Source organism: Chitinophaga polysaccharea (assembly GCF_902150045.1).
Taxonomy (GTDB): Bacteria; Bacteroidota; Bacteroidia; order Chitinophagales; family Chitinophagaceae; genus Chitinophaga; species Chitinophaga polysaccharea_A.
This window is the reverse complement of sequence record NZ_CABFVU010000003.1, coordinates 461,372-519,042: the sequence shown is the minus strand read 5'-3', so window position 1 is coordinate 519,042 and position 57,671 is coordinate 461,372. Positions and strand designations below refer to the sequence as shown.

At 48.7% G+C, this 57,671-nt stretch carries 53 protein-coding genes and 2 tRNA genes (2 of these 55 running past the window's edge); 16 read left to right on the top strand and 39 right to left on the bottom strand.

The annotated features are described in order from the left end of the window. Nucleotides 1-1,203, bottom strand: partial view of a 3' terminal RNA ribose 2'-O-methyltransferase Hen1 gene (locus tag FN124_RS22425; protein ID WP_142687007.1) — the 5' portion only. It extends 171 nt beyond the left edge of the window; only the first 1,203 of its 1,374 coding nucleotides appear in the window; its start codon is at nt 1,201-1,203; its stop codon lies beyond the left edge, outside the window. A 150-nt stretch (nt 1,204-1,353) separates the two neighbouring features. Here FN124_RS22425 and FN124_RS22420 point away from each other — a divergent pair, with 150 nt between their 5' ends. After that, nucleotides 1,354-2,658: an O-acetylhomoserine aminocarboxypropyltransferase/cysteine synthase family protein gene (locus FN124_RS22420; RefSeq protein ID WP_142687006.1), complete on the top strand. Its 1,305-nt coding sequence runs from the start codon at nt 1,354-1,356 to the stop codon at nt 2,656-2,658. Between the two features lie 43 nt (nt 2,659-2,701). Here FN124_RS22420 and FN124_RS22415 read toward each other — a convergent pair whose 3' ends face one another. The 11 genes from FN124_RS22415 to lepA form a co-directional block, all read right to left on the bottom strand. After that, on the bottom strand, nt 2,702-5,131 hold the full coding sequence (locus FN124_RS22415) for an AsmA family protein (protein WP_142687005.1): 2,430 nt from the start codon (nt 5,129-5,131) through the stop codon (nt 2,702-2,704). 45 nt (nt 5,132-5,176) lie between these two features. Continuing rightward, the gene (locus FN124_RS22410) at nt 5,177-5,881 is read right to left on the bottom strand and encodes a hypothetical protein (protein ID WP_142687004.1); all 705 of its coding nucleotides are present in this window, start codon (nt 5,879-5,881) and stop codon (nt 5,177-5,179) included. A gap of 9 nt (nt 5,882-5,890) precedes the next feature. After that, a complete protein-coding gene (locus tag FN124_RS22405) occupies nt 5,891-6,670 on the bottom strand; it encodes an urease accessory protein UreD (RefSeq protein ID WP_142687003.1) in 780 nt (259 codons plus the stop codon). After that, nucleotides 6,667-7,302 (bottom strand): urease accessory protein UreG, encoded by a 636-nt coding sequence (gene ureG / locus FN124_RS22400; RefSeq protein WP_142687002.1) that lies wholly within the window; start codon nt 7,300-7,302, stop codon nt 6,667-6,669. The genes FN124_RS22405 and ureG overlap by 4 nt, the downstream gene beginning before the upstream one ends. A 17-nt stretch (nt 7,303-7,319) precedes the next feature. After that, nucleotides 7,320-8,000, bottom strand: coding sequence for an urease accessory protein UreF (locus tag FN124_RS22395; protein WP_142687001.1), 681 nt, complete (start codon nt 7,998-8,000; stop codon nt 7,320-7,322). Nucleotides 8,001-8,005: 5 nt separating this feature from the next. Continuing rightward, nucleotides 8,006-8,509 carry an urease accessory protein UreE gene (gene ureE / locus FN124_RS22390; protein WP_142687000.1) on the bottom strand — a complete coding sequence of 168 codons (504 nt, stop codon included), beginning with the start codon at nt 8,507-8,509 and terminating at the stop codon, nt 8,006-8,008. Between the two features lie 12 nt (nt 8,510-8,521). Beyond that, a complete protein-coding gene (ureC, locus tag FN124_RS22385) occupies nt 8,522-10,243 on the bottom strand; it encodes an urease subunit alpha (RefSeq protein ID WP_142686999.1) in 1,722 nt (573 codons plus the stop codon). After that, complete coding sequence (gene ureB, locus FN124_RS22380) at nt 10,240-10,614, bottom strand: urease subunit beta (protein ID WP_142686998.1); 375 nt, start codon at nt 10,612-10,614, stop codon at nt 10,240-10,242. Before ureB ends, ureC begins: the two co-directional genes overlap by 4 nt. Nucleotides 10,615-10,635: 21 nt before the next feature. Beyond that, nucleotides 10,636-10,938 carry an urease subunit gamma gene (gene ureA, locus FN124_RS22375; RefSeq protein ID WP_142686997.1) on the bottom strand — a complete coding sequence of 101 codons (303 nt, stop codon included), beginning with the start codon at nt 10,936-10,938 and terminating at the stop codon, nt 10,636-10,638. A 270-nt stretch (nt 10,939-11,208) separates the two neighbouring features. After that, nucleotides 11,209-11,784, bottom strand: a complete 576-nt coding sequence (locus tag FN124_RS22370) for a thioredoxin family protein (protein ID WP_221887867.1) — start codon at nt 11,782-11,784, stop codon at nt 11,209-11,211. Between the two features lie 191 nt (nt 11,785-11,975). After that, the gene (gene lepA, locus FN124_RS22365; RefSeq protein WP_142686995.1) at nt 11,976-13,769 is read right to left on the bottom strand and encodes a translation elongation factor 4; all 1,794 of its coding nucleotides are present in this window, start codon (nt 13,767-13,769) and stop codon (nt 11,976-11,978) included. Between the two features lie 249 nt (nt 13,770-14,018). Here lepA and FN124_RS22360 point away from each other — a divergent pair, with 249 nt between their 5' ends. Genes FN124_RS22360 through FN124_RS22350 form a run of 3 tightly spaced genes read left to right on the top strand, consistent with a single transcriptional unit; the run spans nt 14,019 to nt 16,236 of the window. Further along, nucleotides 14,019-14,282, top strand: a complete 264-nt coding sequence (locus FN124_RS22360) for an acyl-CoA-binding protein (RefSeq protein WP_142686994.1) — start codon at nt 14,019-14,021, stop codon at nt 14,280-14,282. Between the two features lie 59 nt (nt 14,283-14,341). Next, the gene (gene rocD / locus FN124_RS22355; RefSeq protein ID WP_142686993.1) at nt 14,342-15,580 is read left to right on the top strand and encodes an ornithine--oxo-acid transaminase; all 1,239 of its coding nucleotides are present in this window, start codon (nt 14,342-14,344) and stop codon (nt 15,578-15,580) included. An 11-nt stretch (nt 15,581-15,591) separates the two neighbouring features. After that, on the top strand, nt 15,592-16,236 hold the full coding sequence (locus FN124_RS22350; RefSeq protein ID WP_142686992.1) for a VIT1/CCC1 transporter family protein: 645 nt from the start codon (nt 15,592-15,594) through the stop codon (nt 16,234-16,236). A gap of 201 nt (nt 16,237-16,437) precedes the next feature. Here FN124_RS22350 and FN124_RS22345 read toward each other — a convergent pair whose 3' ends face one another. After that, entirely contained in the window at nt 16,438-16,830 is a 393-nt protein-coding gene (locus FN124_RS22345) for a hypothetical protein (RefSeq protein WP_142686991.1), read from the bottom strand. A 28-nt stretch (nt 16,831-16,858) separates the two neighbouring features. Next, entirely contained in the window at nt 16,859-19,024 is a 2,166-nt protein-coding gene (locus tag FN124_RS22340; protein WP_142686990.1) for a S9 family peptidase, read from the bottom strand. Between the two features lie 216 nt (nt 19,025-19,240). Here FN124_RS22340 and FN124_RS22335 point away from each other — a divergent pair, with 216 nt between their 5' ends. From FN124_RS22335 to FN124_RS22325, 3 genes are all read left to right on the top strand, one after another. Then, nucleotides 19,241-19,504, top strand: coding sequence for a hypothetical protein (locus FN124_RS22335; protein ID WP_142686989.1), 264 nt, complete (start codon nt 19,241-19,243; stop codon nt 19,502-19,504). A gap of 65 nt (nt 19,505-19,569) precedes the next feature. After that, nucleotides 19,570-20,184 carry a trimeric intracellular cation channel family protein gene (locus FN124_RS22330; protein ID WP_142686988.1) on the top strand — a complete coding sequence of 205 codons (615 nt, stop codon included), beginning with the start codon at nt 19,570-19,572 and terminating at the stop codon, nt 20,182-20,184. Between the two features lie 43 nt (nt 20,185-20,227). Further along, nucleotides 20,228-20,875: a MarC family protein gene (locus FN124_RS22325; RefSeq protein WP_221887866.1), complete on the top strand. Its 648-nt coding sequence runs from the start codon at nt 20,228-20,230 to the stop codon at nt 20,873-20,875. A gap of 396 nt (nt 20,876-21,271) precedes the next feature. Here the strand turns inward: FN124_RS22325 and FN124_RS22320 are convergent, their stop codons facing one another. From FN124_RS22320 to FN124_RS22295, 6 genes are all read right to left on the bottom strand, one after another. After that, nucleotides 21,272-21,466: a hypothetical protein gene (locus FN124_RS22320; RefSeq protein WP_142686987.1), complete on the bottom strand. Its 195-nt coding sequence runs from the start codon at nt 21,464-21,466 to the stop codon at nt 21,272-21,274. Nucleotides 21,467-21,514: 48 nt separating this feature from the next. Then, on the bottom strand, nt 21,515-22,603 hold the full coding sequence (locus FN124_RS22315) for an efflux RND transporter periplasmic adaptor subunit (protein ID WP_185937323.1): 1,089 nt from the start codon (nt 22,601-22,603) through the stop codon (nt 21,515-21,517). 16 nt (nt 22,604-22,619) lie between these two features. Continuing rightward, on the bottom strand, nt 22,620-25,823 hold the full coding sequence (locus tag FN124_RS22310; RefSeq protein WP_142686985.1) for an efflux RND transporter permease subunit: 3,204 nt from the start codon (nt 25,821-25,823) through the stop codon (nt 22,620-22,622). Nucleotides 25,824-25,835: 12 nt separating this feature from the next. After that, nucleotides 25,836-27,233: a TolC family protein gene (locus tag FN124_RS22305; protein WP_142686984.1), complete on the bottom strand. Its 1,398-nt coding sequence runs from the start codon at nt 27,231-27,233 to the stop codon at nt 25,836-25,838. A 47-nt stretch (nt 27,234-27,280) separates the two neighbouring features. After that, nucleotides 27,281-27,637 carry a hypothetical protein gene (locus FN124_RS22300; RefSeq protein WP_142686983.1) on the bottom strand — a complete coding sequence of 119 codons (357 nt, stop codon included), beginning with the start codon at nt 27,635-27,637 and terminating at the stop codon, nt 27,281-27,283. An 87-nt stretch (nt 27,638-27,724) separates the two neighbouring features. After that, the gene (locus FN124_RS22295) at nt 27,725-28,543 is read right to left on the bottom strand and encodes a DUF6630 family protein (RefSeq protein WP_142686982.1); all 819 of its coding nucleotides are present in this window, start codon (nt 28,541-28,543) and stop codon (nt 27,725-27,727) included. A gap of 80 nt (nt 28,544-28,623) precedes the next feature. Between FN124_RS22295 and FN124_RS22290 the strand changes: the two genes are divergently transcribed. Next, nucleotides 28,624-29,571 (top strand): aldo/keto reductase, encoded by a 948-nt coding sequence (locus FN124_RS22290; RefSeq protein ID WP_142686981.1) that lies wholly within the window; start codon nt 28,624-28,626, stop codon nt 29,569-29,571. A gap of 21 nt (nt 29,572-29,592) precedes the next feature. On the opposite strand, the gene FN124_RS22285 is transcribed toward FN124_RS22290, so the two are convergent. The 4 genes from FN124_RS22285 to FN124_RS22270 all read right to left on the bottom strand — a co-directional run bounded on the left by FN124_RS22285 (nt 29,593) and on the right by FN124_RS22270 (nt 34,773). Then, nucleotides 29,593-31,992, bottom strand: coding sequence for an ABC transporter permease (locus FN124_RS22285; RefSeq protein ID WP_142686980.1), 2,400 nt, complete (start codon nt 31,990-31,992; stop codon nt 29,593-29,595). A gap of 179 nt (nt 31,993-32,171) precedes the next feature. Beyond that, nucleotides 32,172-33,185, bottom strand: a complete 1,014-nt coding sequence (locus tag FN124_RS22280) for an outer membrane beta-barrel protein (RefSeq protein WP_142686979.1) — start codon at nt 33,183-33,185, stop codon at nt 32,172-32,174. Nucleotides 33,186-33,266: 81 nt separating this feature from the next. Continuing rightward, nucleotides 33,267-34,454: a BamA/TamA family outer membrane protein gene (locus FN124_RS22275; RefSeq protein WP_142686978.1), complete on the bottom strand. Its 1,188-nt coding sequence runs from the start codon at nt 34,452-34,454 to the stop codon at nt 33,267-33,269. Nucleotides 34,455-34,494: 40 nt separating this feature from the next. Beyond that, nucleotides 34,495-34,773, bottom strand: a complete 279-nt coding sequence (locus FN124_RS22270) for an Rdx family protein (RefSeq protein ID WP_142686977.1) — start codon at nt 34,771-34,773, stop codon at nt 34,495-34,497. 189 nt (nt 34,774-34,962) lie between these two features. Between FN124_RS22270 and FN124_RS22265 the strand changes: the two genes are divergently transcribed. Continuing rightward, nucleotides 34,963-36,984, top strand: a complete 2,022-nt coding sequence (locus FN124_RS22265) for a tetratricopeptide repeat-containing sensor histidine kinase (RefSeq protein WP_142686976.1) — start codon at nt 34,963-34,965, stop codon at nt 36,982-36,984. Here FN124_RS22265 and FN124_RS22260 read toward each other — a convergent pair whose 3' ends face one another. Next, nucleotides 36,985-37,449, bottom strand: coding sequence for an Lrp/AsnC family transcriptional regulator (locus tag FN124_RS22260; protein ID WP_142686975.1), 465 nt, complete (start codon nt 37,447-37,449; stop codon nt 36,985-36,987). Between the two features lie 166 nt (nt 37,450-37,615). On the opposite strand from FN124_RS22260, the gene FN124_RS22255 reads away from it, so the two are divergent. Continuing rightward, a complete protein-coding gene (locus tag FN124_RS22255) occupies nt 37,616-38,746 on the top strand; it encodes a histidine decarboxylase (RefSeq protein WP_142686974.1) in 1,131 nt (376 codons plus the stop codon). Here the strand turns inward: FN124_RS22255 and FN124_RS22250 are convergent. The 3 genes from FN124_RS22250 to FN124_RS31220 all read right to left on the bottom strand — a co-directional run bounded on the left by FN124_RS22250 (nt 38,738) and on the right by FN124_RS31220 (nt 40,406). Continuing rightward, complete coding sequence (locus tag FN124_RS22250; protein WP_142686973.1) at nt 38,738-39,625, bottom strand: mechanosensitive ion channel family protein; 888 nt, start codon at nt 39,623-39,625, stop codon at nt 38,738-38,740. The two genes, FN124_RS22255 and FN124_RS22250, sit on opposite strands and share 9 nt — an antisense overlap. A 57-nt stretch (nt 39,626-39,682) precedes the next feature. Next, nucleotides 39,683-39,937, bottom strand: coding sequence for a hypothetical protein (locus FN124_RS22245; protein ID WP_142686972.1), 255 nt, complete (start codon nt 39,935-39,937; stop codon nt 39,683-39,685). Between the two features lie 103 nt (nt 39,938-40,040). Beyond that, nucleotides 40,041-40,406 carry a DUF6496 domain-containing protein gene (locus tag FN124_RS31220; protein ID WP_260607576.1) on the bottom strand — a complete coding sequence of 122 codons (366 nt, stop codon included), beginning with the start codon at nt 40,404-40,406 and terminating at the stop codon, nt 40,041-40,043. Between the two features lie 323 nt (nt 40,407-40,729). On the opposite strand from FN124_RS31220, the gene FN124_RS22235 reads away from it, so the two are divergent. The 4 genes from FN124_RS22235 (at nt 40,730) to FN124_RS22220 (ending at nt 42,357) form a co-directional block, all read left to right on the top strand. Beyond that, on the top strand, nt 40,730-41,050 hold the full coding sequence (locus FN124_RS22235; protein WP_142686971.1) for a KGG domain-containing protein: 321 nt from the start codon (nt 40,730-40,732) through the stop codon (nt 41,048-41,050). A gap of 109 nt (nt 41,051-41,159) precedes the next feature. Beyond that, on the top strand, nt 41,160-41,543 hold the full coding sequence (locus FN124_RS22230; protein WP_142686970.1) for a ribosomal maturation YjgA family protein: 384 nt from the start codon (nt 41,160-41,162) through the stop codon (nt 41,541-41,543). A gap of 28 nt (nt 41,544-41,571) precedes the next feature. Next, nucleotides 41,572-41,934: a DUF1304 domain-containing protein gene (locus FN124_RS22225; RefSeq protein ID WP_142686969.1), complete on the top strand. Its 363-nt coding sequence runs from the start codon at nt 41,572-41,574 to the stop codon at nt 41,932-41,934. Between the two features lie 9 nt (nt 41,935-41,943). Next, nucleotides 41,944-42,357: a hypothetical protein gene (locus FN124_RS22220; RefSeq protein ID WP_142686968.1), complete on the top strand. Its 414-nt coding sequence runs from the start codon at nt 41,944-41,946 to the stop codon at nt 42,355-42,357. 1 nt (nt 42,358) lies between these two features. Here FN124_RS22220 and soxC read toward each other — a convergent pair whose 3' ends face one another. The 6 genes from soxC to FN124_RS22190 are packed head-to-tail and all read right to left on the bottom strand — an operon-like array spanning nt 42,359 to nt 51,756. Continuing rightward, nucleotides 42,359-43,618, bottom strand: a complete 1,260-nt coding sequence (gene soxC, locus FN124_RS22215) for a sulfite dehydrogenase (RefSeq protein WP_142686967.1) — start codon at nt 43,616-43,618, stop codon at nt 42,359-42,361. Nucleotides 43,619-43,623: 5 nt separating this feature from the next. Then, nucleotides 43,624-44,190: a c-type cytochrome gene (locus tag FN124_RS22210; protein WP_142686966.1), complete on the bottom strand. Its 567-nt coding sequence runs from the start codon at nt 44,188-44,190 to the stop codon at nt 43,624-43,626. An 8-nt stretch (nt 44,191-44,198) separates the two neighbouring features. After that, nucleotides 44,199-45,860 (bottom strand): hypothetical protein, encoded by a 1,662-nt coding sequence (locus FN124_RS22205; protein WP_221887864.1) that lies wholly within the window; start codon nt 45,858-45,860, stop codon nt 44,199-44,201. Nucleotides 45,861-45,870: 10 nt separating this feature from the next. Further along, the gene (locus FN124_RS22200) at nt 45,871-47,208 is read right to left on the bottom strand and encodes a DoxX family protein (RefSeq protein WP_142686965.1); all 1,338 of its coding nucleotides are present in this window, start codon (nt 47,206-47,208) and stop codon (nt 45,871-45,873) included. Between the two features lie 26 nt (nt 47,209-47,234). Further along, entirely contained in the window at nt 47,235-48,602 is a 1,368-nt protein-coding gene (locus FN124_RS22195) for a RagB/SusD family nutrient uptake outer membrane protein (RefSeq protein WP_142686964.1), read from the bottom strand. Between the two features lie 19 nt (nt 48,603-48,621). Further along, on the bottom strand, nt 48,622-51,756 hold the full coding sequence (locus FN124_RS22190; protein ID WP_142686963.1) for a SusC/RagA family TonB-linked outer membrane protein: 3,135 nt from the start codon (nt 51,754-51,756) through the stop codon (nt 48,622-48,624). A 413-nt stretch (nt 51,757-52,169) separates the two neighbouring features. Between FN124_RS22190 and tkt the strand changes: the two genes are divergently transcribed. Both tkt and FN124_RS22180 read left to right on the top strand, forming a co-directional pair. Next, a complete protein-coding gene (gene tkt, locus FN124_RS22185) occupies nt 52,170-54,251 on the top strand; it encodes a transketolase (protein ID WP_142686962.1) in 2,082 nt (693 codons plus the stop codon). Nucleotides 54,252-54,254: 3 nt separating this feature from the next. Further along, nucleotides 54,255-55,001 carry an HAD-IIB family hydrolase gene (locus tag FN124_RS22180; protein WP_142686961.1) on the top strand — a complete coding sequence of 249 codons (747 nt, stop codon included), beginning with the start codon at nt 54,255-54,257 and terminating at the stop codon, nt 54,999-55,001. Here the strand turns inward: FN124_RS22180 and FN124_RS22175 are convergent. The 5 genes from FN124_RS22175 to FN124_RS22155 form a co-directional block, all read right to left on the bottom strand. Then, on the bottom strand, nt 54,989-55,993 hold the full coding sequence (locus tag FN124_RS22175) for a glycoside hydrolase family 130 protein (RefSeq protein WP_142686960.1): 1,005 nt from the start codon (nt 55,991-55,993) through the stop codon (nt 54,989-54,991). The genes FN124_RS22180 and FN124_RS22175 overlap by 13 nt on opposite strands. Nucleotides 55,994-56,156: 163 nt before the next feature. Continuing rightward, nucleotides 56,157-56,230 (bottom strand) — tRNA-Arg (locus tag FN124_RS22170). A gap of 142 nt (nt 56,231-56,372) precedes the next feature. After that, nucleotides 56,373-56,446 (bottom strand) — tRNA-Arg (locus FN124_RS22165). 177 nt (nt 56,447-56,623) lie between these two features. Next, entirely contained in the window at nt 56,624-57,121 is a 498-nt protein-coding gene (gene purE / locus FN124_RS22160; RefSeq protein ID WP_142686959.1) for a 5-(carboxyamino)imidazole ribonucleotide mutase, read from the bottom strand. Between the two features lie 5 nt (nt 57,122-57,126). Then, nucleotides 57,127-57,671, bottom strand: partial view of a 5-(carboxyamino)imidazole ribonucleotide synthase gene (locus FN124_RS22155; protein ID WP_142686958.1) — the 3' end only. Its footprint extends 574 nt past the window's final position; the window shows 545 of its 1,119 coding nt (coding positions 575-1,119); its start codon lies off the right edge, out of view; the stop codon is at nt 57,127-57,129.

Genomic DNA, 57,671 nt, shown 5'->3' with positions numbered 1-57,671 from the left:
GCCTGCGGACAGCTTTTCGTACAATGCGTTGTATTCAGCATTCACGGTGGTAATGATCACATGTAACGGGCGTGCGTATTCAAATACTACTTTTTCAAGTGCAGATAGCCGTGGCTCGTCCAGGTGCTCGATCACTTCCACCAATACGCCCGCATCAAAACCTGAAAGTCGTTTATCCCTGTACGTTAGTGAGCCATGGATGAGCTGTATGCGGTTGCGTTGCATTTCAGGAAGACGGTCCGGCTTCAGTTTATCCATGGCTATTTCCAGCGCATGATAACTTACGTCCATCCCCAGGATCTTTTTGAACTGCGGTTTTTCCATGAGCAGGCGGAGCAGCTTTCCTTCCCCGCAACCCATATCTGCTACGGTAGCTACATTCAGTTCCTGGAGTATATCCCTTACCGTTAGTAATCGCAGGTCGTGCAGTTTTACTTTATCCTTTGCCGGTTTTTCCTCCTCCGGCAATGCCTCATCTTTCATGATCAGCTCCAGCGCCTGTTTTGCAAGCGGTGCAATGTGCCGGAGATAGCGCCGTGTAATAAGCTCTCTGGCGGGATGTGTATCCAGCCAGCCCTCTCCTTTCTCCATCAGTTTTTCAATTTCATGGCCTCCCACGAAATAGTGTTTGTCGTTATCACATACCGGCACCAGGATGTACAGCTGCCTCAGGATCGTTTTAAGCGGCAGCGTATGGCGCAGGGTCATGTTGAAGTAGCGGCTCTGCCCCCATTCGGGATACTGTTCATCCAGCAGGTGCGATTGCACTGTTACTTCATAGCCCAGGGGCTCAAAGAACTGGCGCAGCAACGGCTCTCCGCCCTTCACGGGTAAAACGGACAGGTTTATTTCAAAGGGAATGGCTTCCTCCACCAGGTGGGGCTTGTCTTTACAACGCCCGTTCATCGCAGTGGCGTAGGCCTGCGCAATGGCGGCGCTCATAAACGATGAAGCCACATACGGGCGGTCGTTCACATATTGTTCCAGTGTAAAGTCGTTGCCTTTCCCATTGCCACGTACCAGTCGCACAGGATCAATATCCAGTAACAAAGCAGCGGTGCAGGAATGGTCTGTTGCTTCCGGGTAAAAGATATGCGCACTCCCTGCAGTCAGTTCAACCGTTTGTACTTTTGCGGGATGTTTGTGCAACAGATAACCCAGGTCTGTAGCGGGGTAACGTTTAGTCGTAATAGTCAATAACATTGGTCAGCTGTGTTCTTCCCCGAACACTAATTTTATAGAAATAGTGCCGAAGATATTATTTTTTGTGTGAGAATAGCGTTAAATATTTTGTTATCTCAATTAGTCTACTATATTTGTAGACTAATAGTTAAACCTTTAAATCTTCCGGTTATGCCCGATAAGCCATTACATTTCGACACCTTACAGGTACATGCAGGCTACCAGCCCGAATCCTCTACCCATGCGGCTGCAGTGCCTATTTACCAAACAACTTCCTATACATTCGACAGTGCGGAGCATGCGGCCGACCTGTTCCAGCTGAAACAGTTTGGGAATATTTATACCCGCATCATGAATCCTACCACAGACGTTTTTGAGAAAAGAGTGGCGGCGCTGGAAGGTGGTGTAGGCGCATTGGCGGTGGCTTCCGGGCAGGCGGCGCAGTTTATAGCTTTGCATAATATCCTGTTGCCGGGAGATAATTTTGTTACTTCTTCTTACTTATACGGCGGCACTTTTAACCAGTTTAAAGTAAGCTTCAAGCGTATAGGTGTGGAGGCCCGTTTTGCGGATCTTGATAACCCGGAGAGCTTTGAAGCGCTGATCGATGAAAAAACAAAAGCGATCTATGTGGAAACCATTGGTAATCCAGGGTTTGCCGTTCCTGATTTTGAAAAGATCAGCGCAATTGCGCGTAAACATGATATCCCGCTGGTGGTGGATAATACCTTTGGTGCGGCAGGTTATTTAAGCCGTCCGCTGGAACATGGCGCCAACGTGGTAGTGGAAGCTGCCACCAAATGGATTGGCGGGCATGGCACCAGCATTGGCGGTATCATTGTGGATGGAGGCAACTATAACTGGGGCAATGGTAAGTTTGTGCAGTTCAGCGAGCCGGATGAAGCTTATCATGGTATGAAGTTCTGGGAAGTGTTCGGATCGCACAGCCCGTTTGGCAATATTGCGTATATTATCCGTGCGCGTGTGGCCGGCTTAAGGAGCTGGGGACCGGCACTGGCGCCACAGAACTCTTTCCTGTTCCTGCAGGGCCTGGAAACCCTCTCGCTTCGCGTACAACGGACGGTAGACAATGCCCTTGCGCTGGCACAATGGCTGCAGCAACATCCGCAGGTGGAATCTGTTAACTACCCCGGGTTACCGGATAATAAATATCATGCACTGGCGAAGAAGTACCTGCAAAATGGCTTTGGCGGCGTATTGAGCTTTAAGATCAAAGGAGGAAAGGAAACGGCAGATAAATTCGTACAGGCATTAAAGTTAATATATCATCTTGCCAACGTAGGCGATTCCAAAACACTGATCATCCATCCTGCCACTACCACCCACCAGCAGCTCAGCGAGGAAGAGCAAAGGAAAGCAGGTGTAGCGCCCGGCGTATTGCGTATTTCGCTGGGTATTGAACATATCAGTGATATTAAGGGAGATATTGAACAGGCGTTCCGGTCGGTAGCATAAAACAGTGTCCGTGGTTGCTGTAATTGTTTACAGCAACCACGGTTTATTCATTGTCCTTTTTACCAAGTTTGATCTTTACTTTTCCATCTTTTTCAGATACTGCGCGCAGGTGTATTATAATCCCCTTCCTGCTGCGTTTACGTTTTTCTTCCATATCGGTTACCGCTGAATCTTTAGCGGGGTTCCTCAATGGAATGGCCAGGTTGATATTGGTAGCCGCGTTTATCCCGTAAACCCCGTCCACATCAATATTGATAGCACTGGACGCGATACGCATGGGCGGGATCAGTATTTTGTTTCCCTGCACCTGCAAGGTATTGGACAGGTCTTCGATAGTGATACTGTCGAGATGACGCTTGCGGAAAGCAAAGTTGCCAATATCCGCCAGTGGGCCGAAGTTGACAAGAGCGCCGTTCCTCAGGTTAAAATTGATGGTGCCATAGAGAGAATTCTTTGCAAGACTTCCGTTATCCAGTACGTTTCCTTTCAGGTTCACTTTCGCTGAAACATTTCCTTTCAGGTTCTCCGATTTGAGGGACGACATCCCGAAGTTATCGAATGCGTAAAACAGCTGGCTGATATACACATTATTCACGGTGGCATTCATGTTGAAGTTATTGTTATTTCCCTGCTGGTGAAGCATTCCGGTCATTTGCATATTTCCGCCTGCATGCTGCAGGGCAATCTGTTTTAACAGTATATCCGTACTCGTTAGTTGCAGGGAGGCTTTCACATTCTGCGCGATAAAACGCTGATAGATGATCTTATCCAGCTGCACCTGCATCACTACATTGCTGGAAGCCAGTACCACATCCAGTTGCCGGCTCACGCGGCTCATCCTGGCTTTCTGCTGACTGCGGGAGGCTTTCACCTTCCGGCGCGGCGCCAGGAAGCTTTTGAATTCATTCAGGTCTGCCAGCTGGCTGCGGATATTCCAGGTGAGCTCAATTTTTTCCGGCGTGGTGAAGTACAGGTTAAGGAGGTTCTTTACCATCCCATCCATTTGCAGGTTACTTTTCTCTGTTTTTATGCGGATGTTTTCCAGCAGCAGGTCCTGCCCCGTAAAGCGCAGGGAGGCATTGGCATCATGAAAAGATAAGTTACGCGGCAGATAGGTGAATGCGCCCTGTTTTACCTGCACTACCCCTTCCAGGGAAGAAGGCGTATTATCGCTGGCCAGCACAGGGCCTGTGTAATACAGGTCGGCATTGGCACTGCCTTCCTTGAATAATACCGGGCTTTCGTCGGTCCCGCTGTTCAGGTTCGTTAGCGGGAAATCCGAGCGGAAATGCCCGCGCAGCAATGGCTGCTTCAGGTTCACCACCCGGATGGTATCTGCTTTCAGCGGCACTCCCGCCAGGCTGGCGCTCAATCCAAAAATATTCACAGCGGAATTTTCATCGTTATGGCCCTGGCCCGGTAACACTTCGTTGTTAAACCTCCCTGTAAAATTACAGTTGGTCCATTCTCCCATAGTGCTCACCAGTACGTTGTTGGTGGTTTTCCAGGTAATAAGCACTTTGGGGGTATCCCGGTATTTCATATAACCGTCGAGGTTAGCTTCCGCATCCAGCGGTTTGGTGAGGGTAATGCTGCTTAGTTTCGTACTGATATTGGGCGACAACCAGGAGGCTGCATCATGCAGCAATACCTGGTTGGCATTAATTTTCAGGCGGAAAGGCGGTGGTTTTTCACCAAAGCCAAACTGCCCGGTGATCAGCACCGGGTGGTCATCTATCCGGATCTCCTGCTGTGGTATATGGAGGATCTTTGTGCGTTTGTTAAAGATAACGGAGAGGTTTAACTGCAGTTTTTTATCTTTCAGATAACTTCCTTTAGCAGTATTAAAAGCAAAACTTTTTGACAGGATATCCGATATCATGGTAAACTGGACGCTGGTATCAGTAGCATTCATTTTGCCATCCAGCTGGGGTACATCCAGCTGGAATAGTTTAAACTTCTGCCGGTTATCTATAATAAAACTGATATTCTTTAATGTCAGCTTGCTGATGCTGGCATCCTTTGAACCTTTGCTTTTCTTTTCCGGGGGCGTTTTCCGTTGCAGCACATAGGTGTTGGAATAGCCGCTGGTATCGGTATAGAGGAAAACAGTACCATCCTGCAGGCTGATCTCATTCACATCTACGTGCTTGCGTAACAGTGATAACGTGTTCACCCGTACGAAAATATAATTCACATCCAGCAATGGGTGATGGTGCTGCTGAAAAAGGCTGTCTTCCAGCACCACTTTCTTCAAAGCGATGGATACGTTGGGAAAGCTCTTCAACAGGGAAGGTTCCATATCCCCGATACGTATATTGCCGCTCAGGCGATCATTCAGCTGGGAGGTGATCTGTTTCAGGAAATTGCCTTTGTTGGCATGTATGTACCAGGTCATCCCCAGGAATAACAACAACAGGAGTGCGATAAATATACCGCCGGTAATAAGGATGATCCGGAGCCATTTTCTCATGTGGAAAGGGTTTATCTGCTATAACAGCCTGAGCTGCTAAACAGTTCACCAACCCATAAAAACCATGCCCGTTCCACAGAGTGTAACAGCGGCGCCGCTGATGGCCGCCATGTATCTCTCAGTGGCAACGGGTTTCATGAGGGAAAAACCATAATATCCCAACAACACCATGATGATCATGGTAAGGATCGTAAAAAATGTAAACGTGGCAATCAGCATCACAATGCCGGGTACAGACTGTTGCGCTGCGGGATAAAATAGCAAAGGCAGTAATGGTTCCGATGGCCCCATTACAAATATTACAAACAGGATCCAGGGCGTTACCCGGATCCTTTTCTGAGGCGCCACATACGCTTCATTATGCCGGTGCTGGTACACGTACATATCGCCGTCATCGTACACATCAAAGTGTTTATGCGGCCTGTTGGCGATAGCCTTATACAATCCCCAAATGAGGTAAAAAAGCCCCAGTACCAGCAATGCCCATCCCGCCATGCCGCCCCGTACTTCGGTAATGGTGGTAAAACGGGACAACTGCCATCCCAGCAGCACCCCTATCATACCAATAACCAGTGAGCTCATTACATGGCCGAGGCCACAGAGGGCCGTCCACCCGATAGTTTTGGCCACCGACCATTTACGGGTGCGGGAAAAAACGATAAAGGGTACATAATGATCCGGCCCCGAGGCTGTATGGAGACAGCTGATAGTAACCGCAGTCAGTAATAAACTGTTATCGATAAATGACATACTGTTGTTTTAAACAGGTAAATATTTCGCCAGTTGCTGCTGGCATTCAAATAGTTGTTCCCCGCTGTGCCCCAGCATTCTTACCATGATACCATTACCGGCGGTGCGGGTAACGCCGGCAAGCAGGCCGGGTTGTTGTTCCAGGTAACGGTGAAGGTTATCCGTAGTTTCCTGCAGGGATATTCCTTCACGGGTATCAACATACAGGAAAGTGGCCTGGTGGGTATATCCTTCCATCCAGCCCATTGCCTGGAAATCGGTAACACCGGGTTGCATCAGGAGGTTATCCATCAGCAACAGCTGGGTTCCTGAAAACACCCGGGTAATGCTGTGCAGCTTTTTAAACCGGAACACTTCCCCGTTGAGCTTACGCCCACAGGTAATGATCTCTCCCCATACTAGGCGGCAATTATCCGACAGGCGCAGGTTCGTATAACCGGTATAGGCAGCCTTTTCATGCGGTACCAGCGGGTGCGGCAAAAAGGTGAAGGTGCTGCCGCTTTGCAGTCGTACCTCCATTTCGTGGATAGCGCCTGTTTCCATGTTAAACAGCCGCTGGTAGGCCTGTGTTTGCAGGTGTAAAGCGGTGCTGGCAGCTACAGTGATATCTACCCTGTAATGGTCTTTATCCAGCATGCCGGGGGAAGAGCTCATCATCATGAGGCGCAGTACCGGGTCGCTGCGTTCTTCCCGCACATTGGCAATTTTAAAAGGCCTTGTACAGAAGCACTCTTTCAGGTAAGTACTATCCTCCCTTTTTCCCGTCAATATCTTCAGTTCACTGATCATGTAAGGAGATTAGGCGCTGCAATATCTTCCAGTAAGGCGTATCTCTTAATCCAGTTGATCACGTTATCGAGCCCTGTGCCGCTCATAAGGTCCGTGAATACGAAAGGCTGCCCGTTCCTCATTTTGCGGGCATCCCTCTCCATCACGCCGAGGTCGGCATGTACATAGGGCGCCAGGTCAATTTTATTGATCACCAGCAGGTTGGAGCGGGTAATACCGGGGCCTCCTTTACGGGGTATTTTATCTCCTTCTGCCACGTCTATTACAAAGATGGTCACATCTGCCAGGTCGGGGCTGAAAGTGGCGGAAAGGTTATCGCCACCGCTTTCTATGAACACAATTTCAATATCCGGGAAGCGGCGCACCATTTCTTCCACGGCCTCCAGGTTCATACTGGCATCTTCGCGGATAGCTGTGTGCGGGCAGCCGCCCGTTTCCACACCGATGATCCTTTCCGGGGGCAGCAGGCTGTTCTTTGTCAGGAACTCTGCATCTTCCTTTGTATAAATATCATTGGTGATAACAGCTACCTGGTAGTGTGGGGCCATTTGCCTTGTTAACCGTTCAATGAGGGCCGTTTTACCAGAACCTACCGGGCCGGCCACTCCTACTTTTATATATTCTCTGCTCATGGTATGAATAATTATAATTACGACATATACAAGCGGCTGTACAAGCGTTCGTGTTGCATGCTACGGATATCAAATGCAGCATTGCAAAGCCCGAGCAATGATTTATCCGGTTGTATGGTAGCTTCTGTCAGTTCTTCCAGTAAAGGTTGCAGGTCAAAGATGATGTCCTGTCCGTCCATTTGCCCCAGCGGCACCAGTTTCACACAGTTGGTTATCATGCCCATGGCTGCGTTGTAATAAAACCCAAACAAAGCGGCACGCAATGAGATACCGGTGAGCTGTGCATAGATCCCGAATGCCAGGCTGTAATGCGGGCTGCTGCCAGCTTCCGTTTCAAACTGCCTTACCATGCTGCTGAGGTACCTGCGACTAAAAATACGCGTGAGCCGGGCGCCCAGTTTCTGGCTGGCTTCCCGTAGCTCCCGCGGCGCTTTTACGGCGTTACACAGTTGTTGCAGCTCCAGCAGTTCGTCCAGGTTATTTTGAGCGGTAGCCGTATAGGCCAGGCTCATAAATGCGGCATCGTTATAGCGCAGATTATTTTGCAGCATATTACGTACAAAGGTGGCAGCGGTGGCGGTATTGTTCACCAGGCCCTGTTGCACAAAGGTTTCCAGCCCGGCAGAATGCGTATAGCCGCCGATAGGCAGCGTGCTGTCTGCCAGGTGTAATAAGCTGCCCGGGTAATGCTGTTCCATATGTTTTATTTTGACGCCAGTTCCAGGATCTTTTCAAAAAACGAAGGCCCGCTGTTCCCGTGCGTATGTGGTTGCACGTTAGTACGCAGGATGTGCAGCAGTTTGCGCCTTTCTTTTTCCACAGGGTAACCGGCGGCATGCAGCCAGCGGTACAGCGGCTCATCGGCAGGTATAAGCAATTGCTCTTCTTCGAGGAAAAGCGGCAGGTGTTTGTTGCCGATCTCGTAGCATACCTTTGCCATTTCCCCCATGTTGCGCGGACTGATCACAATGGCTTCACAGGGAAGTATGTCTACCACGATCATCAGTTCATCGTCCTGGTAAACGATATCATTTTGCCGCAGGTGCTGTCCTTCCCTTGTAAACTTCAATGCCACCTCACGCCCGCCGGCAGTGTGTTTGCGCTGGATGCGCCTGGAGGTTTCAAACCATTCCAGCGGCAGCAGGTCTGTTTCCTTACTACTGCGTGTGTGCGTATCCGTATTTCCAATGATCTCCCTTACCAGCATATCTTCTGCGGATTAAAATAAAAAATAGCGTTGTGCAAGCGACAACTCCTTCAGTGGCTCGCAGGTAATTTTTTCCCCGTCTACCCGTACTTCGTATGTTTCGGGATTTACCGTGATATCAGGTGTTTTGTCGTTGTGCACCAGGTCTTTTTTGGAGATGTTACGGCAGTTGCTCACTGGCAACAGCTGCTTCTGAAGACCGTATTCTTCTTTAATACCCTTCTCTAACGACAACGCAGATACGAATAACACGCTGGTATGCAGCAATGCTTTTCCATGCGCGCCAAACATGTGGCGGTATATCACCGGCTGCGGCGTTGGAATGGAGGCGTTTGGATCGCCCATGCGACTGGCATTGATCATACCGCCTTTGATGATCATCTCGGGTTTTACGCCAAAGAAGGCGGGTTTCCACAGCACCAGGTCCGCCATTTTGCCGGGCTCGAGGGAACCTACATGGGTAGAGATCCCGTGCGCAATAGCCGGGTTGATGGTGTATTTGGCGATGTATCTTTTTACACGGAAGTTATCATTATCGCTGTGCTTATCTTCTTCCAGCGCGCCGCGTTGCTTCTTCATTTTATCGGCGGTTTGCCAGGTGCGTATAATTACTTCACCGATGCGGCCCATCGCCTGTGAGTCGGAGCTCATGATGCTGAATACGCCCATATCGTGCAGTATATCTTCCGCAGCGATGGTTTCCGGCCGTATGCGGGAATCTGCAAAGGCTACGTCTTCCGGTACTTTTTTATCGAGATGATGGCATACCATGAGCATATCGAGATGCTCATCGATGGTATTCACTGTGTAAGGCCGTGTAGGATTGGTGGATGCGGGCAATACATTCGGGAAGGAGGCCGCACGGATGATATCCGGCGCATGGCCGCCCCCCGCGCCTTCCGTATGGAAGGTATGAATTACACGGCCGTTGATGGCGTTGAGGGTATCTTCCAGGAAGCCGGCTTCATTCAGCGTATCGGTGTGAATAGCGATCTGTACATCCAGTTCATCGGCTACTTTCAGTGATGCGTCAATTACTGCGGGTGTAGCGCCCCAGTCTTCATGAATTTTCAGTCCCAGCGCGCCGGCTTCGATCTGTTCCACCAATGGCGCCGTGGTAGCGCAATTCCCTTTTCCAAAGAAACCCAGGTTTACCGGGTATGCTTCCGCAGCCTGCAGCATGCGTTGTATATTCCATTTGCCAGGGGTTACCGTGGTGGCGCTGGTACCATCTGCCGGACCGGTACCGCCGCCTATCAGCGTGGTTACGCCGCTGAAAAGCGCATGATCTACCTGTTGCGGGCATATGAAGTGAATATGCGTATCTATGCCGCCGGCGGTAGCAATCAGGTTGGCGCCGTTGTGTACTTCCGTAGAAGCACCGATGATGAGCTGCGGATGTACGCCGTCCATGGTATCGGGATTCCCTGCCTGTCCTACTGCAACGATCTTCCCGTCTTTAATCCCTATATCTCCTTTTACAATTCCCCAATGATCGATGATGATCACGTTGGTGATCACAAAATCCAGCACCCCTTCGCTGCGCAGTGCGGTGGCTGATTGCGCCATACCGTCCCTTACGCTTTTACCGCCGCCGAACTTGCTTTCGTCGCCATATACGTTATAGTCCTTTTCTATTTCTATGATCAGGTCTGTATCTGCCAGGCGCACGCGATCGCCGGTAGTAGGACCGTACATATTTACATACTTTGTTTTGCTGATATGCAGGCTCATAACTGTCCGGATTTAAAATGGAGGGAATCTGCTTTGGCGATGGCAGCTGCTTTCACAGCAGGATCGGTGGTATCGCCATTTACGAGGTTATTGATACCGATCACTTTCCTGGCGCCGCCCAGTTCTACCAGTTCTACTTCTTTTGCTTCGCCCGGCTCAAAACGAACCGCGTTACCGGAAGGAATATTGAGCCGCATACCGAATGCTGCCTCCCTTGGGAAAGACATCATACGGTTCACTTCAAAAAAGTGGCAATGGGAGCCAATCTGCACGGGCCTGTCGCCGGTGTTGACCACGCTGACCCGCACCGTTTTCCGGCCGGCATTGGCAATGATATCTTCTTTCTTCAAAAAATATTCCCCGGGTATCATGGTTGTAATTTTTAGTAATGGTTAACGGATAGGATCGTGTACAGTTACCAGTTTGGTGCCATCGGGAAAGGTAGCTTCGATCTGTACTTCATGGATCATTTCGGGCACTCCTTCCATTACATCTTCACGGGTAAGAATGGTAGCGCCATAATGCATGAGGGCAGCTACGGAATTGCCGTCGCGTGCCGCTTCCATTAAGCGGCTGCTGATAAGTGCAATGGCTTCCGGGTAATTCAGGCGCAGTCCTCTTGCTTTTCTCTTCTCTGCCAGTTCCCCGGCCAGGTGCAGTAATAATTTTTCGGTTTCCCGTGCAGTCAGGTGCATATGAATAGATTGTTGTAAAAAAAACTTGTTGCCGGGAGATTGGCTGGTGTATGAAAGGCGGGGTAAAATACGAATTTTCGCGGAATTTGTCTTGGAACACTGATTACGCTGATTTTGATGATTTCATTGATATTTTTTTTAAAATATTTAAGGGAGACAAAAGCATATCCGCTTTTATCTCCCTTAACATTTTTCTACGCTTCAAAAAATATCAATGAAATCATCAAAATCATCAAAATCAGCGTAATCAGTGAGTCAGACAACATTCGCTTAATGACCGCTGGTAGCGGCTATTTTGCCGAAGCGGGTGCGCACAGCTTCCAGTTCGGCGGGTTTCATTTTCGAGGTTTTTTCGAGGATGCCTACAAAGTAGTCCAGTTCTTCTTTTTGTGCGGGGCAGCCTACATTCTGCAATTTACCGGTAGGGCTTTTCATGCGGCTATCTGCCAGCAGATCACTGTTGGTATTTAATACCAGCCAGAAGGGAATACCTTCCTGGTCGCCATGGTATTTTGCCAGCAGGTCTGCACCACCGGGATTTTCCAGGCCTTTGTTGGCGCCGTTCTCCATCACGGTAATATGACGGATCTCGTAGTTGTTATCAAATGCTTTTTTCACGCTGGCATCATTCATGGCGGTATCCATTTTATGGCACCAGCCGCACCAGGATGCATGGAAGATAACGAATACTTTTTTATTGGCTTTTGCGGCCTGTGTACAGGCTTCTTTCACTACCTGGTCTGCCGCAGGCGGCGCCTGCTGAGCTTTTACAGCAGAGAATGTGAATGCAGAAAATGCAACTGTTAAAGAGAGCACTAGATAACGCATGGTGATTGGTTTTTTCAAATATAGCCAATTTTATCTGACTCAGGATTATGATGATTTTGCTGATTAGTTTGATTTTATTTTTTTTAAATTCTTTTAAAAGATAAGGGAGATAGTAGCGAATCTCCGCTTCCATCTCCCTTAGTTATTCAAAAAATAAAATCAAACTAATCAGCAAAATCATCATAATCCTGAGTCAGACAAAATCCGCGTTAGTCGTCCAGCTTCAATACGGCCAGGAAGGCTTCCTGCGGGATTTCTACGCTACCTATCTGGCGCATACGTTTCTTACCTTCTTTTTGTTTTTCGAGTAATTTACGTTTACGGGAAATGTCGCCACCATAACATTTTGCGGTTACGTCCTTACGCATAGCGCTGATGTTTTCGCGGGCAACAATTTTGGCGCCGATAGCTGCCTGGATAGCGATAAGGAATTGCTGGCGGGGCAGCAGTTCTTTCAGCTTTTCGGTGAGCTTGCGGCCAAATTCGTGAGCGCGGCTTCTGTGGATGAGGGCACTGAGCGCATCTACTTTTTCGCTGTTCAGGAGGATGTCCATTTTCACGATATCACTGTCGCGGAAGCCGATCGGTGTGTAATCGAAGGAGGCATAGCCGCGTGTCTGGCTTTTCAGTTTATCGTAGAAGTCGAATACGATCTCTGTTAATGGTATTTCAAACATCAGTTCCACACGGGTGGTGGTCAGATAGCTTTGATTCAGGAGGTTGCCGCGTTTGCCGAGGCAAAGCGTCATGATGTTACCGATATATTCGGGTTTTGTGATGATCTGTGCGCGGATGAAAGGCTCCTCGATCTTATCCAGGCGGGTTGGATCGGGCATTTCACTCGGGTTGTTCACAATGATCACGCCTTCGCGGGTGGTGTGCGCAATAAAGCTTACGTTGGGAACAGTGGTGATCACGGTTTGATTGAATTCCCTTTCCAGGCGTTCCTGGATGATCTCCATGTGGAGCATACCGAGGAAGCCGCAACGGAAGCCGAATCCCAGCGCCTGCGAGGTTTCCAGCTCATAGGTGAGGGAAGCATCGTTCAGCTGCAGTTTATCCATGCATTCGCGCAGTTCTTCAAAGTCTTCCGTATTCACGGGATAGATCCCTGCGAATACCATGGGCTTTACTTCCTGGAAACCGTTGATACCTTCTGAGCAGGGGTTGTTAGACAGGGTAATGGTATCCCCTACTTTTACTTCCTTGGCGCTTTTGATACCGGTAATAATATATCCCACATCCCCGGTGAACACTTCCTTGCGTGGTTCGAGGCCGAGTTTGAGGATCCCTACTTCATCTGCAAAATATTCTTCCCCGCTGTTTACAAATCTAATCTTATCCCCTTTTTTGATAGATCCGTTGAACACGCGGAAATAGGCGATGATACCACGGAATGAGTTGAATACGCTATCGAAGATAAGCGCCTGCAGGGGCGCTTCATTACTGCCTTTAGGGGCGGGAATGCGATGTACTATGGCTTCCAGGATATCCTCGATACCGATACCGGTTTTACCGGAAGCGAGCAGGATATCTTCGCCTTTTACACCAATGAGCTCAATGATCTGGTCTTTCACTTCCTCGATCATGGCGCCCTGCATATCAATTTTATTGATAACGGGAATGATTTCGAGGTCGTTTTCCAGTGCCAGGTAGAGATTGGAAATTGTTTGGGCCTGGATACCCTGTGCGGCATCTACCAGGAGGAGTGCGCCTTCACAGGCAGCGAGGGCACGGGATACTTCATAGGAGAAGTCCACGTGGCCGGGGGTATCGATCAGGTTAAAGATATATTTTTCACCATTTTTTGCAGTATAATCCATCTGGATGGCGTGGCTCTTGATGGTGATACCTTTTTCACGTTCAAGATCCATGTCGTCCAGCACCTGGGCCTGCATGTCGCGGTCGGAAATAGTATGTGTAAACTCCAGTAAACGGTCTGCCAGGGTACTTTTACCGTGGTCAATATGGGCAATGATACAAAAATTGCGAATATTCTTCATATGATGTTTTGCTGTTCCGTAGTGCTGCTGCAATGTATTGGGCAGTACCTTTTCAGCCGGCAAAGGTATTGAAATTAGTTCATTAGTTAATGCGGTTGCTAATTATGTTTTGTTATTTGGTTTTTAAGGAGATAGAAACTGTGGCGGGGGCTTTTTTTGATATATTAATATATAAAGCTCAACTTTATAGACATAAGGGAAAAATGAGGGTGTTAACCCGTATTGTTAAAAATTCAAAATTCACCACATATGGAACTAACAAACCAGTTTGAAGAAGCAGTGGCAGCCAGTAAAACGCTGCCGGAGAAACCTTCCAATGAAATCCTGCTGCAGTTGTATGCTTTGTATAAACAGGGCACAACCGGCGATGTGGATAACGACGGGCCATCCAACCCGTTTGATTTTGTGGCGAAGGCCAAGCATGAGGCCTGGGCGGAGCTGAAAGGCAAAACAAAAGAGGCCGCCATGCAGGAATATGTGGACCTGGTAAAGAAACTGAAAGGGAATAATTAGCCGGAAGCTGTTGGCTGATGGCTAACAGCTTCTTGCATCTTTTTCCTTACTTTTGAGTTATGGTACCTTCATACACGATAAGCGAAAAGTCACAACACTACCTGGCGCTGGAAGAACAGTATGGTGCTCATAATTATCACCCGTTACCCGTTGTACTGGACCGTGGCGAAGGTGTTTTTTTATGGGATGTGGATGGCAAACGTTATTATGATTTTCTGTCCGGCTATTCTGCCGTTAACCAGGGGCATTGTCACCCTAAAATTATTGCCACGCTCATAGAGCAGGCGAAGAAACTGACACTTACCTCCCGCGCGTTCCATAACGACCTGCTGGGGGAATACGCACAATATATCACCGGTTATTTCGGATATGATAAGGTGCTGCCGATGAATACGGGTGTGGAAGCGGTGGAAACAGCGCTGAAGCTGTGCCGTCACTGGGCGTATATAGTGAAAGGTGTTCCGAAAGACAAAGCAAAGATCATTGTGTGCGCCAATAACTTCCACGGGCGTACGCTGAATATCATTTCCTTCAGTACGGATCCTGCCGCACGCGATAACTTCGGTCCTTTCACACCGGGGTATGAGATCATTCCTTACAACAGCTTACCCGCACTGGAGCAGGCCTTGCAGGATAAGAACGTAGCCGGCTTCCTGGTAGAGCCCGTACAGGGCGAGGCAGGCGTGATGGTACCTGATGAAGGATACCTTTCCAAAGCGCGGCAATACTGCCAGGACGCCAATGTACTGTTCATTGCAGATGAAATACAAACGGGCCTGGCACGTACCGGTAAAATGCTGGCATGCGATCATGAAAATGTGCGCCCGGACATCCTGATCCTTGGAAAAGCCTTATCCGGCGGCACTTTGCCGGTAAGCGCCGTACTAGCCGATGATGAGGTGATGCTCACTATCAAACCGGGTGAACATGGCTCTACCTACGGCGGCAACCCGCTGGCCTGCAAGGTGGCCATCACTTCCCTGCAGGTGCTGAAGGAGGAGAAGATGGCGGAAAATGCTGCGGCCATGGGAAAGCTGCTTCGCAACGGCCTCAATGAACTGCAGTCCCCTTACATCACCACCATCCGTGGTAAGGGATTGCTGAATGCCATCGTTATTACGCATAAGGATCCGGAAGCTGCGTGGGACCTTTGCCTTACTTTAAAGGAAAACGGCCTGCTGGCCAAGCCAACGCACGGAGATAAAATACGGTTTGCACCTCCCTTGTCTATCAACGCCGGACAGATCAGCGATTGTGTGCAGATCATCAGGAAAAGCCTGGAACAGGCTTTCAGCTAGTGAACCTTTATATGACTATATCCCATAAAGCCATCCGGAGCTCCGGGTGGAAAACAGACTTCTTAATCGGGTTTCCCGACGGGCTTTTCCTGCTGTTCTTTGCCACGCAGGTGATACAGGTATTTCCCATAGAAGTTCAAACGTTTTATACCATCCATTTATGTGTATGGATCATCGGCGCCTTTCTGGTGATGATCAGCGCATTCCAGGCCAATAAAGGCGACCTGCAGCACGAGAGCTACCTGTTGTCGGACGAGGAACGGACCAAGCTGCAACGCCTGGATATCAATGCGCGCACAATTGCGCACATAGAACAGGAAATGGAAAAGGATGCACAGTCGTGGGAGCTGATGCTGGAACAGGAGAAAGTAAAGGAAACTACGTACAGCCGTTCCCGTGCTATCAGGAGCGCGCTGATGACAGGCTTTTTCTTTTTAGCTGGCGGCGGTTTTTCGCTGGGCCCCTATCTCTCCAACGAGAATTTCACGGCTGCCTCACAAACCAGTATCATGCTGGTTTTCCTGGGTCTTACAGTATTCAGTTTTATTAAAGCGAAGGTAACTGCGCAACGCCCGCTCCCTGTAATCATCCGTTACTGGCTGATTGGAGCCGGTATCCTTGCGGGCGCATGGATCTTACATAAAACCATCTTCTGAAGATCGCGGAATTTGTCTTGGAACACTGATTACGCTGATTTTGATGATTAGTTTGATTTTTATTTAAAAAAGTTAAGGGAGATAAAAGCGGATATGCTTATATCTCCCTTAACTTTTTTAAATACGCTTCAAAAAAATATCAATGAAATCATCAAAATCAGCGTAATCAGTGTTCCAAGACTAAATTCGCGCCGAAGGCGATCATCTGCTTTTAGGCGTGCGTGTGAACAACACGCAGCCAAATGCCACCAATGCGCCGGCCAGCGACAGGTACAACCCCGCCTGCGGGTGCGGGCAATCGCCCAGTTCGCACCTTGAGTACAGCAACATATTCCTGAAAGTCCATGCCAGCAGGAATCCTGCAATAAAGAGATTGATCCTTGACACCCACTTGTTTTTCACCAGGAAAACTACAATGGCTATTACCGACAGTATAATCGACAAACGTCCGGGCTCACCATAATTGGAGCCTGTTCCGTTTACGCCTGTGAACACCAGGTGCCTGCCATCCACATCTACTGCCGACCACGGTAAAAAAGCGCATACAATTACCAGCAACGCTGCCAGTATTCCAATAATAGCTGTCCTGGACATACTTTTCAATTTAGGGAGGCAAAGGTACTTATTTTGCGCCCGGTTCACAATGCGTACGCAGATAATTAGTATATAAAGTGGATAAGTGCTCAAAAGTGCCCTGCCCTTCAGAGATGCTGTGCGTGCGGTTCGGATAGGCCATAAACTGGAACTGCTTGTTATATTTAATCAGTTCGTTCAGCAACATCTCCGCGTTCTGGTAATGTACATTATCATCGCCGGTACCGTGAATGTAGAGCAGGTTACCTTCCAGGTTTTTTGCATAAGTAATAGGCGAACCTTTTACAAAGTCGTCCCTGTTTTCTTCCGGCAGGCCCATATAACGTTCCTGGTAAATGTTGTCGTAAGTGAGCTGGTTGCCTACTGCGGCAATGGCGATGCCTGTTTTATAGATGTCAGGGTACTGGAACAAAAGATTCAGCGTCATAGAGCCTCCACCGCTCCAGCCCCATACAGCGGTGCGCTGCGGGTCAAGGAAAGTATATTTCTGTAGCAGCGCTTTGGTAGCCATTGCCTGGTCGCGGGCGTTGATCAACCCAACTTTACGGTAGATACATTTGCGCCAGGTGCGGCCTTTGGGCAGCGGTGTGCCCCTGTTGTCCATAGATATGTATACATATCCATCAGCGGCCATATCGCCGTCGTAGAGGAAGTTGCGGCCGGCGCCTACCACATCCAGGGCAGTAGCCCCGGCAGGCTCACCATATACATAAAATACAACGGGATATTTTTTAGCGGGATCAAAGTTGACAGGTTTGCTCATCCATCCGCTCATGATAACGCCATCTACCGTGGTAATGTTGAAGAACTCCGGTTTGTTAGGCGCTGATGCCCCTTTGGTAATGGCATTCAATACCGCGTGGCTGCTGCTTTTATGCGCGGGCAGCTGGAGGTTTTCACTTACAGGATAAGTATAGGCATTACTGAACTCGTGGATAGCCCATGTGCCATAAGGTGAAATCTTATATTCATGGGAGCCGGGCTCGTTGGCAGGGGTAATACGCTCTGCTTTGCCACCGTTCAGCGGCACCTTATATAAGTATTGCTGGGTAGGATTTTCTGGCGAGGCCAGGAAATAGATGGTATTAGCCGCTTCGTCGATCTTGGCAATGCTGATCACATCATAGTTGCCAGGCGTAAGTAAACTGGCTTTGCCATCTTCCAGGGAAATATTATAGAGATGGCGCCAGCCGTCCTGTTCACTTACCCAGATAAAGGACCTGCTATTGCGGATAAAGTCCCATCCGGCAATGTTATCATCATCCCAGCGTGATTTCACATCGATCCATGCACTGTCTTTTTCTTCATAGAGCGGGCGTACTTTCCCGTTGCCGGCATCGCAAAGCATTATTTTGCTTTCATTCTGTTTGCGGTTCAGCTGCTGGATGATGAGGGTGTTTTTACCTGGCACCCATTCCATACGGGGAATATAGTGTTGTTGCTGATCGCCTGGAACCTGCATCCAGGTTGTTTTAGCAGTTTGTATATCTGCTACGCCAACGCGGCAGGCAGAAGGGCTCTCCCCTGCCTTGGGATATTCTACCGGTACGGTGAAGGAATAGATGGAATCCGTGTTATCGATCATGAGGAAGTCGCGGATCTTCGTGGCATCGATCTGCCAGTAAGCGATGCGCTTACTGTCGGGGCTCCAGCGGAAACCATCGCGGCAGCCAAATTCTTCTTCATAGGCCCAGTCGAACGTACCATTAATAAAGCGGCGGGTGCCATCTGTGGTGATGGGGGTAATGGCGCCGGTAGACAGGTCTTCCACGAAGATGTTATGCCCGCTTACGTAGGCGGCTTTAGTGCCATCCGGCGATAACTTGGCAAACATGAGAGAGGAAGCGGGTTTATCTTTCCCCAGCTGCCGGAGCTTACCGGTGGCAATGTCCAGTAACCAGTAGTCACCGCGGGTTTCGTAGCGCCATACTTTTTTTGTGTTGGTATAAAGCAATACTTTTTTTTCATCTCCCGAAAAATAAAAATCCTTTAAAGCAAGGCCATTATAGGCGGCTGCAGGGATTTTAAGGGAAGATTGTTCACCTGACAACGGGAAAGATTCAATACCGGCAGGAGTGGCTTTAAAATAGGACTTTCCGTCGATGCTCCACCGGATGCCCTTTCCGGGCTGCGCCTGCGTGGGCAGGCAATACAGCGCAATAAAAACAATGAGTAGCGTAAGTTTCTTCATCATGTAAGAATAATTTGCAATGGTAGCCAAATTATAATAGAAAAAGAATGAACAATATAGGGATGGTAGCGTTACTGGATAAAAAATCACCCTTTAGTATGAAAAAAACAATTTCTTTTTTTCTATTTTTATGTCAGAATTAATAATTAAATAATGAAAACCAACCGGTTAAATATATATTAACCGGTAATCCTAAATCCTGCAGAAAAACCATCAGTTATGATTCAGATTACCTTATCTTATAAAAACCGAGAGTACCGGCATTTTGAAGATTCACCGCTTGCGCAGATAGCAGAGATCACCCGCAAGTTGCTTTATGCTTTACTGGAAGATATATACGACCTGGTGGCGAAGGAAACCGGCCGTTTTCTTATCTACCTGGATCATCATCCTAAAATTGAGGTGGAAGGATTCAGTCATGGCCTCCGTAACCAGATAGAGCGCACGCTCCGGGGTGAATCGGCCTATGAAGATGATTATTAGTTGCTCCACTCCCGCTACAGTGATATAAAGTATCCTTATCTTAGTTTACAAATCAGACAAGGAGCATGCAGCTTACCTTCATCCAGGTATTGGAATTACTGGGCACTTTTGCATTTGCTGTTTCGGGAGCCACCGCAGCTATCAACAAATCGTATGATGTAATCGGGTTACTGGCGCTGGCCTTTATAACGGCCATTGGCGGCGGAACGATCCGTGACCTGCTGATTGGCGCAACGCCGGTAGCCTGGATGACAGACGAATTAAGCAATACTGCGATTATAGTTGCCGCGATCATTGCCGCTTTATTTTTCTCCTATGTTAAAAAACTCACCCGCCTGCTCAATACATTTGATGCAATAGGTCTTGGCCTGTTTACCATTACCGGCATCAACAAAGGATTGGCTGCAGGGCTTCCCATGCCAATATGTGTGGCGCTGGGTGTGATCACCGGCACCTTCGGCGGCCTGCTGCGCGACGTGATCACCGGGGAGCAGCCTATTCTTTTCACCCGGGAAATATATGCTGCCGCTTCTATTGCCGGGGGAATCCTGTACCTGGTGGCCGGGCATTTTACCGGTATTTCAGGGGATATAGTACAGAGTATATCCGTTGCCGTTATAGTGGCTATCCGGCTGGTAAGCCTCCGGCATAACTGGCAACTGCCCCGTTTACGTTCCTGATCCCCGGAGTTGGCCGGTAAATAAAATTTATTATATTGCTGATATGATGGCATTATTTGATAATTATATCGCGTTTGCGACCACCGTATTCATGGGATTACTGGCAATTGTAAATCCTATATCGGCCATCCCTGTTTTCATGGAGCTGACGTCCAACATGGATAAAAAGGCCAAGCGGAATATTGCCACTAAATCAGTTATCATCGCCTTTTGTATTATCCTTGTTTTCAGTGTGGCGGGCAAACTTATTTTCCATGTTTTTGGCATTACACTGGCAGCGCTGCGTGTTACCGGTGGTATCCTGGTTTTTGTGATCGGGTATGAAATGGTACGCGGAGAAAAAGAAAATAAAGATGAAAATCCCAAGCTCAGCACTCAACCGGTTAAAGCAGATCAGGGTATCAGCGTAGCTATTACCCCGCTGGCTATGCCTTTACTGGCTGGCCCTGGCGCAATTACCACCTCTATGAGCTATTCTGCAGCAAAAGATCTTACACATCTTGCTGTCGTAATAGTTATTTATGCACTTATATGTTATATCACCTATCTCCTCTTTATTGCAGGTGAGCGCATTGTAAAAATTATCGGCACCAATGTAATGATGGTTATTACAAAAATGATGGGGCTTATCCTGGCTGTTATCGGCGTCCAGATGTTTGCACTTGGCATCCGCGAACTTTTTAATTTTTAAAAAGATTTTTTCCAGAACAATTTTAAATCGTTTCGTGTTATTACTTCAGATGCGCTTTAACAGGATTTATTTAGGGTAAATATCAAGGAAAGAATAATCAGGAAAGTTAGCAGCCATTATCCGCATAGCGTTAACCCGCTATGAATACCAGGCGCATCAGAAAAAATCCAAAACCATTTTATCCTATTGAAACACTTCGCGTAAAAACACGCGCATGTTTCCCATTGCCTTCTTTAAAATTTTTTAGTTGAACAACAGGTAAAATCCGTTATTGATTACTAGGTGGATGTTATTTGTTCTCTTTTTTTAATAGGAACATAAGAGAATCAATATAGACGGAACAGTTAGCAGAAAAGCCGCCCCGATTCCTCGGGACGGCAGTCTTTTTTTCAGCCTTTAGCTTTTCTTTTTACGCTTGCTGTCTGCAATATCTTTCTGATCATATTCATCTTCATCGTATCCTTCCAATACGTTATTCCTGTCGTCGTTCCTTTCTTTTTTGGCGCCGCCCTTGGCCGGGGCCAGGGCTTCATTCTTACGCTTGGTTTCTTTCAGCTCACGCTTTTCGGCAGTACTTTTTTTGATCGTCATAAGTCATGGTTTTACATGATGGTTACAAAAAAAACGCCGGAACTGCCATTAAGGAGCCAGGATGTCTTCTTTGATCTCATCCGTTGCAGGTGCAATCACCCGCTCACCCGACTGCAGGCGGCCAAACACTTCTGTTGAATCATTATGATGATTGCCTTCTTCAATATCAACCCATTTTGTATGATGATCTCTTACCGCCACTACATATTTCCTTTCAGTAGATCTTACAATGGCGGTGGCCGGCACCAGCAGGGCCTGTGCAGAGCCTTTCAGGGGCAGTACCACTTCTGTATACATACCAGCCTTGAGTAGCCGTTTCGCATTCTGTACATCAATTTCCACAGCTTCGGAACGGTACCTGTCGTCCAGTGTACCGGCCTGCCTGGCGATACTCCCTTCAAACTGCTCACCGGGTATGGCATTCACCTCAAATGTGATCCGCGACTGATCCCCCAGCTGTGCACTGTAAATTTCCGGTACCTGTAATACCAGCCTCAGCTTATCTTCCTGCTCCAGCATCAACATTGGCTTGTCATCTACTTTTGTATCGGGCCCTACCAATGCGCCGGGATGAATATTACGTTCGGTGATCACACCATCGAAAGGAGCGGTCACCGTTAAGTAGTTTTTATTTACTTCCTGAGCGCGGAAATTAGCCTGTTCACTGTTCATGAGCGCGCTGTCGGCCAGCATGCGGGCCTTTGCCAGCTCCAGGTCGTGCGGGGAAATAGTACCCGGTTCCTCACTGGTGGCCACGGTACGTTCATAATTATCTTTGCTGGAAGCGAACATAGCCGCGGCCTGCAAATATTTGGATTGCGCCGCATAATAATGCTGCGTTACTTCGGGAGCCTCCAACACCAATAGCACCTGTCCTTTTTTTACCCTGGAGCCGCGATCCACGGAGATGCTTTTCACAAAACCATTGATCCGCGGGTAAATACTTACTTTCTGAAAGGCAGCTAAAGTACCAGGCAGGCGGATGCTTCCTTCCAGCGGGCGTTGTATTACTGTGGCCAGGAGGTAATGATGCTCGTCTTTGCCTGTTTTCTCTTTGTCTGTCATAGCCGCCGAATTACATGCTGTCACCAACGTGATGACAGCGGCCGTCAACAGGTAATATCTATATTGTTTCATAATGTTGTATTTAATTTTAAGCATTCGTGTTATCGGGCATGAGGGAGGGCGACTGGTAGCCTTCTTTCCGTTGTATCAGTGCATATACCTGTGGTAATATGAGCAGTGCCGCCAATGTGGAAGCAATCAGCCCACCGATCACAGCACGGCCCAGCGGGGCGGTCTGATCACCCGCTTCACCCAGGCCGCTGGCCATGGGGATCATACCGGCAATCATGGCCAGGCTGGTCATCAGGATAGGACGTAATCTTACGCCTGCGCTTACCACCGCGGCCTTCCTTGCATCCCGGTATTCTATCCTGAGCTTTTCTGCATTTGTAACAATGAGGATCGCATTGGCTACCGATACACCGGTAGACATGATCATGCCCATGTATGATTGCAGGTTGAGCGTAGCGTGGGTGAGCAACAGCGCTATCAGCGCACCCGCGATCACTGCGGGGATAGTGGTTAGTACCACCAGCGATAATTTAAACGACTGGTAATTGGCTGCCAGCAGCAGGAAGATCACCACTACTGCAATCATCAGCCCGTTCTGGAGGCTGTTCAGTGTTTCTACCAGCAAACTGGAAGCGCCTTTCAGCTCCGTGATCAATCCTTTTGGCGGCGCGCCGGCTTCCCTGATCGCCTGTTGCACCGCAGCGGTAGCAGCCCCAAGATCCTTACCGGTTACATTGGCACTAACGGTAACGAATCTACGAGGACCGGAGCGGTCGTATTCGCCGGGCATTTCTGTTTGTGTAAACGTGGCTACATCTGCCAGTACGGGCCGTGGCTGACCTTTTACGAGCGGTATTTCTTTCAGGTCGTTCAGCGCCGTCATGTTATATTCAGGTACCTGTACCTGCACCTGGTAAGTGTATGCCACCTTTTCATCCAGCCATTGATTTTTTTCCGTGAAGCGGCTGGAGGAAGTGGAGGCAGTAACAGAACGCGCCACCTGGTAAATGTTCAGCCCCATCTGCGCCAGCTTTAGCCGGTCGATATGAATACTGATCACGGGAAAATGCAGGGGCTGTGCTATCTGTACATCCCTCAGGAAAGGAATGTTGCCGAGGCGTTGCACCAGTTGTTGCGCATACTCCGAGATCTGCTGCATATCTTTTCCTGCCACTCTTACCTCTATAGGTGTGGCTGCGCCCTGGCTCATAATTTTTTCCGTGAGATCTATAGGCTCAAACGACAACCGTATCTCCGGTATTTTTGCCGTGATATTTTCCCTGAGCTGGTCTTTCAGTGTTTCAATATCCACTTTATAATTTTCTTCCAGGTTCACCTGTAATACTGCTTCATGGGTGCCGCTGTTAAAAATGTAGAGATTACTGGTACCATAGCTGCTGGGGATCAATCCTACATAAGCAGAACTGATGGCCACATGCCCGTTCACAGTGCTGTCCACTATGGCCAATACATCGTGCAGGGCGGTTTCCGTGCGTTCCAGGCGGGTACCATCGGGCATGCGTAAACGAAGCTGGAACTGACCTGCATTGATATGAGGCATAAGGTCCTTTCCTATCCATACATAGCAGCCGCCAGCCAACAACAGCGAGCCAATGATATAAACGGTAACGACTAAACGGGATTTGTTCATCCCCCCTTCCAGGACCCGCATAAAGCCCAGTTTGAAACGTTCAAAGCCAGTAGCTTTTTCCGGGTGCCTTTCAGTTTCCCGCAAGTGGTTGTTCACTTCTTTTATTTCCTCCGCATCCAGGGCCAGTACGGCGTGGGCATGATGCTGGTATTTATCAGCCTTCAGCCACCAGTTGGCAATTACCGGCACCAGTGTTTGTGCGGCGAAATAGGAAGCCACCATGGCAAAGCCGATAGAGAGCGACAGCGGCAGGAACATGGCGCGCGGCACACCGGTCATAATAAACGATGGTGCAAATACCGCCAGGATACATAGCAGGATGAGCAGCAGCGGGAAAGCTATTTCCTCGCAGGCGTCATAAATCGCACGGCGTTTGGACTTACCCATTTCCAGGTGCTGATGAATATTTTCAATGGTCACTGTGGCCTGGTCTACCAGGATGCCAATAGCCAGTGCAAGGCCGCTCAGCGTCATGATATTGATGGTTTGCCCGGCCAGTTTCAGCCCCATTACAGCGCATAACACGGCTACCGGGATGGTCACCACTACCACCAGGCAGCTGCGCAGGTCGCGCAGGAACAGCAATACCATCAGGCCTGTAAGCAGGGCGCCCAGTGCACCTTCTGTAATAAGGCTTTTCACTGCATTGATCACGAACACCGACTGGTCGAATTCGTAGGATACGCTTACATCATCCGGCAGCAGGCTTTGCATTTCCGGGATCTTTGACTTCAGTGTTTTCACTACGTCCCAGGTAGAGGCGTCGGCTGTTTTTACCACGGGGATGTATACCGAGCGTTTGCCGTTCACCAGCGCATAATCCACAGTTACGTCCGTGGCGTCGGCAACCCTTGCCACATCGCGCACAAACACGTTGTTACTGCCGTTGGTCACGATGGGAATATCGCCAAAATCGGCTACCTGTTTTTCGAGGGAGTTGATGGTGGTGACGAACATAGTGTTGTTGATACGGATGTTCCCCGAGGGTGTCATCACATTATTTTTTGCGATGGCTTCCACTACTTCATCGGCACTGAGATTGAAGCTGCGCAGTTTCTGCGGATCCACATTCACTACCACCGACCGGGAGTTGGCGCCAAAGGGTGGCGGGGCCGACAAACCCGGCACCGAAGCAAACATAGGCCGGATGCGGGTGGCGGCCAGATCGTATATTTCTTTCAGCGATTTTTTGGGGCTGCTGAATACCAGCTCTCCCACCGGCAGCGACGATGCATCGAACCGCATTACCTGTGGCGGCAGGGCGCCGGGTGGAAAAAACTTCATGGCGCGGTTCACCTGTAACGCCACCTGGGCAGAAGCTTCGGCCATATCTGTATTTTCATAAAAGGTGAGCTTTAATAACGTTAACCCCTGTATGTTCTTTGTAGAAATAGTTTTTACACCGTTCACGTAGAGGAACTGGTCCTGCAGCCGCGTGGCAAAGAAGCCCTCCATTTGCTGGGGCGACATTCCCCCGTATGGCTCTATCACATAGATAGTAGGCAGGTTTAATTTGGGGAAGATGTCGATGGGTATGCTGAATATGGACAGCAATGAAAAAAGCAGCAATCCGCCGGTGATCACCACCACCGCTATTGGCTTCTTCAGTGCCGAAGATACAAATGACATAATGAATAGCGTTTAGTTCAGATCAGGTAAAAGTTGTGAAATAGTGTTACCGGCGTAAGCGGCGCGGAACAGCGCTTTCCAGGCGGCGTCCCGGGTTTGCACCAGGTCTGTTTCCGCCCGGTTCAGTACAAATAGCGCGGTGGTTACATCAATGATATTAGTGAGCCCTCCCCTGTACAGCGCCATTTTTTGCCGGGCAGCAGCCCTGGCGGCGGCCAGTTGTACAGGCAGCTCCTTTAACTTATCCCTGGAAGTTTGTATATCCGATTGCGCCTGTTGTAACAGTCCGCTCAGCGTAGTACGCGTAGTTTCCAGCTGTTGCGCGGCCACTTCCGAACGGTACTGTTGTACGGCTACTTTTTCACGGGTGCGTTTCAGATCTGTAAGATTGTACGTAATACCAAGGCCCAGCAAATAGTTGTACCTGCTGTAACCCAGGCCGCTCCACAGGTTTTTGTCGTATACATCATTGAATGATCCGCTGGAGCCGCGCATCCATCCGGCTGCCATAAGGTTTACTTTAGGCAGGCGTGATTTTCGGATAACGTCGGCGGCTGCACGTTGTTGCTGGTAAACGGCATTGTAATAAGCCAGCATGGGATGAGCCGCTGTACTATCCGGCGCCTCACTGTCCAGCAGTACCATGAGACGTTGGTTATTGATGGTATCGGGTTGTATCTGCACGGTATCCAGGCCGGTGAAAACGCCCAGCTGGATGCGCACCTGGTTATAGTTGTTGTTTATATCGATCAGGTTAAGTTTTGCCTTCGACAGCTCTGCAGCGGCAATGGCACTGTCGACCCCGGGTTTGAGGCCATGTAATACCGTAGCTGTCACGGCTTTCAGTACTTCTGCATTACGCCGGATATTATCGGTTGCTATCTGCTGCAATGCATACAGTCGCAGTAGTTCCAGGTAATTTTGGATAACGGATACAGTGAGCTGGTTGACCGTGTTATTCAGGTCTGTTTGCTGTACTTTCAGCGACTGTACAGCTTCTTTCTGTTCACTGCCATAGGCGCCGAAATTATAGATCTCCCATTGCATGGCCGCCATGGCAATATTACCGCTCATGAGCGCATTGTTATTGGCATCGCGGATACCACCGGAAGTAGAAGGGATCATGCCCATGGTGAAGTAAGAGCCGTAGATGCTATTGTCTGTGCCGGCATCTACCTGCTCATGCAGTTTTATGGCCGGGTACCAGTTATGTTTAATATCAGTAACACTGGCCTGTCCTGCGCTTACCTGCGCCTGTTTGGCCTTGATGGCGGGATAGTGCGCAAGGGTAAGCGCAATAGCCCGCTGCAGCGAAAAGCTATCCGCTGCAGATTGTGCGAACAGGGATGTGAATGGAAAAATACATAGCAACCACCAACATCCCTTCTTCGCGATCATATCTAAGTTCATAAATCGCTAAAAAAGAAAATGAAACAAATAAAATGTAAAACGGGTTATCAGGCCACAGGCGGGCCTCTCCAGCTTCTTAGCGGTGTGGGTACACTGAGGTAAGGATTGAAATAATATCCGTTGAGGATCTTATCTACATAAATAAAACGGGCAGTAACCGCCGACAATAAAACAGGGCAAACCTTTTCATGTCCATAGCTGTCGTTGATACCAACAGGACGGCGTTTAAACCGGTTAACCGTGGCCCGGATGCAGGGGGCTTTCCCGGTTGCTTTAAAAGTAATACCTGCAGATACATGAATATTATCTGCACCTTTTGCCTGTATCATTCCCGGTTGCCCCTGCACCTGTGGCAGGAACATCACCGCGATCAATACAAAAAATAAATGCCGGAATAATTTCATGTGGTATACGCTATCAATTTACTAAGATATCCATTCCCTCTGTTTCGCGGGTATTAAATTACTTTTTTTAACGGGATTTTAATATGCTTAGAAAAAACAAACAAGACAGAGTTCTTCCATTTTCAGTAAAGCGTTTGCAAGGCGAAAGTCCTGCATATTGAGGCAGGTAAAGGCCTGGTATTCATCCAGGCTGGTACCGGCAGCCACTATTTTCAGTTCGTGCTCATCCAGTTGTTCGTTTACAAAATCAAGCACCCCTTTTGCAAAATCTTCCGCGCTAACGATGGCCTCATAATCTGCCTGGTCCGGTGCTTTCAATGTGATGCCGGCCTGCCGCAATGGCGCCAGTTCATTCAGTGCGCTGATGCCGCCTTCTGCGAATTGCTGCCATTCGAATTCCACAACATTACCGGTGGCCGACAAAGCAGCATACAATTCTTCCCAGATAGCAGCGGGATTAGGCCCTACAATATCCGGAAGGTGGCTGATCTGCTCTTCCGCATCATCTTCATTAAAGATGTCGAGGAACAGCTGTATAAGCGGCTCTCGGGCATTTGCAAGCCCGTGCAGGCTTTCCAGCATCTTCAGTTCCTGCATGAGAGCGGTCCAGCGCAGCGCCAGTTCTTCTTCATCTTCCTCATTCATTTCATCGGGTATAAGCACCGCTTTATCGTGCAGCTTATAATTATCCAGCCTGTTTTTCCGGATGCACAGTCCGGGCTCGCTGAAAGATAGCTCATAGGAAGCGCAGTTCAGGAATGCGGTACCGATGAGCACCTTATCTGTAAATATTTCATGTACCACGCTTTCCTTTGTGTCTATATGTGAATAGCCACTCGCCTTTCCATAGGTTTGTGTTAACCAGTTAAAATCTTCTCGGGAAATGACGGGCATTTGTTCTGGCATAAAAATTAGTCGGTGAAAGACAAAAGTAATTAAATTACATACGGGATATGCCCGTTACAAGCATCAATAAAAAAAATATTATGGAAAAACGGAAACTGGGACAATCCGGGCTATCAGTAGCCCCGCTGGCCTTTGGCGGCAATGTGTTCGGCTGGTCGGCCGACGAATCCACTTCTTTTTCATTGCTGGACGAATTTATCGCAACAGGGTTCAACCTGGTGGATACGGCAGATGTATACTCACGCTGGGTACCGGGAAATTCTGGTGGCGAATCTGAAACCATTATCGGCAAATGGATGCGCGACCGTGGCAACCGCGATAAGGTAATTGTGGCCACTAAGGCCGGGGCAGACATGGGCGAAGGTAAAAACGTGAGCAAAGCCTATATCCTTAAAGCGGCAGAAGCATCGCTGAAACGCCTGCAAACGGATTATATAGACCTTTACCAGACGCATTATGATAATGAAGCCACTCCGGTAGAAGAAACGCTGGAAGCATATGATATGCTGATAAAAGCCGGCAAGGTAAGGGCTATCGGCGCCTCCAACATGAGCGCCACCCGCCTGCAGGAAAGCCTGGAAGCCAGTAAAAAGCATGGCCTGCCCAGGTATGAAACCTTCCAGCCGGAATATAACCTGTACGACCGGGAAAATTATGAAAAGCAGTATGCGAAGATCTGCGAAGAACAGCACCTGGGAGTGATCAATTATTACTCGCTGGCCAGCGGCTTCCTCACCGGCAAATACCGTAATGCTGCAGACACCGGCAAGAGCAAAGCGCGGGGTCAGAAAGCGCTGAGCTATCTGAATGAAAGAGGGCTGAGGATACTTGCTGCGCTTGATGAGGTTGCAGCGCAATACCATTCCACACCGGCTGGTATAGCGCTGGCCTGGCTGCTTACGCGCCCGGCGGTGGCAGCGCCTATTGCCAGCGCTACCAGTAAAGAACAGTTGCATGAACTGACCAGTGGTGTGCAACTGCAGCTGGATACCGCCGCAGTGGATCTGCTCAATAAAGCGAGTGCATAAAAAAGTTTGAAGGCGGATTTTCTAATCTGCCTTCAAACTTTTTACGGGGTTCATCATAGCCGCCCTGACAGCCTGCGAGCTAACGGTAATCAGCGCTATCAGCAATGCCGCCATACCTCCGGCCACAAATACTCCCCAGTTAATATCTACCCGGTTCACGAAATTATTGAGCCAGCTATGCATGAAGTACCATACCAGCGGAACTGCTATTACAAAAGCGATACCTATAAGCAGGATAAACTCCTTTGAAAAAAGGTAAACAATATGAGCCGCCGTTGCCCCAAGCACTTTGCGCACACCCACTTCCTTTACACGCTGTACTGCCATGAACGATGCCAGGCCATATAAGCCGAGACAGCTGAGGAAAATGGCGATCCCTGCAAAGATCTCGTACAAATGCGCCAACTGGCGTTCTTCCCTGTAATATTCCGCTATGCGCTGGTCCAGGAACTGGTATTCAAAAATCTGTTCGGGGAAGTTGTCGTTCCATAATTTTTCAATAGCCTTTAGCGAAGCCTGTACATCTGCGCCAATGGCCAGTCTTACCCCCACATTGTTAAAGCGCCGGTTGATGTTGCCCATGAATACCGGCCCCACCGCTTCTTTCAATGTACCGGCAGTAAAGTCCTTTACCACCCCTACAATCGGGCCTTTGATCCGCCCCCATACATCTATCTCTTTATTGAGCACATCGGCCGGCTTCAAACCTAATTTTTGTACCAGGGTTTCATTCACAAGGAACTCGTGTACGGAGTCTGTACGGGTAAGATTACGGCCTGCTACAAGTTTAATATCGTAGGTGCTGAGAAAGTTATAATCCACCCAACGTGTAACGGACGGGAATTTGGTATCCTCTGCCTGATGATCAAATTTAAAGCCTGTCCACCAGTTACCATCGCTGGATGGCGCGGCGTCAGAAAAGCTTACCTGCTGTATGCCTTTGATGTTCTGGAGCTGATCCCGGAGATAAGCAATTTTTGCATTGCCCGCGCTGTCGTTGGCGAAAGGCACATTCACAATGGCATCCCTGGTAAATCCCATGGATTGTTTGTGAAAGTAACGCATCTGCTGCAGGATAATAAGCGTGCCAATGATCAATGCCTGTGTAATAATGAACTGGAAAACCACCAGGCCACGACGAAGGGAAATACCCCCGGTGTTTTTGCCGGCGGCTATCCTGCTCTTCAATGCGTTAACAGGATTGAAAGCCGACACAATAACGGATGGGTAGAATCCGGCCAGCAGGGTAACAGCCAGGAAGATGACCAGTAGCAGTGCATACACGTTATAGGCAGCCAGCATACCAGCTCCCAACGGCAGGCTCATCACCCTGCTGATGAACGGAAGCACGCATAATGCCAATACCACGGCCAGTAGCAGAGAGGTTAGCACCAATATGGCGGTTTCAGAAAGGAACTGTATTTTCAGCTGCCACCGGTTACTGCCCAGTACCTTTCGCATGCCGATCTCACGTGCGCGGTTCACCGCCTGTGCAGTGGCCAGGTTGATGAAATTTACACAGGCTACAAGTAAAATAAATGCGGCGATCATCCAGAGCATTCTTACCCGTTCCGGTGATATTACACGGCCAATATAATTCCCCGTGCGTTTATCTGAATGCACGCCGGGCAGAGATTGCAATATATGCGTGACCTTATTCTTCGGGTCTTTGTATTTTTTTGAGAAAGCGATCAGCCGCTCATTGATCTTTGCTTCATCCTGCCCCGGCTGCAGCAGCACATAGCAGTTGTGAATGTCGTCTATCGTTGTCCAATCCTTTATCTCGTTTATTTTAAGCAGGGCATAAGTTGCCACCATATCAAACTGGAACTCTGTGTTCTTAGGCGGATCATCCAGTATACCTGTTACCGTAAGGTTCATCTCTTTCTCCAGCCTGATAACCTGCCCCATGGCCTTATGCCAGTCCCCGAAATATTTCTCTGCTGTAGAACGAGCCAGCACGGCGGAATTAGGGTCGCTTAGTGCGGTAGTTTTATCACCAGCCAGCCATTTGTAATCAAATATGTCAAAAAACGAGGGTGTAAGGAAGTAGACCAGTGGTTTGAATTTCTTCTGAATGTTGCCGTGCTCGTCTTCCAGTGTTACCAGTTTTTTGCCCATTTGTATAATGCCGGTTACTTTCTCAAACTCAGAGAAGTCGTTTGACAATGCAGTGGGCAGGGGAAAAGGTACTGCCTGTGTATAATTGGTTTTGCCACTTTCCCCGGGCGACACCGTAAGCACTCTGTAGATGCGGTCTTTCTTCGTATGGAACATATCGAAGCTTTGCTCATACTGGATGATCACATAGATCACCAGGCAAACGGTGATACCCAGGGTAAGGCCGGTGATATTGAGCACTGTATAGCGCTTGTTGCGCCACAGGCTCCGGAAAGCGGTTTTAAGATAGTTCTTTAACATACGGGGGGATTGTTCCGTGGATATCACAAAAACAATACGAAACAGTAAAGCCTTTATTTTAAATTAGTTGCAATACCGGCCCCGCATGGGAATGTCCGCTTTTGGCATTATCATGTCCGTAAACGGACATGATAAATATACCGCACCGGGTGGCTGTTGTTAGCTTATAGCCGTTTGTATTACAACCTGAACTTCAGTCCCGCGTTCAGCCCAAGCCCGCCGATATTGATATATGACTTCAGATCATTGGAGGCCCTGTTGTTATCTTTATAAATCACTTTAGTTCCCTGCTGGCCAACGGGTGTATTGGAATTTTTATCCAGCGTGGTTTGATATTCGGTATTCTTTTCAGCAACAGAAAGATCGCTGATCGTGCGGCCCGGCAATGCCTGAACTACCGCACCGGTAGTAGCATTTACGAGCGTGTTGGTTTCATTGTATTCTGTGATCTCTTTCTCCTTACTGCGTACCGGCACATTGCGGTATTCCGTTTCCACAAATACATCAAAACGGGACGATACCCTGAAAGATACGCCCAATGCGCCCTGGAAGCCGATGGTAGGGTTAGGCTTCACTTCCTCTTTCCTGCTGATATTGGTTACTACAGCAGTACCTGCGGGAATGCCGGCCGGACTGGAGGTTTGCATGGCGTCTGTTTCAATGTAGAGGCGGCCCCACAATGGCACCACCACACCGAAACGCACATAAGGATTTATTTTCTCCAGGCCCGGGCTTACCACGAGACTGGGGGCAAAATCTATGGCGTTTACATACCCGTGCGATTCCACATGACCCAGTTCCCTCGCAGAACCGGCTACTGTAGCACGCTGGCGGGTCATCAGGTTTTTCTTGCTGCGGAAATAATTAAACGTTCCTTCTACCGCAAAATATTTATTGATGTTATAACCAACGGAAAGCCCTCCCCTGAAGCCTTCCCCGTAAGAGCCGGTAAGTACTTTACGGCTTATCGTGTCCATGCGGCCGGGGCTAAATTCAGTGTGCAGGTCTTGCGGAGGATACGGGCCAACATTCGGGAATTGCCCCGGAGATACACTGAAGAAATAGCCACCGGCAATTTTCAGATAAAATTTAGAGCGTGAAGAAGATCCTGTACTGGAATTGTCCTGGGCCTGGGTACTGTGGGTAACAATCAAAAGCATGGCGACTGCCCCTAGCAGGAATAGTTTTTTCATATGCAATGGTTTTGGAGTATGGTATTTAATCTGTTGGAAGTTAACAAATTATTACCACATAGCCATCACCGGAGCATTATACTAGAAAGCTTCCGCCAGAGAAAGATATAATCCTTTCTGCCTTGACTCTCCCGCCCGTTTTTCTCCCACGGCATAGTCTATACGAATAGTAAGTCTTGCGTTCTCGTCGTAGAAATAACGGACCCCGGCGCCATAGCTTGGTTTAAATCCACCAAAGCGGAAATCGCGGTTGGCAAACACGGTACCTGTACCGGCAAAGGCGGCCAGGGCAAATTTAGGTTTGATATCCACAAACCAGATATGAATGCGCATTTTAGGATCTACGAGATAACGGTACTCTGCCTGGGCAGCCAGGTAATTCTGGTTGCGGTACCTGCCGGTATAATAGCCGCGCATGATAAGGTCGTTGCCCATTTCAGGCAGCAGGTAAAAAGGTAGTTCCTTTCCCTGGAGGCTGTTGAAAACACCATTGAGCCCGAGTGTGCTTTTACGGGAAAGCGACAGGAAATGCGAGCCCTGTGCTTCAATTTTAAAGAGCGGATGCTTACTCAAAAAAGAAGGTGCGTAAGCGAGGTTGAGTTTCAGCCAGGAACCGCGCCGGGCATAGTTTTCATTGTCGCGGTTATCATAAATGCCCGTGAGGCCGAGGAAAGTAACATACCCACCATCTTTATCGGTAAGCCCCATGGTGGTGTAAATGCCTTTATCATCGCCGCTGCTGTAGGTATCGTGCTGGTACAATACGGAGGCGCCTGCATAAAAGTGCCCGCTGATGCGCCGCTCTCCTTCCACCTGCACTTTATAACGGCTGTTGTTTACCAGCGAGCGGTTATCGTAATGGGTGGTATCGCCGATACCAAAGAAATAAAGCGGGTAATTATGATAGCGGAGATTGCTTTTAAAGTGCCAGGTGTTGCTGCGTGTCCAGATATTCGCTTTCAGATCTATTTTAAACTGGCTTTCAGTAGTCACTGCCGGAATCAGGTTGAGGGTAGAGTTCCGGGTAGCCTGGTCTGGGTTGCGGTTATCTGTATAAAAAGAATATAACATGGCAGCGCCTATTTCCAGTCCTTTTTCCTGTGAATATCCAAGCACCGGTAATGGGAAAAAGCTGCGCTTTCGCAACCATACACTGTCGTATAGCCCTTCCCGTGAAGAAGGAGGATTTGATATAATGCTATCCTGCTGTGCCTTTGCGCCGATTGCCAATAAAAGTGATAAAGCCGTGATATAGAGGTTTTTACGCATGGGTGCAAATGTAGCGAATTTTGCGCGAAGGCGATCGTCGCTACGGTCTATCCGAATGCCCCAGGCTCTTTTCCGGGTTCACATGGTCCCGGACCAGTTGTTTGAGGAATTTTATCTCTGGGAAATGCCCGCTATCCTTGCGGTCGAAGATCTTTTCTTCGCCAAGCCAGATAATGTAGGAGCCGCCTGTTTCGCTGGGCCGCAGCGTAACGCCGCCCAGGTCGTCTGTAAAGGTGGTGAGGAGCTCCTGCGCCATATAGGCGGCGCGCAGCAGCCATCCGCATTTCGGACAATATTCTATGGTAATAAGTGGTTTCATGGAGATAAAACTTTGCCGAAAGATACAAACCTAATTGATTTATAGGGGCCATAACACGAAATTCATTATTCCACGTCCTACTTTTTTATCAACTTACTTTGAATCGTGGCACATTATCTTTAATTTTAACCTATTATACGTGGACCGCCCCGAATCGCTCCACCCTAGTCACTGCCAACACACTTAAATATGCTGCCGGTCAGTCCCTTGAAAAAGAGCGCCTTAATCCCATTTTTTCTGATCCTGCTGTCGCCTCCGGTAACAGCACAGCAGCCTGTCAATGACAGCCTGTTGGCAGTGCTCCGCTCCCATACAAAGAACGATACCGCCCGGGTGAACCTGCTAAACCAGGTAGCCAGGACCTATTTCACGATAGACGCCCCCTCGGCCGCCAGGTATGGCAGGGAAGCACTGCGGCTGAGCGACAGTCTTCACTACTCCAAAGGAAAGATATGGGCCTGGCGTAATCTTGCCCTCGTGGAAAACACCAAAGGACATCTTGATCAGCAGATGCAGCTGACGCTCAATGCGCTGAAACTGGCGGAAACACTCGGCGACTCTTATACCCTGGGCGTACTGAATAATGATGTAGGAAATATTTTTACAGAACTGAATGCCCCCCGCGACGCCCTCGTTTACCTGAAAAAGTCCCTGGACATAAAGCTTCAGAGAAACGAAAAAGCAGAAATCGCCAAAACCCTGAATAATATCGGCTCCGCTTATATCTCCCTGAAAGTGCCCGACTCCGCGATGATGTTCCTGGAGAAAGCCGAAAAGCTAAAACTGGCGCTTCATGATCGCCGCAGTCTGGCTTATACCTACGAAAACATGGGTATTGTTGCCATGCTACAGCATCGGTATAACGACGCCCTGCGCTATCACCAGCTTTCCGCCAACTACTACAAGGAAGCCGGCAATCTGCCTGGCGTTGTGAAGTCGAGCCTGAACCTGGCGGAAATACAAACCATGCAGGGCGATCTGAAAGGTGCAGATAAAAACCTGCAACAGGCAAAGCTGTTAAACGACACCCTGGGCAATGTGAAGAATGAAATGATCTATTACAAGATCCGCTATGAACTGGATTCTGCACGGAACGACTATGCCGCAGCCTTTGAGAGTTACAAGGAATTCAGCAAACGGAACATCGACTTTTTCAACGCGGAAAAAGGAAGGCTGATCTCCCGCTCCCAGGAGAAATATGAATCTGAAAAGAAACAACGCGAAAATATCCTGCTGAAGAAAGAACAACACATGCACTTGGCCACCATACAACAGCAAAGGGTGCTGGTATTGTCGGCCGCAGCACTTTTCCTGGCTTTGCTGCTCATTACCGTAATGGTGTACCGCCTTTATAAAAGGCAGCAGGAGTTGTACCTGGAACTGAACAACAAGAACCGGGAAGTATCCATGCAGAACCGCATTATCCTGGAACAAAATGCCACACTGGAAAACCTGAACCAGGTAAAGGATAAAATATTCTCTGTTATTTCTCACGATCTCCGCTCTCCGCTGGCCATCCTGGAAGGATTATTATTTTTATTAAAAGATGAAAAGATTGATGCCGCACAATTCCGCATGTATACTGATGAACTGTGGCGGGACGTGAAAAATACGGCCTATATGATGGATAATATGCTGCAATGGGCCAGTAACCAGATGAAGGGTATCGGCGTGAAACCAGATGATTTTGATGTGACTTTGCTATTGAGCCGCGAATTTGACCTGCTGCAAACCCTGGCAAGACAGAAAGAGGTGAAGCTAAGGCATGAGCTGAATAACAGTATTATGGTGTATGCAGATCCCGATATGATCAGGCTGGTACTGCGTAACCTGATCAACAACGCCATTAAATTCACGCCTTCCGGCGGCGAAGTGCTGATCACCGCCACACGTGATAACGAGCAGGCGGAGATCACCGTAAAAGACAACGGGACCGGCATTCCCGTGGAAAACCAGCACCGGATATTTTCCAATATCTACTATTCCACCACCGGTACACAGAATGAAAAAGGCTGCGGGCTTGGGCTGCATCTTTCCAAAGACTTTGTAGAGCGTAACCACGGGCAGATCTGGTTTAACAGTATGCCCGGTACCGGCAGCAGTTTTTCCTTTACCGTTCCTTTATCAGAAGAGCCCGAAATTAACCCTCATGCCTATACGGTGGTGGTACAGGATCATCCGCTGAGCGGCGTAAGCGTGCTGAGAAGATAATTACAGCAGCCGGAAAGCCGTAGTGTGCTTGATTTCCGTCATTACAAATGAGCTGTGTACCTGCCCTATATTTTCTATAGCTGCCAGTTTATTGGTTAAGAAGTTCTGGTAACTGCGCATATCATTCACCACTACTTTCAGCAGGTAATCATAGGTGCCGGCCACATGATAACATTCCATCACTTCTTCCATTTTTGCGATTGCCGTTTCAAACTTTTTAATAAGGGGCTGTGAATGCAGTTGCAGCGATACATTACAGAAAGCCACCAGTGTTTTGCCCGCTTTTCCGCCATGCAGCAGCGTAACATAGCTTTTGATCACCCCGCTTTTTTCTATTTTCTTCAGACGCTCATAGGTAGGGGTAACGGAAAGCCCTATGCGGTGCGCAATTTCCTTGGTGTTCAGGCGGGCATCCGCCTGGAGTGCCTCCAGTATTTTCCGGTCTGTTTTATCCAGTGTATCCATAGCAGTTATATTTTTCTTTAAAAAGATGCCCGGCAGCGTCCAGGCAGTTTTATTAATCTTTAAAGATGATAAATCTAGTATATATTTTCTGAATACTTCAATATATCAGTTGATTTAACTTATCAATATTTACTTTTACAGTATCATACACCTGTAAAATACGATTATGAAAAAGTACCGGCTGGCTGCGGCAGATGCTGCATCGCTGAATGAACTGCTAACGCAGGTACAAACGCAAACCAGGGATTTCCTGGGCTATCCTGTTTCCAAAGACTTTGATTACAGTCCTCTCCTGCCTTTCCTTCAGTACCCGCTGAATAACCTGGGTGATCCTTTTGTACCATCCACCTACGCCGTAGGATCCAGGGAAATGGAGAAGCAGGTGGTTTCTTTTTTTGCAGACCTGTTCCGCGCACCGGAGAACAACTGGTGGGGATATGTGACCAACGGTGGTTCCGAAGGCAATTTATACGGCCTGTACCTCGCGCGGGAACTATATCCCAAAGGGATGGTATATTATTCAGAAGCCACTCATTACAGTGTGCAGAAAAACCTCCACCTGCTCAACATGCCGGGGATCATTATACGCACTTTGCCCAACGGTGAAATTGATTATGACGACCTGGAGAATACCATCTGTATGAACAGGCATCTGCCGGTGATTATGCTGGCCAATATTGGTACTACCATGACGGAGGCAAGGGATGATGTAAAGCGCATCATGGGCATTTTGAAGCACCTGGCCATACCGCATTATTATATCCATGCAGATGGGGCGCTGTCCGGCAGTTACAGCGCTTTCCTGGAGCCGCGCCCTGCGTTCGACTTTGCCGATGGAGCAGACAGTATCGCTATCAGCGGGCATAAATTTATCGGGTCACCCATTCCCTGTGGCGTGGTAGTGGCGAAAAAGTCCAACCACGACAGGATTGCCCGCTCTGTATCCTACATCGGAAGTATGGACACTACCATTACCGGCTCAAGAAACGGCCATAGCCCGTTGTTCCTGTGGTATGCCCTGAAAAGCCTGGGTAGAAACGGTTTAAAGGAAAGAGCGATGCACAGTTTGGCAATGGCAGCCTATGCAGTGGAACGTCTCAACGAAAACGGCATCCCGGCATGGCGCAATCCGGGCGCTATTACGGTGGTGTTCCCCGACCCGCCGGCAAACGTCCGCCGGAAGTGGCAGCTGGCCTCAGAAAGCGGCTGCTCGCATATTATCTGTATGCCTAATGTGAGTAAGGAACAGGTAGATGAGTTTGTGGAAAGCTTCGTAGGTGCGATGGCGTTAGTTTAGCCCTCCTTCTGCGATAGCCATTATTTCTACATTGAGCGCGCGCCTGATCAGGCGCTCTGTTTCCTTGTTGGCCTGTGGCATCAGCAGCTGCAGCTTAAACTGAACGAAGTCTTTTTTGATCTCCATTGTTTTCAGGGAAAAACTTTCCGGGCTGTAGCTACGGGAATATTCACCTATAGAAGCCCTCAGCCTGTCTTCCAGGCCACGGATGGTAAAAGGATGTTTATGATCCAGTTCAAACTCAATGGTCAGTTTCCGTATATTTTGTTTGGACTGGTTCAATACAATAGAGGTGAACACTACTGAATTAGGAATAATCACAATATCATCATCTTCATTCTGCAGTACTACGTTGATCAGGGTAATATCCATCACCCTGCCTTTCACATCGCCTATACGCACATGATCTCCCAGCGACAACTGGTCGGAGAACATAATGATGAGGCCATTGATCATGTTGGTGATATAATCTTTCGTAAGCAGGGCAATGGCCGCTGCCACGATAGTGATACTGGTAACGAACTTCAGTGGGTTCACGCCAAAAAAGAAGGTGATAGCCAGCAGCAGGAAAATGGTATTCAGTACAGAGGAAATACGGTTAAGCCCGAGTATGAAATTGTCTTTTTCAATGGGTCTTTGCCGGTTACGCCGGCGGGTGTACCAGGACAGGATCACCAGCCAGGCCAGGGAAATGACGAGATTCGCGCCCAGGAAAAAGGACAAGGCATTGGTGAGTTTAAACAGCCAGGTAAACTTATCATATACAGCGGGGTGGTCAAGGTTAAAATAGACAATGCCCAGATAAACCAGCAGTTTTACCAGAAATATAATTCTCTCCCTGCGGTTTGCATTCTTATAGGTTTTATCGGTTACCATCATAGCAATTCATACTCGCTTTGCTGCGAAGGTACAACCGTAGTGGTGAAGCAACAAAGCCTATTTCATTTTATCAAGGATATCTTCCCAGATAATGCGGGCGATCTGCTCCGTTTCCACCGTTCGGATGCTTCCCTCAAGGGTGTCTTCGTGATCAGCAGTAAAGGTAACGCCATGCGGCTCAAATTCATCCAGTACATGTTCACTCACATCAGGAATCACCTGGAATGCTGTTTCCAGAGCCCCCTTATCGATGGTGATAACCAATCCGTAGGGCTTACCTCTGATGATCACAGTAATGCTGTGCTTTTCCATACCCTGTATATTGCAAGCCATATACCACAAAAAAACGACCGGTGCAATGCAGTCGCCGGCCGTTTATATATGGGGAGGATAAAACACTCCTGAACCTGCCCATTCATGCAGTAGCTGCCGTTTTTTTACGGGCTGCCGCCTTTCTTTTAGGCGCTGATTTTTTTGTTGCCGCTTTTTTAGCCGTAGTTTTCCTGGCTGTTGATTTTTTTGCCGTGGTTTTTCTTGCAGCAGCTTTTTTAGGCGCTGCTTTTTTCGCGGTGGATTTTTTTGCGGTGGATTTTTTCGCTGCTGCTTTTTTAGGTGCCGCTTTTTTCGCGGTGGATTTTTTTGCGGATGATTTTTTCGCTGCTGCTTTTTTAGGCACCTTTGCTCCTTCTTTCCTTGCTTCAGACAAGCCTATGGCGATAGCCTGCTTAGGATTGGTAACTTTCTTATTGCTTCTTCCACTCTTTAGTTTCCCTTGCTTCATTTCTTTCATATTTTCTTCCACTTTGTGCTGCGATTCTTTTGAATACTTTGCCATGATAAAAAAATTTAGATGGGTTAAGAATAGAGTAACGTTAATGTGGAAACAAAATATAAGCCACGGAAAATGAGAGAGTTCTTCTTAAAAAATGTAGAATAGACAATAAAAAGTGTGTGGAAAATTCTATGGATTGTGGAATGTATTGCCCTACTTCCCGTCCTGGTGCTGCGCAAATGCGCTACCAGCTTCACTGATACGTGATGGCACATATCTTGTTCAGCTTCCAGTAAATGTTTAACACTATCACTAAAAAAAACCTCAGGATTATGGAAGACATCAGATATCAAACTGCCACACCGGTGAATCATGCTTCGGAAAAGAATTCCGATCAGAAAAGTAAACACAGTAAACGCGGATTTGCTTCTATGGACCCTGAACAGCAACGTGCCATTTCAAGAGAAGGTGGAAAGGCTGCACACCAACAGGGAGTAGCCCATAAATTCACTTCCGAAGAAGCCCGTGCTGCAGGCAAAAAAGGCGGCGAAGCCGTAAGCAGGAACCGCGAGCACATGGCGGCTATTGGCCGTAAGGGTGGAACCAACCGCGGAAAAAAGAAAAGCAGCGTAGAAAGCGATAATCAGCAATAACCCGATCACCCGGGTTATTGCGTTGTAGAAGGGGCCACAGGTCCCTTTTTCTCTCCCAGGCCATCTCATATTCCAGTTTTCTTCCCTATATTTACGGCTTTTTCACCTTATGGCAGCAAAAAGACGCTGGATCTACTTTTTCCTCATCTTACTGAATATCCCTTTAGGATTGGCCACCCGTTGGGCGCCCCAGTATTTTCCCGATCTCATACGAATATATGGTGGCGATGTATTATCTGCTACCTGTATTTTCTTTGGCATCCGCTTCCTTTTCCCGGTTATCCCGCTGTGGAAAACCGGTATCGGCAGTTACGCCGTTTGTCTCCTTATAGAAATACAGCAGCTATACCAGGCTGAATGGGCGGTCCGTATCCGCAATACGCCAGCTGGCATCCTGCTGGGGCATGGATTCCTGTGGAGCGATTGCGTATGCTATGCCGTTGGCACCCTCCTGGCGCTGGTAATCGCGTGGCTTGCAGAAAGAATAATTTGACCTATATTTATTTATAAACCACAACACTATGCTGGTACTCATAAAAATACTGATCGCTTTTGTGATGCTGGAACATCTGTATATCCTATGGTTTGAAATGTTTGCATGGACCAGCAGAGGCCCCAAAATATTTAAGCAACTGCCACGGGAGCTGTTTCCCCCCACCAAAGCGTTGGCGGCGAACCAGGGTTTATATAACGGGTTCCTGGCTGCTGGTTTGGCGTGGACCTTTTTTATTTCAGACCCTATATGGAGTTTACGGGTAGCCATGTTTTTCCTGGGCTGTGTAGCTGTTGCCGGTATTTATGGCGCGCTTACCGCCGGTAAAAAGATCTTTTTCGTACAGGCGTTACCGGCATTGATTGCATTGCTGCTGATCCTGTTTTATTAAGATAAAAACATGATAGAAGAATCAGATATACGGATAGGCAACTATGTTTCTTACTTTGATTATAACATGGAAGAAACAGCGTTTATAGTAGAAGGCATTCTACAGGGCTATGTTTATAATTCCGGTTTGCCTCTCAGCAAACTGCCCTATGCAAAGGTGAACCCCATGCTGCTGGACGTGGACCTGCTATTGAGGTTCGGATTCATAAAAGGAGATCCTGAATACGGAGAAGATGAAAATGTATATTCCCTGAAGTATAACCGCCTGCACAGTGTACATGTGCGTCATGAAAACAACGTGTTCCAGCCGCTTACGGATGCCGCGGAAGGACTGGTGCCTTACGGCCGTTCCATTGTGCACGTGCATCAGCTGCAAAACCTGTTTCATGCTGTTACCCGCGATGAACTGGCTTTTTTTGAGTAGCTCATTTCCATTTTTCCGGTTTGAATAACACGGTGCCATCAGCTTTCAGCACCCATGCTGTAACGGGATTCACATGGTATCCGCCCATATCTGTGCCACGCGCCTCCACCAGTTGCTTTAATGTGGGCTGCCGGTAACCTGTATCATCCACCGCGAGGCTCATGATCTCCGTGGGCTTCCCGTCCCAGTACCAGAGGTAACGGAAACAGGTATGCGCCTTATCCATGACCGGCTCCTGTAACACTGCTTTGGCCCAGTGCTTCCCTGCATCGGTGCTGATATCCACGCTGTCTATCTTCCCCCGCCCGCTCCAGGCGATGCCCCTTATCTCTATCCAGCCCTTTTCCACCTGCTGAGGGAATGAAGGGTAGGTAATAATGGAACGGGCATCCATATCAAAACTGAACTGGCGGATCTTATGATCACGGATGGTTTCCGTGTATTTGGAAGTTTCTTCACGTGTCATAAAAGGCTGATCAGATAACTCTATACGCCGGATCCATTTCACATTGGTATTCCCCTCCCACCCGGGCAGGAATAGTCTTGCCGGGTAACCCTGTTCCGGCCGGATGGCTTCCCCGTTCTGTCCATAGGCTATCATGGCATCTTTCCAGCCTTTCTCCACGGGAATGCTGCGGGTCATTACGGCTGCATCAGAGCCTTCCGCCAGGAACCAGGTAGCTTTCGGATGCACGCCCACCTCCCGGAAAAGCGTGGATAGCATTACACCGGTCCATTCACTCTGGCTGGTAAGCCCACAGATTTCCTGCGGCGTCATGGTTTCTTTGCCCGATCTGAAGTTGCCTGAGCACTCTATAAAGGCAATGCGGGATACGGCCGGGAAACGCTTTAAATCGCGCAATGTGAAGATCATAGGCCGCTCCACCATCCCGTGGATCAGCAGTTCATACTTATCGGGATGGATCAGCGGCACTCCGGCATGGCTTCTTTCAAAATGAAGGTCCGACGGCGTAATGATGCCATACAGCTCCTGTAACGGTGTGCGGGAAGAAATATCAGACGGCTTTTTTTCCGGCTGTTCAAACGGGGAACGGGTGCCCAGTTTGCCGGGAAGGGTACCGGTTATCCTGGTGGGATCGGCATAAGGCGTTTTTCCCATAGCCGTATCCGTTAATACACCGGCGCCTGGCGCCCGTTGCACCCGGGCAGCCCCCATCAGGGCCGCAGCAGCAGAAACCGCGGCAGCCCTGAGCATAGTTCTTCTTGGTATTTTTTTAGCTGGCTTATTCTTATCCTCCATCATATTTATTTTACTTCATTGCCTCCGTGGCGGTCATCGTTCACATAATATTTTCTGGCCGGCATTTCAATGAGCGGCAGGTTTACCGCGTTCAGCTGCAGCGTATCGCTGATGATTTCATTGCGGTACAGCAGGAAAGCGGTAAGACTGTACACTTCCTCATCAGTGAGCGACCCTGGCGCATTAAAGGGCATGGCACGGCGGATATAATCAAACACCGTAGTGGCATAGGGCCAGTAGTTACCAATGGTTTTAGTGCGCGCTGTATCGTGCAGCGTGGCCACCAGGCGGTTGGGAGTAGGCTCTGCTCCTGTTTCGCCATGACAGGCAGCGCATTTTGCCAGGTAAATGGCCTTGCCGGCAACTGCATTTCCGCTGCCTGCGGGCAACCCTTTACCATCAGGCGCAATGGAGATGTTCAGCGAATCGATCTGCCGGGCAGTAGCTGTTTTTCCAAACCCGAAATGTTCCGGCCAGCCTGGTACCGGCGGCCGGGTGTTGGTATGGCAAGCCAGCATACCCAACACCATTACAACGGCCACCCGGTAACAGCCGGCGTGTTTTATCTGCATAGCGTTTCTCAATAATTTCCTGCCTGCAACGTGCTGGGCGCTAATGTATACTTCCTGTCCACACGGTCCAGTACTACGTAAAGACTATCCTTATTTTCATCCACACCGGTCAGCACTACATGCGAACCATCAGTGGTGGCGTATTTCACCGTAAAGCGCTTCCTGTTTTCAAAGGCCGGCGCATTGGCATAATCTCTTGCCCTCCGGGCAGACAATGCAATGGGTGCTATCTTTAAAGATTCATCACCTATATTCTTACGTGCCTCCGCAGGGATCCAGTCTTTCGCCTGTTGTGCGGCCTCTTTACGCGCTGCCTCTGCGGCTGCTTCATCCACTACGGCGCCACCATCGCCGCCTACACCGGCAGTGCGGTTACGCCTGTCAGGAACAGGTTTGTATTTATCTTCCAGGTAAAGCACTTTATTCACCTCATCTGCATAATAATGAAATGCGCGCTGACCACCGGCAAGACCAGTTATTTCAAAAGTGCGGTTCACGTCCCGCTGCGGATCGCCGCCACCATTGGACAGATCAAGCGGGTGCGGCTTATTAACGCGGAATGTGAAGGTAGACCAGTTCTCAAAAGTGGCTTCCTGCCAGCGAATGGTATCTAACGGCGAGTACGGGATCACCTGGCCGTTTAAACGGAACTCCGTTACCTGGTAATTGCCACGCAGTTCCTTTACTCCTGCTACTGAGGGCTGCTTGTACGGATCATACAAAAAGTTGATCAGCTGCAAATAAAAAAGCACACCCAGGAAAAGGAAGATGGTAAAAGATTTCAGCCCTATGCGGGTAAAGCGCTGCCATCTCTCCGGAAAAACAGGATAATAATTTACCGGCACTGTAAACCGTTCCTGTACCAGCAAATGGTATATTTTAGGTACATCATTTACCAGCAGTAACGCTGCCAGCAGTACAAAATAACTGCTATACACATGTACGCCGCCATCATAGGCGAAGTTCACGTATACGATATCTCCCAGCGCGCCCAAAAGCAAGACAGCACCCAGCGTAGTGGTTTTACGGAAAAACAACAGCGTACCCGCGGTTACTTCCACCACACCGGCAAATACCTGGTACCAGGGCACAATACCGATCGACAACCAGTAAATCTTCTGCGCCGTAAGATCTCCGAAATTGGTATTCAGAACGCCCAGGGATGGATACGGCATCTGAACCGGCAGCAGCTTTGTAAATCCAAAGCCTATGATGCCTATACCTGCACGGTATCTTACCACTACCCGCAGCCAGTACCAGGCGGAGTAATACTCTTTACGCGGCAGCCTGCGGGCTTTTACAATGCCTGTCCATATAAGGCCGCCGGCAGTGGCAATCAATGCCGTGGTGATCCAGTTGGCATAACCCAGCAGCGGGCTGCCGAAAATAGTGTTGCCAAGGAAATTAATCCCTGAGCCAAAACGCGCAATATCATACAGGTCGCGATAGTTCAGCTGCGCCCAGTTGAGCTGCAGCAATTGCTTGTACCACTCCACACTGTTGGGAACAGATAATGCGATAAAGAAAATAAATGCGATACGGAATAACACCAGCTGGTATTCCTTCCATGCAGGCAGCTGTGCCAAAGCTGCGTTTACAGCCGGCGGCACGCCGGAAGCTCTTTCCCGGATCACGGGTTCGCCTGGTAATGTTTGCGTGTTATGAGCCATGATAATCGGTTTAAAGTTTTAGTTTCCTGTTTCTTCCTCCTCCTTTTGCCACTTCTTCCAACAGGTATTTCTTATTTACTTTTTCCAGTATTACATAGATTGAATCCCTGCTGTAAGCAGTACCGGCAAGTATTACGCGGTTCTGATCAGGCCGGGAATAATGCAGTGACAATGTTTCCGCCGACAGGCCGGGGTGCCTGTTTTCCAGTGTGAGCAGGTGTTGTGCAGTATCTGCAGTATAGCTGTAATAATGCCTGCCACTGGTGCCTTCAGTTTCGTATAGCCTTTCCGAGTTATCGCGTTTTACCAGGTGCCGGTTATTGGCATTTACCGGCGCCTGCCTGTTGGTACGGATACTAAGGGTATTCCATTCTTCAAACACCACGTTGCGCCAGCGGAGGGAATCTGTTAAGGAATAGGCCAGCGTATCTCCATTGATCACAAATGTTGCTACGTTATATAACCCGCTGATAGCCGGCAGTCCTTTGGTGGTTGGGTACTGGTAGGGATCATTTTTTGCGCCCACACCTGTTTTCACACCATATATCACCACGAAGAAAAGCAGGAAAGCCGTTTTCAATATCCTCCTGCCGTTTTTCCGGAAGCCTTCAAATACCGGCCTGAAAGTAGCAGCGGCCGTAGGTTGTTGTAAGATGAGTAAACGGGTAATGCGCTGCAGATCGAAACTCAGGATCACGAAACCATAAGTGATCAGCAACAGGCTGTATACCTGGTCGCCTCCCTCATATGCCAGGTTGGATACGAAAATGTTACCGCAGAAAATAAGGAAGATGAAAGCACTGATGGAAGCGGTTTTACGGAACAGTAACCCTAACGCCAGTACGATTTCCACGCCACCCAGGAACAGTTCGTAGGAAGGGACAATACCAAGACTGAGAGAGAACAGCTTCCAGCGGTTAAAGTCGCCATAGGGTGTATTCAGGCTGCTCAGTGAAGGATATGGCGCCTGCAGGGTGAACAGTTTCAGGAAACCATAAGCCAGCAGTGCCAGTGCCAGCCGATAACGCAGGATCACCCGCAACCAGTAAAAGGCAGCGTCGTAAGTACGTGCCCGTTGGCGGTCTGCATACGTCCACACAATAGCGGCGGCTACTGCTATGAGCAACAGTATACCCCAATCTGAATACGTTGCAGGACCTGTACCAAAGCGCGTTGTATAATTGGCCAGGTTAAAAATATCTTCATAATGAAAGTTAAAAACGGGGGTAGTAAAAAGATAACTGTAAAATTTCCAGTCGAGCGGCAGTGCCTGCAACAGGAAATAAATAAAGATTATCCTGAACCCTATCTTTTCATAGTCTTTCCATGCGGGAGTTACATTACTCATTGGTGATTTATTATAAGGTGACAAGATCAGTAACCATCGTTTTGTTTAAGATTGCCGTTAGACAATGCCACTTCGTTGGCCGGGATCGGAAATACATACAGCTGTGGATTTGTAATATTTAAAACGGCGCCTGCGCGTTTAGTGCGCACCAGGTCGAACCAGCGGTGCGGCTCCAGTGCAAACTCTATCCTGCGCTCGTTTTCAATGGCCAGTAACAGGTCTTCTTTCCCGGTCTGTTCATTTACCGGCGCCAGCCCTGCCCTGTCGCGGATGATGTTAAGGTCTTCCCGTGCAAGATCTGCCTTACCCAGCTGTGCACGTGCTTCCGCGCGGATCAGGTAAAGCTCTGCTATACGGATCACGTAGGCGGGATCAGTGGCGGGGCTTCTGTAATAAAGATTTCCATACCACAAGCCTGCGGATGTTTTTGCTACCAGGGCATTGCGGTTACCGCCAATGTTAGGATCATTCACCAGTGTGATGAATGCATCAGAGGGGGCCCACTGCCGGGTACCGCCATTGGCAGGCGGCTGCCAGTAGTTACGATGCCCACTCAGGTAAGTAGCGCTGTACGACAGTTCAAACACTGATTCCCTTGTAGCCACTGCGCTTGCAGGAGAAAAGAAGGCGCTGTAAGGCTTCAGCAGGGAATAGCTCCTTGTGTCGCTGATCACCTTGGAGGCATAGGCTTCCGCCTGCGCCCAGTTCGACTGGTACAGGTAGTACCGGGCTTTCAGCGCCCAGGCGGTTTGCTGGTTCACTCTTACCGGGTTGGGCGCCGCTGTTTGCGAAACGGGGGTGAGCAAAGAATCTGCTGTATTCAGATCGCTCAATACCTGCTGGTATACCTGCGCCTGCGTGCTTCCCTTTACATCCAGCTTATCGGATGCGCTGAGTGTAGGCGTTAACGTTATCTGCACATTACCCCAGGTACGGGCAAGGTCAAAATAGCTGAGCGCACGGATAAAGTACGCCTCTCCTGTTGCCTGGTTCTTTTCTGTTTGGGAGAAAGTGGCGTCCTGGAGGCCTGGCACTTTTGCGATCACATTGTTGGCGCCATTGATGGTAGCATAGATGGCTGCCCATACTGTTTGCAGATTACCGTTATCTGCATTTATTTTATGGGTGATGAATTGTTGTATAATGGATTGGGAACCGGTCCACTGTACGTTATCACCGGGCAGGTAACCAAAGGTCTGGAATAATACGCCATAATAGCCATCGTTGCCAAGGCGCCTGTATACCCCGCGCAATGCAGTATTGGCGGAGGTTTTATCAATGATGGTTTGTTCGTCGGATACACTGTCACGTGGTTCCACATCAAGGAACTTTTTGCACGATATGCTTGTCAGCGCCAGGAAAAAGAGCGATATATATTTCCGATATGCTTTCATATGGAAGAATTAAGAGCGGTTAAAGAGTTACGTTTAAGCCAAACTGTACACTGCGTGGTTGGGGCGGTGTGCCAAGATCCAATCCCTGTACGGTTTGTATACCTGTTACGTTTGATTCGGGATCCAACCCGGTGTATTTGGTGAGCAGCCATAGGTTACTACCGGTGAAGTATACACGCAGTAACTGGATATGCAGTTTTTCACTGACTGATTTCGGCACGGTATATCCCAGCGTGAGGGATTTGAGACGCAGGAAGGAACCATCTTCCAGGAAGCGGTTGTTCTGGTCGATGGTATAGTTGAGGCCATAGGCAGTGAGGCGGGGCACATTGGTGATGTCGCCTGGTTTCCGCCAGCGGTTCAGCTGATCCGCAAATAATACGCGGTTGGCATCACGGGTACCGCCGCCTTCCCCGAAAAATTTATTCAGGTTGTATACATCGTTACCATATTGGAAAGAGAGCAATACGCTCAGGTCAAAACCTTTATACGATACCGTGTTGCTGAAACCTCCAAAGAATTTCGGCATAGCGTTCCCCATTACCTTGCGTGCAGATACGGGCAGCTTACCATCCTTCTCTCCTTCAAAAATTGCGTTGCCTGTTTGCGGATCCACGCCCAGCTGGTTATACAGCCAGAAGGAATACATGGGAGAACCCTCCTGCATAATGATCCAGTCGCGGTTATACTGGTATATCGGCGTTGGCAGTTTTTCAATGCGGTTGGTATTACCGGCAATATTCAGGCTGCTGGTCCAGGTAAAATTACGGGTAGAAATATTGGTAGTATTGATACCGATTTCATATCCTTTGTTACTGATCTCGCCTGCGTTGCTATAAATGGAAGTAAAGCCGGAAACGCCTGCCTTAGGCAGTTGCAGCAGTACGTCGCTGGTGTATTTATAGTATACATCTGCTGTAATACTGATGCGGCCATTGAATAAGCCGAGGTCCAGCCCGCCGTTGAACTGGCTGGTTTTTTCCCAGCGCAGGTCCGGGTTGGGCAGCTGCAATGGCGCGGTGCCTGGCTGATCGCCGGTAGTGTTGTCTGGATAACCGGCGCCACCGGACCACAATCCTTTCGCAGCAAAGTTGTTGATGCCGGACTGGTTACCTGTGATACCATAGCTGGCACGTACTTTCAGGTCGCTGATGCTGTTCACGGACTTCAGGAAGTTTTCTTCCTTGAGCCGCCAGGAGGCGCTCACAGAAGGGAAATATCCCCATTTATAATTATCTCCGAATTTTGAAGAACCATCTGCGCGGATACTTGCTTCAAAATAATATTTACCTGCATAGTTGTAATCGATCCTGGAGAAGAAAGACGACAAGGTGCTGCGGGTCCATGTTTGAGCCGCAGTGCGCGTAGCGGCAGCCGAAATATATTTATAGGAATTATTGGGGAAGCCGGTTCCCTGGGCAGATGTTAGTGTTTCCGTATTACTCTGGATGGTGTTACCAACCAGCACGCCGAAGAAATGTTTCTCCCCTGCATGTTTGCGCCAGGTAAGTGTTTGCTCGTTGATCCAGGAAGTGTTCTGGGTAATGGCGGAAGTGGCCAAACCATTGGTAGGACTGGCCCCCAGCTGGGTAAGGTTATTCCAGTATTCCGATTCGTTATAGTTATTGTAGTCGATGCTGATATTGCTGTGGAATTTTAAATCCGGCAGCAAGGTGGCATCGAGATACAGGTTACCGATGTAGCGGAGGCTTGTAGTATGTACATCATAGTTATCGATGAGCACCTGTACATTATCGAATCCTGCCCAGCGGGCCGGTGTGCCGTCGGCATTTGTTTCCGGGAGATAAGTAGGCGTGTGTAAAGCCGCCTGTAACAAGCCTCCCTGCGGGCCATCGCCTGCGCGACCCTGGCTGCGGAAGCTGCGGGAGAAGCTGTTGCTGGAACCGATGGTCACCCTGTCGTTCACCCGTTGATCTATATTCAGTTTGAAGCTGGCCCTTTCAAAGGAAATGGGTTTAAGAATAGATTCCTGTTTGGAGTAGCCGCCGCCGAAGTAATATTTTGTTTCGCGGTTGCCTCCTGAAAGGGAGAGATTGTAATTCTGCAGCGGCGCTGTCTGGAACACTTCTCCCAGGCGGTCGTAGGTTTGCTGATCCTGTGGCAGGCCACGCGGCGCCGGTGTTTTACCGGCATTATCGTTCAATGCCCTGAATGGCACGAAGCTGTATTTTGCAATACCCGCCTGGTCATTGAGCGCGGTGGCATCTGCCAGGGAGTTGCGGTAAAACTCATTCACCAGTTCCGCATGCTGAGGGCCGGTGGTGAGGTCCCACATTTTGGGCGCCCAGGCCACCCCTGCTGATACATCTGCTGTTACTTTAGCTTTACTGTTATAATTACCGCGACGGGTAGTAACGATCACCACGCCATTGGCGCCCCTGGAACCATAGATGGCTGTTGCGCTGGCATCTTTCAGTACTTCTATATTTTCAATATCCGCCGGGTTGATGTCTGCCAGCGGCGAAGTGGAGCGCCCGCCGGTGCTTACCGTTTGCAGGCTGGAGTTATTCATAAAAACCCCGTCGATGATATAAAGAGGATCATTGTCGGCATTAATAGAAGTGGTACCGCGCACCCTTACAAATACACCGTCGCCGGGTACGCCTGTATTGGAGTTGATCTGTACACCGGCGGCCCTTCCCTGCAGCTGCGCATCGAAGCTGGCCACGGGCACTGTTACCACATCGGCGCCTTTAACAGAGGAAATGGCGCTGGTAAGGTCCCTTCTTTTCTGGGTGCCATATCCCACCACCACTACGTCGTTCAACTGGGTGCTGAGCTCTTCCAGGGCGATGTTGCCTGCATTGGATTTATCGGCATATACTTCCTTCAGTTTATAGCCCAGGGAAGAGATCTGGTAAATGACCGGCACTTTCTGCCCGGTGAGGAATGCGAATTCCCCGTTTGGGCCGCTTTGTACCTCGTGGGTAGTGCCTTTGATATGCACAATGGCCCCTGGGATAGGCTGCTGTGATTTAGCGTCAATGATCCGTCCGGAAAGGGAAATGTTGTTTTGAACAATGTTCCTGTGCACAGGTTTGGTAGTGTCTGCACTGTGAGGCGCGCGCAATTCCTGCGACCATGCAGTAGCCGCCAGCAGCAGCCCGCAGCTGCATGCAATAGCAATTTTCATTATCTTTACTTTGGTATGAAAAAATGAGGCCGGTGAAAGCAGGCAACTGCTATCACTGTAAAATGTCTCCACAGCCTTGATTACCAGCCGGAACTGCGTCACCAGTTCCGGCCTTTTTATTTTTGATTGATCCTTCCTAACATCGGTTAGCCGTGTATTCCACGCAGCAATTTTTCCTCATTAAGTGTAATGATGTTTCCATGTCGGTAATATTTTGAAAGATAAACGGGGCATGTCAACAGGTGGATGAATTTCCCCTAAAGCGGACCCGGAAAGCCGTACGAAGTACAATAATACAATAATTTTTTAAAAGTCTATAATTTTAGTAGACTAATTAAAAAATAAAACACAACCTTCTGCGCACGAAGTTTGTTGACCTATGTGTGATTCATTTTCATACAAAAAAGAATGCCATGACCAACAACACCTCTCTTATTCCCGATCCCGCTGCATTGGACGAGCTATGTATCAATACGCTCCGTTTTTTGTCGGTAGATGCGGTGCAGAAAGCAGACAGCGGGCATCCCGGGTTGCCGCTGGGCGCTGCCCCGATGGCCTACGTATTGTGGACACGGTTCCTCCGTCATAGTCCCTCGGATCCGCATTGGTTTAACCGCGACCGTTTTGTATTATCTGCAGGGCATGGCTCTGCATTGCTTTATAGTTTGCTGCATGTAACCGGTTATGATTTGCCCCTGGAAGAGCTTAAACGGTTCCGGCAATGGGGCAGCAAAACGCCGGGGCATCCCGAGCGTGGATTGGCCCCCGGCGTGGAAGTAACTACAGGCCCGCTTGGACAGGGATTTGCCAACGGTGTGGGCATCGCCATGGCGGAGGCATATCTGGCCGCCAGGTATAACCGCTCGGGCGATGCTGTGATAGACCACTACACCTATGCCTTGGTAAGCGATGGCGACCTGATGGAAGGCGTTGCAGCAGAAGCGGCTTCTCTTGCCGGCCATTTACGGCTGGGTAAACTGATTTACCTGTACGACGATAACCGCATCACGCTGGCTTCCGCCACACCGGTTACTTTCACGGAAGATCATGCAAAGAGGTTTGAATCGTACGGATGGCATACACAAAAAGTAGAAGACGGCAACGATCTCGACGCAATTGATGCCGCGATCCGCGCTGCCCAGGCGGAGAAAGACCGGCCCTCCATTATCCTGGTGCGTACGCATATAGGTTTTGGCTCTCCCAAACAGGATACCACCGGGGCGCATGGTTCACCGCTGGGCCCTGAAGATGTAAAACTCACAAAAGAAAAACTGGGCTGGCCGGTGGAACCGGATTTTTTAATACCACCGGAAGCCCTGGATCATTTTCGTGCAGCCGTAGACGTTGGTAAAAAATTATCTTCCAAATGGGAAGAACAAATGATCATCTATGCGCAAAAATATCCTGAGCTGGCAAGAGAGTTACGTTCCCTGATACATGACCATATTCCTGCAGATTGGGACAAAGACATTACCCCATTTGCGGCAGACAATAAAGGACTGGCCACCCGTGCAGCTTCCGGGAAAGTGATGCAGGCGTTTTTCAAACACCTGCCCGGTTTTATTGGCGGGTCTGCCGATCTGAACACTTCCACCAATACGGAATTAAAGGATGCAGGTAATTTTGAAAGCCCCGCTATGCAGCAGGGCGACCTGCAGGGCGCGGCAGGCGGCGTATGGGGCTATGATGGCAGGAATATCCAGTATGGTGTGCGGGAACACGCTATGGGCGCTGTTTCCAATGGGTTAGCTGCACACGGTGGCATACTCCCCTTTTGCGCTACCTTCCTTACCTTCTCGGATTATATGCGGCCTTCGATCAGGCTGGCAGCGCTTTCCGAACTGAAAGTGGTGTATGTTTTTACGCACGACAGTATCGCGATGGGTGAAGATGGTCCTACCCATCAGCCGGTGGAACTGCTGGCAGCACTCCGCGCCATTCCCCACCTGGTGGTGATACGCCCGGCAGATGCCAATGAAACTATTGCAGCCTGGCAAATCGCCGTACTGGATCCAGACAAACCCGTAGCGCTGATCCTCACGCGGCAGGCCGTACCTACACTGGACCGCACTAAATATGCTGCTGCCAGCGGGCTCCGCTATGGCGGTTACATTCTTGCAGATGCACCTGATGCAAAACCAGAGCTGATCCTTATTGCCACCGGCTCTGAAGTGCACCTGATAGTGGAGGCACAGGAAAAACTGAAATCGTTCAATATTGCAGTACGTACCGTTTCAATGCCCAGCTGGGAACTGTTTGAAGCGCAATCGCCCGCATACCGCGATCAGATACTGCCTCCCGAAGTAACAAACAGGATAGTGGTGGAAGCCGGTATTTCGCAGGGATGGCACCGTTATGCCGGCGACAAAGGCGAGATTATATCCATCGACCATTTTGGCGCTTCCGCACCTGGCCCGGTGCTGTTGCGTGAATTTGGGTTCACCGTGGAAAATATCTGTGAACGCGCCCTGGCGCTATTAAAAAAACAAGCATAATCAATGAAGCAACTCGTGGTATTTGACCTGGATGGAACATTGGCGCAAAGCAAATCAGCCATTGATGAAGAGATGAGCAGGCTGTTGTATTCGTTGTTAACAGTGGTAAAGGTGGCCATCATTTCCGGCGGCGCCTGGCCCCAGTTTGAGCAACAAGTGCTGGCTGAGCTGCCCGGTGCAAAAAACCTGGAACGCCTGTTTATTTTGCCCACCTGTGGTACACAATTTTATGAGTACAATGGTAAGTGGAATAAACTGTATGCGGAAGATTTTACAGCCACTGAAAAAAAGAAGATCACTGATGCGCTCAACAGTGTGGTGAATACATTGGGATACAAAGCCGCACATTTATGGGGCGATGCCATTGAAGACCGCGGCAGCCAGATCACTTTCTCCGCGCTGGGACAGGAAGCGCCGCTGGAAGAAAAGAAAAAGTGGGATCCTGATTTTGCCAAAAGGCAGAAAATGAAAACGTTGCTGGATAGTATGATACCGGAATTTTCTGTCAACCTGGGTGGCACTACTTCCGTAGACATTACCAAACCTGGCATTGACAAGGCTTACGGCATTCATAAGCTCAGGAGTATCCTGCATATTCCTATAGATAAAATGTTATTTGCAGGAGATGCTATTTTTCCTGGCGGGAATGATTATCCTGCCAGGGAAGCAGGTGTGGATTGTATTAAAGTACGTGACCCGGATGAAACAAAACGGGTGATAGAAACAATTATAGCCTGCTATGCGCGATAGCTGAGTAATTCGTTGATCAGTTCCGTTAAGCTGATTGTTCCGGTAGCGATCACTTCATCACCGGCCCCGTAATAAATATAGAGGGTATCGTCAAATAAGGCCGTGCCTGTAGGGAAACAAACATTATCCACATCTCCCCTTATTTCCCAATCCCGTTCCGGCGCCAATATGGGATAGGGTAACCGCGCAATTTCTTTCGATGGATCATCCAGGTCGAACAGCGCAGCGCAGCCAACATACACATAGCCTTCCGGTGTTTCATGCACACCGTGATAAATGAACAGCCAGCCATGCGGTGTTTCCACCGGCGGACAGCCGGCGCCCACATAACTCATTTCGTGTTTATACTTCGGCGTTAGTATGATATGATCGTGAAGATGGAGATAATAATCTTTCCAGAAATCCGCTGTAAGATCAGACAGATTATTTACTGATACCAGCTGTATATGCGGTTTTATGCGATGGAGAAAATAAAACCTGCCATTAATTTTCCTTGGGAAAAAGACTACATCCTTATCCCATAAACGCGGGTTAAAATTGTTGTACAGGATATATTTTTCATCCAGTGGAGCATTGGTTTCCGCGAGTTGTTTAAACTCTGCATAGTCCATTTGCGCTACTATGAGCCCGTGTTTTTCAAACTGCAATCCATCTGTGGAAGTGGCCAGCGCTGCACAGGCGCTTACTCCATCGTACGCCGTATAGGTAAGATAGAATAAGCCGTCGATATACACTACGCGCGGGTCTTCCAGCCCTTTTGCCTCATAGTCGTGCTCGGGGAACAAAATGGGTTTGTTCAGCCGTTCTTCGATGGTGAGCGGATCACTCAGTTTACAAAAACCAATACTTGAATGATTGCCTTTCTGTACTGCGCGGTAATAAAAAAGCACCTTATCTCCCACCCTGATGGTAGCCGGGTTTAATACGCCTTCGTTTTCAAATTCCAGGTTGGTTTGATGCAGCAGTATACCTTCTTTTTTGATCCGTATCATAATTCCGGGTTCCGTTGGATAAACAAAAACAACTACGTGTAAAAGATAACAATTTTTACTGATCCGGCATGCGCCTGCCGGAAACATATCTTAAATAACCAATATAAGGTGGGTACAGGGCATAAAAAAAGGACGAACCGATGTACTCGTATTCGTCCTTTTGTGACCTCATCTGGATTCAAACCAGAAACCTTTTGATTCGTAGTCAAATGCTCTATTCAGTTGAGCTATGAAGCCGTTTTCCCGTTTCGGGATTGCAAATGTAGAATAAATTCCTATTCTAACAAATTATTTTTCAACTTTTTATACCTGACAGCTTTTCTTCAGGTTATTTGTTTTCATAGAAAATGCCGCATTATCTGCAGCATTTTCTTTTTTGTGACCTCATCTGGATTCAAACCAGAAACCTTTTGATTCGTAGTCAAATGCTCTATTCAGTTGAGCTATGAAGCCATTTCCCGTTTGGGATTGCAAATGTAGGAATAGTTTTAAATTAAACAAAAAATTAAATGTATTTTTTTGAGACTACCGTGAATGGATATACGCAATTTACAGGCGCTCCTGTAAAGAACTGCGCCGGATAAACAGCAGGATCATTTCTTATATCTCACTGCAGGTATGGCAGCTGCTTTATACAGATTGATCCAATGTTTCATTCTGTTTGCTGACCTTATCATAATTCTGTTTCTTTAATGCCGCCAGCTTTTGCCTGAGTGTATTGTTACTGGTAGCCAGTATCTGCACAGCCAGTAAACCGGCATTATGTGCATTATTAACTCCTACTGTAGCCACGGGTACATCACCAGGCATTTGTACTATAGATAAGAGGGAATCCCAACCATCAAGAGAGTTGGAAGATTTAATCGGCACGCCAATTACAGGTAAAGTAGTTATAGCGGCCACCATACCCGGAAGATGTGCTGCGCCACCGGCGCCTGCAATGATGATCTTCAAACCACGTTCTTCAGCGGCAGCTGCATAGTCGAACATTTTCTGGGGGCTGCGGTGTGCCGATACAACGTTGAACTCGTACTCTACTTCAAACTTCTTTAAAACCTCTATTGCCTGACGCATAATAGGCGCATCAGAACTACTGCCCATAATAATGCCTACCTCTACCTGTTTCATATTTTTTAATTTAAAATTTTGCGTATTGTTTCAGCCTTTGCTACAATGCTTTCCATTGTGCCGCCTCCAATGGTGATATGACCTACTTTCCTGCCGGGCCTTCTGCCCTTTTTGCCATACCAGTGAAGATGCACTTCTTCCATGCTTAACAGAAGCGGTAGTTTCTCCCGGACGTTTGAATCTGGTGAAGCGCTTTCCAGTATATTCATCATTAAAGAAGGGAAACGAAGACCTGGATCGCCCAATGGTAATCCGAGTATGGCACGGAGCAGTTGTTCGTATTGTGATGTAATGCTTGCTTCTATGGTATGATGACCACTGTTATGCGGCCTTGGAGCCAGTTCATTCACTAAAAGTTTATTATCTTTTGTGATAAACATTTCTACAGCGAGAATACCAACCAGCTTAAGCGCATCTGCTATTTTACCGGCGAGGGCGATGGCTTCTTCCTTTATATGCTCATCTATCTGAGCCGGCGCCATCTGGAAATCAAGTATGAACTTCTCTTCTGAAAAGACCATGGCCACCGGGTCATAGCATTTTACAGCAC

Bases quoted from the DNA above. Each gene is read 5' to 3' on its own strand.
- FN124_RS22415 (WP_142687005.1), bottom strand. From the start codon at position 5,131: ATGAGAAAATGGCTCCGGATCATCCTTATTACCGGCGGTATATTTATC.
- FN124_RS22405 (WP_142687003.1), bottom strand. From the start codon at position 6,670: ATGATCAGTGAACTGAAGATATTGACGGGAAAAAGGGAGGATAGTACT.
- FN124_RS31220 (WP_260607576.1), bottom strand. From the start codon at position 40,406: ATGAAGCAAGGGAAACTAAAGAGTGGAAGAAGCAATAAGAAAGTTACC.
- FN124_RS22340 (WP_142686990.1), bottom strand. From the start codon at position 19,024: ATGATGAAGAAACTTACGCTACTCATTGTTTTTATTGCGCTGTATTGC.
- FN124_RS22225 (WP_142686969.1), top strand. From the start codon at position 41,572: ATGCTGGTACTCATAAAAATACTGATCGCTTTTGTGATGCTGGAACAT.
- FN124_RS22260 (WP_142686975.1), bottom strand. From the start codon at position 37,449: ATGGATACACTGGATAAAACAGACCGGAAAATACTGGAGGCACTCCAG.
- FN124_RS22270 (WP_142686977.1), bottom strand. From the start codon at position 34,773: ATGAAACCACTTATTACCATAGAATATTGTCCGAAATGCGGATGGCTG.
- FN124_RS22320 (WP_142686987.1), bottom strand. From the start codon at position 21,466: ATGACGATCAAAAAAAGTACTGCCGAAAAGCGTGAGCTGAAAGAAACC.
- FN124_RS22250 (WP_142686973.1), bottom strand. From the start codon at position 39,625: ATGATGGTAACCGATAAAACCTATAAGAATGCAAACCGCAGGGAGAGA.
- FN124_RS22275 (WP_142686978.1), bottom strand. From the start codon at position 34,454: ATGCGTAAAAACCTCTATATCACGGCTTTATCACTTTTATTGGCAATC.
- FN124_RS22330 (WP_142686988.1), top strand. From the start codon at position 19,570: ATGCAGCTTACCTTCATCCAGGTATTGGAATTACTGGGCACTTTTGCA.
- FN124_RS22210 (WP_142686966.1), bottom strand. From the start codon at position 44,190: ATGCAGATAAAACACGCCGGCTGTTACCGGGTGGCCGTTGTAATGGTG.
- tkt (WP_142686962.1), top strand. From the start codon at position 52,170: ATGACCAACAACACCTCTCTTATTCCCGATCCCGCTGCATTGGACGAG.
- FN124_RS22190 (WP_142686963.1), bottom strand. From the start codon at position 51,756: ATGAAAATTGCTATTGCATGCAGCTGCGGGCTGCTGCTGGCGGCTACT.
- FN124_RS22315 (WP_185937323.1), bottom strand. From the start codon at position 22,603: ATGAAACAATATAGATATTACCTGTTGACGGCCGCTGTCATCACGTTG.
- FN124_RS22245 (WP_142686972.1), bottom strand. From the start codon at position 39,937: ATGGAAAAGCACAGCATTACTGTGATCATCAGAGGTAAGCCCTACGGA.
- FN124_RS22295 (WP_142686982.1), bottom strand. From the start codon at position 28,543: ATGCCAGAACAAATGCCCGTCATTTCCCGAGAAGATTTTAACTGGTTA.
- FN124_RS22205 (WP_221887864.1), bottom strand. From the start codon at position 45,860: ATGGCTCATAACACGCAAACATTACCAGGCGAACCCGTGATCCGGGAA.
- FN124_RS22290 (WP_142686981.1), top strand. From the start codon at position 28,624: ATGGAAAAACGGAAACTGGGACAATCCGGGCTATCAGTAGCCCCGCTG.
- FN124_RS22350 (WP_142686992.1), top strand. From the start codon at position 15,592: ATGACTATATCCCATAAAGCCATCCGGAGCTCCGGGTGGAAAACAGAC.
- FN124_RS22175 (WP_142686960.1), bottom strand. From the start codon at position 55,993: ATGATACGGATCAAAAAAGAAGGTATACTGCTGCATCAAACCAACCTG.
- FN124_RS22335 (WP_142686989.1), top strand. From the start codon at position 19,241: ATGATTCAGATTACCTTATCTTATAAAAACCGAGAGTACCGGCATTTT.
- ureG (WP_142687002.1), bottom strand. From the start codon at position 7,302: ATGAGCAGAGAATATATAAAAGTAGGAGTGGCCGGCCCGGTAGGTTCT.
- FN124_RS22420 (WP_142687006.1), top strand. From the start codon at position 1,354: ATGCCCGATAAGCCATTACATTTCGACACCTTACAGGTACATGCAGGC.
- FN124_RS22220 (WP_142686968.1), top strand. From the start codon at position 41,944: ATGATAGAAGAATCAGATATACGGATAGGCAACTATGTTTCTTACTTT.
- FN124_RS22305 (WP_142686984.1), bottom strand. From the start codon at position 27,233: ATGAACTTAGATATGATCGCGAAGAAGGGATGTTGGTGGTTGCTATGT.
- purE (WP_142686959.1), bottom strand. From the start codon at position 57,121: ATGAAACAGGTAGAGGTAGGCATTATTATGGGCAGTAGTTCTGATGCG.
- FN124_RS22265 (WP_142686976.1), top strand. From the start codon at position 34,963: ATGCTGCCGGTCAGTCCCTTGAAAAAGAGCGCCTTAATCCCATTTTTT.
- FN124_RS22180 (WP_142686961.1), top strand. From the start codon at position 54,255: ATGAAGCAACTCGTGGTATTTGACCTGGATGGAACATTGGCGCAAAGC.
- FN124_RS22255 (WP_142686974.1), top strand. From the start codon at position 37,616: ATGAAAAAGTACCGGCTGGCTGCGGCAGATGCTGCATCGCTGAATGAA.
- ureA (WP_142686997.1), bottom strand. From the start codon at position 10,938: ATGCACCTGACTGCACGGGAAACCGAAAAATTATTACTGCACCTGGCC.
- FN124_RS22280 (WP_142686979.1), bottom strand. From the start codon at position 33,185: ATGAAAAAACTATTCCTGCTAGGGGCAGTCGCCATGCTTTTGATTGTT.
- ureE (WP_142687000.1), bottom strand. From the start codon at position 8,509: ATGCTGGTAAGGGAGATCATTGGAAATACGGATACGCACACACGCAGT.
- FN124_RS22395 (WP_142687001.1), bottom strand. From the start codon at position 8,000: ATGGAACAGCATTACCCGGGCAGCTTATTACACCTGGCAGACAGCACG.
- ureC (WP_142686999.1), bottom strand. From the start codon at position 10,243: ATGAGCCTGCATATCAGCAAAACAAAGTATGTAAATATGTACGGTCCT.
- FN124_RS22410 (WP_142687004.1), bottom strand. From the start codon at position 5,881: ATGTCATTTATCGATAACAGTTTATTACTGACTGCGGTTACTATCAGC.
- FN124_RS22325 (WP_221887866.1), top strand. From the start codon at position 20,228: ATGATGGCATTATTTGATAATTATATCGCGTTTGCGACCACCGTATTC.
- FN124_RS22360 (WP_142686994.1), top strand. From the start codon at position 14,019: ATGGAACTAACAAACCAGTTTGAAGAAGCAGTGGCAGCCAGTAAAACG.
- ureB (WP_142686998.1), bottom strand. From the start codon at position 10,614: ATGATACCCGGGGAATATTTTTTGAAGAAAGAAGATATCATTGCCAAT.
- FN124_RS22230 (WP_142686970.1), top strand. From the start codon at position 41,160: ATGGCAGCAAAAAGACGCTGGATCTACTTTTTCCTCATCTTACTGAAT.
- FN124_RS22300 (WP_142686983.1), bottom strand. From the start codon at position 27,637: ATGAAATTATTCCGGCATTTATTTTTTGTATTGATCGCGGTGATGTTC.
- rocD (WP_142686993.1), top strand. From the start codon at position 14,342: ATGGTACCTTCATACACGATAAGCGAAAAGTCACAACACTACCTGGCG.
- FN124_RS22200 (WP_142686965.1), bottom strand. From the start codon at position 47,208: ATGAGTAATGTAACTCCCGCATGGAAAGACTATGAAAAGATAGGGTTC.
- soxC (WP_142686967.1), bottom strand. From the start codon at position 43,618: ATGGAGGATAAGAATAAGCCAGCTAAAAAAATACCAAGAAGAACTATG.
- FN124_RS22235 (WP_142686971.1), top strand. From the start codon at position 40,730: ATGGAAGACATCAGATATCAAACTGCCACACCGGTGAATCATGCTTCG.
- FN124_RS22195 (WP_142686964.1), bottom strand. From the start codon at position 48,602: ATGAAAGCATATCGGAAATATATATCGCTCTTTTTCCTGGCGCTGACA.
- FN124_RS22285 (WP_142686980.1), bottom strand. From the start codon at position 31,992: ATGTTAAAGAACTATCTTAAAACCGCTTTCCGGAGCCTGTGGCGCAAC.
- lepA (WP_142686995.1), bottom strand. From the start codon at position 13,769: ATGAAGAATATTCGCAATTTTTGTATCATTGCCCATATTGACCACGGT.
- FN124_RS22310 (WP_142686985.1), bottom strand. From the start codon at position 25,823: ATGTCATTTGTATCTTCGGCACTGAAGAAGCCAATAGCGGTGGTGGTG.
- FN124_RS22345 (WP_142686991.1), bottom strand. From the start codon at position 16,830: ATGTCCAGGACAGCTATTATTGGAATACTGGCAGCGTTGCTGGTAATT.